The organism is Pseudomonas sp. TWI929 (assembly GCF_039673335.1).
Lineage (GTDB): Bacteria > Pseudomonadota > Gammaproteobacteria > Pseudomonadales > Pseudomonadaceae > Aquipseudomonas.
On the sequence record NZ_JBDJLK010000011.1, the window covers coordinates 57,672 to 99,488 of the forward strand.

Annotated in this window: 39 protein-coding genes, 2 tRNA genes and 1 pseudogene (1 of these 42 cut by a window edge); 21 read left to right on the forward strand and 21 right to left on the reverse strand. The window is 63.5% G+C overall.

The genetic code is table 11. From position 1 onward, the window contains the following. The 3 genes in view from mksF to mksB are tightly spaced (each overlapping or abutting the next) and all read right to left on the reverse strand, a layout consistent with a single transcriptional unit that may run on beyond the window. Positions 1 to 8 carry the 5' portion of an Mks condensin complex protein MksF gene (gene mksF, locus ABE456_RS07560; protein WP_346643361.1) on the reverse strand. Its footprint begins 2,824 nt before the window's first position, so the window shows 8 of its 2,832 coding nt (coding positions 1-8); it begins with the start codon at positions 6 to 8; the stop codon falls past the left edge of the window. Continuing rightward, positions 5 to 712 carry an Mks condensin complex protein MksE gene (gene mksE, locus ABE456_RS07565; RefSeq protein ID WP_346643362.1) on the reverse strand — a complete coding sequence of 236 codons (708 nt, stop codon included), beginning with the start codon at positions 710 to 712 and terminating at the stop codon, positions 5 to 7. The genes mksF and mksE overlap by 4 nt, the downstream gene beginning before the upstream one ends. Continuing rightward, positions 702 to 1,991, reverse strand: coding sequence for an Mks condensin complex protein MksB (mksB, locus tag ABE456_RS07570; RefSeq protein ID WP_346643363.1), 1,290 nt, complete (start codon positions 1,989 to 1,991; stop codon positions 702 to 704). Before mksB ends, mksE begins: the two co-directional genes overlap by 11 nt. A gap of 285 nt (positions 1,992 to 2,276) precedes the next feature. Between mksB and ABE456_RS07575 the strand changes: the two genes are divergently transcribed. The 4 genes from ABE456_RS07575 to ABE456_RS07590 are packed head-to-tail and all read left to right on the forward strand — an operon-like array spanning position 2,277 to position 4,835. Further along, positions 2,277 to 3,062 (forward strand): energy transducer TonB, encoded by a 786-nt coding sequence (locus ABE456_RS07575; protein ID WP_346643364.1) that lies wholly within the window; start codon positions 2,277 to 2,279, stop codon positions 3,060 to 3,062. Continuing rightward, on the forward strand, positions 3,059 to 3,514 hold the full coding sequence (gene rimI / locus ABE456_RS07580) for a ribosomal protein S18-alanine N-acetyltransferase (protein WP_346643365.1): 456 nt from the start codon (positions 3,059 to 3,061) through the stop codon (positions 3,512 to 3,514). The genes ABE456_RS07575 and rimI overlap by 4 nt, the downstream gene beginning before the upstream one ends. A gap of 52 nt (positions 3,515 to 3,566) precedes the next feature. Next, positions 3,567 to 4,205 carry a carbonate dehydratase gene (gene can / locus ABE456_RS07585; protein ID WP_172223623.1) on the forward strand — a complete coding sequence of 213 codons (639 nt, stop codon included), beginning with the start codon at positions 3,567 to 3,569 and terminating at the stop codon, positions 4,203 to 4,205. 54 nt (positions 4,206 to 4,259) lie between these two features. Beyond that, positions 4,260 to 4,835, forward strand: coding sequence for a D-Ala-D-Ala carboxypeptidase family metallohydrolase (locus ABE456_RS07590; RefSeq protein WP_346643366.1), 576 nt, complete (start codon positions 4,260 to 4,262; stop codon positions 4,833 to 4,835). Here the strand turns inward: ABE456_RS07590 and ABE456_RS07595 are convergent. Beyond that, on the reverse strand, positions 4,775 to 5,692 hold the full coding sequence (locus ABE456_RS07595; RefSeq protein WP_346643367.1) for a LysR substrate-binding domain-containing protein: 918 nt from the start codon (positions 5,690 to 5,692) through the stop codon (positions 4,775 to 4,777). The genes ABE456_RS07590 and ABE456_RS07595 overlap by 61 nt on opposite strands. Before the next feature lie 228 nt (positions 5,693 to 5,920). Between ABE456_RS07595 and ABE456_RS07600 the strand changes: the two genes are divergently transcribed. Continuing rightward, positions 5,921 to 6,535: a LysE family transporter gene (locus ABE456_RS07600; protein ID WP_346643368.1), complete on the forward strand. Its 615-nt coding sequence runs from the start codon at positions 5,921 to 5,923 to the stop codon at positions 6,533 to 6,535. A gap of 110 nt (positions 6,536 to 6,645) precedes the next feature. Here ABE456_RS07600 and ABE456_RS07605 read toward each other — a convergent pair. Then, positions 6,646 to 6,722: transfer RNA gene (locus ABE456_RS07605), tRNA-Met, on the reverse strand. 145 nt (positions 6,723 to 6,867) lie between these two features. After that, positions 6,868 to 7,542: pseudogene (locus ABE456_RS07610) on the reverse strand (FecR domain-containing protein); the annotation flags it as partial. A 191-nt stretch (positions 7,543 to 7,733) separates the two neighbouring features. Here ABE456_RS07610 and ABE456_RS07615 point away from each other — a divergent pair. From ABE456_RS07615 to ABE456_RS07625, 3 genes are all read left to right on the forward strand, one after another. Then, positions 7,734 to 8,948, forward strand: a complete 1,215-nt coding sequence (locus tag ABE456_RS07615) for an MFS transporter (RefSeq protein WP_346643369.1) — start codon at positions 7,734 to 7,736, stop codon at positions 8,946 to 8,948. Between the two features lie 183 nt (positions 8,949 to 9,131). After that, a complete protein-coding gene (locus ABE456_RS07620; protein ID WP_201201692.1) occupies positions 9,132 to 9,269 on the forward strand; it encodes a hypothetical protein in 138 nt (45 codons plus the stop codon). Between the two features lie 83 nt (positions 9,270 to 9,352). Continuing rightward, a complete protein-coding gene (locus tag ABE456_RS07625) occupies positions 9,353 to 10,510 on the forward strand; it encodes an MFS transporter (protein ID WP_346643370.1) in 1,158 nt (385 codons plus the stop codon). Positions 10,511 to 10,539: 29 nt separating this feature from the next. On the opposite strand, the gene ABE456_RS07630 is transcribed toward ABE456_RS07625, so the two are convergent. Then, a complete protein-coding gene (locus tag ABE456_RS07630) occupies positions 10,540 to 11,496 on the reverse strand; it encodes a FecR domain-containing protein (RefSeq protein WP_346643371.1) in 957 nt (318 codons plus the stop codon). Then, positions 11,483 to 11,998, reverse strand: a complete 516-nt coding sequence (locus tag ABE456_RS07635) for a sigma-70 family RNA polymerase sigma factor (protein WP_346643372.1) — start codon at positions 11,996 to 11,998, stop codon at positions 11,483 to 11,485. The genes ABE456_RS07630 and ABE456_RS07635 overlap by 14 nt, the downstream gene beginning before the upstream one ends. Positions 11,999 to 12,166: 168 nt before the next feature. On the opposite strand from ABE456_RS07635, the gene ABE456_RS07640 reads away from it, so the two are divergent. The 3 genes from ABE456_RS07640 (at position 12,167) to ABE456_RS07650 (ending at position 16,458) form a co-directional block, all read left to right on the forward strand. Further along, positions 12,167 to 12,793, forward strand: coding sequence for a DNA-3-methyladenine glycosylase (locus tag ABE456_RS07640; protein WP_346643373.1), 627 nt, complete (start codon positions 12,167 to 12,169; stop codon positions 12,791 to 12,793). A 147-nt stretch (positions 12,794 to 12,940) separates the two neighbouring features. Next, positions 12,941 to 13,999, forward strand: a complete 1,059-nt coding sequence (ada, locus tag ABE456_RS07645; protein ID WP_346643374.1) for a bifunctional DNA-binding transcriptional regulator/O6-methylguanine-DNA methyltransferase Ada — start codon at positions 12,941 to 12,943, stop codon at positions 13,997 to 13,999. A 56-nt stretch (positions 14,000 to 14,055) separates the two neighbouring features. Further along, entirely contained in the window at positions 14,056 to 16,458 is a 2,403-nt protein-coding gene (locus ABE456_RS07650) for a DUF3772 domain-containing protein (protein WP_346643375.1), read from the forward strand. 102 nt (positions 16,459 to 16,560) lie between these two features. Here ABE456_RS07650 and ABE456_RS07655 read toward each other — a convergent pair whose 3' ends face one another. The 4 genes from ABE456_RS07655 to ABE456_RS07670 form a co-directional block, all read right to left on the reverse strand. Further along, entirely contained in the window at positions 16,561 to 17,778 is a 1,218-nt protein-coding gene (locus ABE456_RS07655) for a DUF3422 domain-containing protein (RefSeq protein ID WP_346643376.1), read from the reverse strand. Between the two features lie 230 nt (positions 17,779 to 18,008). Continuing rightward, positions 18,009 to 19,439 carry an aldehyde dehydrogenase family protein gene (locus ABE456_RS07660; protein WP_346643377.1) on the reverse strand — a complete coding sequence of 477 codons (1,431 nt, stop codon included), beginning with the start codon at positions 19,437 to 19,439 and terminating at the stop codon, positions 18,009 to 18,011. Positions 19,440 to 19,452: 13 nt separating this feature from the next. Beyond that, positions 19,453 to 20,952: a cytosine permease gene (locus ABE456_RS07665; RefSeq protein WP_346643378.1), complete on the reverse strand. Its 1,500-nt coding sequence runs from the start codon at positions 20,950 to 20,952 to the stop codon at positions 19,453 to 19,455. Between the two features lie 94 nt (positions 20,953 to 21,046). Then, a complete protein-coding gene (locus ABE456_RS07670; RefSeq protein ID WP_346643379.1) occupies positions 21,047 to 21,436 on the reverse strand; it encodes a nuclear transport factor 2 family protein in 390 nt (129 codons plus the stop codon). A 219-nt stretch (positions 21,437 to 21,655) separates the two neighbouring features. On the opposite strand from ABE456_RS07670, the gene ABE456_RS07675 reads away from it, so the two are divergent. The 8 genes from ABE456_RS07675 (at position 21,656) to ABE456_RS07710 (ending at position 30,441) form a co-directional block, all read left to right on the forward strand. Next, the gene (locus tag ABE456_RS07675) at positions 21,656 to 22,675 is read left to right on the forward strand and encodes a transporter (protein WP_346643380.1); all 1,020 of its coding nucleotides are present in this window, start codon (positions 21,656 to 21,658) and stop codon (positions 22,673 to 22,675) included. 116 nt (positions 22,676 to 22,791) lie between these two features. Beyond that, positions 22,792 to 23,412 (forward strand): isochorismate family cysteine hydrolase YcaC, encoded by a 621-nt coding sequence (gene ycaC, locus ABE456_RS07680; RefSeq protein WP_010951959.1) that lies wholly within the window; start codon positions 22,792 to 22,794, stop codon positions 23,410 to 23,412. Positions 23,413 to 23,621: 209 nt separating this feature from the next. Then, positions 23,622 to 24,440 carry a polyphosphate kinase 2 gene (gene ppk2, locus ABE456_RS07685; protein WP_346643381.1) on the forward strand — a complete coding sequence of 273 codons (819 nt, stop codon included), beginning with the start codon at positions 23,622 to 23,624 and terminating at the stop codon, positions 24,438 to 24,440. Between the two features lie 38 nt (positions 24,441 to 24,478). After that, a complete protein-coding gene (locus tag ABE456_RS07690; RefSeq protein ID WP_346643382.1) occupies positions 24,479 to 25,675 on the forward strand; it encodes a monovalent cation:proton antiporter-2 (CPA2) family protein in 1,197 nt (398 codons plus the stop codon). Positions 25,676 to 25,715: 40 nt separating this feature from the next. Continuing rightward, the gene (locus ABE456_RS07695; RefSeq protein ID WP_346643383.1) at positions 25,716 to 26,813 is read left to right on the forward strand and encodes an AI-2E family transporter; all 1,098 of its coding nucleotides are present in this window, start codon (positions 25,716 to 25,718) and stop codon (positions 26,811 to 26,813) included. A gap of 13 nt (positions 26,814 to 26,826) precedes the next feature. Next, positions 26,827 to 28,341, forward strand: a complete 1,515-nt coding sequence (locus ABE456_RS07700) for a TolC family protein (RefSeq protein WP_346643384.1) — start codon at positions 26,827 to 26,829, stop codon at positions 28,339 to 28,341. Further along, positions 28,338 to 29,429, forward strand: a complete 1,092-nt coding sequence (locus ABE456_RS07705) for an HlyD family secretion protein (RefSeq protein WP_346643385.1) — start codon at positions 28,338 to 28,340, stop codon at positions 29,427 to 29,429. Before ABE456_RS07700 ends, ABE456_RS07705 begins: the two co-directional genes overlap by 4 nt. After that, a complete protein-coding gene (locus ABE456_RS07710; RefSeq protein ID WP_346643386.1) occupies positions 29,419 to 30,441 on the forward strand; it encodes a DUF2955 domain-containing protein in 1,023 nt (340 codons plus the stop codon). Before ABE456_RS07705 ends, ABE456_RS07710 begins: the two co-directional genes overlap by 11 nt. A gap of 27 nt (positions 30,442 to 30,468) precedes the next feature. Here the strand turns inward: ABE456_RS07710 and sulP are convergent, their stop codons facing one another. After that, on the reverse strand, positions 30,469 to 32,181 hold the full coding sequence (sulP, locus tag ABE456_RS07715; protein WP_346643387.1) for a sulfate permease: 1,713 nt from the start codon (positions 32,179 to 32,181) through the stop codon (positions 30,469 to 30,471). Between the two features lie 668 nt (positions 32,182 to 32,849). Between sulP and ABE456_RS07720 the strand changes: the two genes are divergently transcribed. Continuing rightward, positions 32,850 to 33,782 carry a peptidoglycan-binding protein gene (locus ABE456_RS07720; protein WP_346643388.1) on the forward strand — a complete coding sequence of 311 codons (933 nt, stop codon included), beginning with the start codon at positions 32,850 to 32,852 and terminating at the stop codon, positions 33,780 to 33,782. 89 nt (positions 33,783 to 33,871) lie between these two features. Then, complete coding sequence (locus ABE456_RS07725) at positions 33,872 to 34,576, forward strand: TIGR02594 family protein (RefSeq protein ID WP_346643389.1); 705 nt, start codon at positions 33,872 to 33,874, stop codon at positions 34,574 to 34,576. 117 nt (positions 34,577 to 34,693) lie between these two features. Here the strand turns inward: ABE456_RS07725 and ychF are convergent, their stop codons facing one another. From ychF to ABE456_RS07765, 8 genes are all read right to left on the reverse strand, one after another. After that, the gene (gene ychF, locus ABE456_RS07730) at positions 34,694 to 35,794 is read right to left on the reverse strand and encodes a redox-regulated ATPase YchF (protein ID WP_346643390.1); all 1,101 of its coding nucleotides are present in this window, start codon (positions 35,792 to 35,794) and stop codon (positions 34,694 to 34,696) included. A 24-nt stretch (positions 35,795 to 35,818) separates the two neighbouring features. Beyond that, positions 35,819 to 36,403: an aminoacyl-tRNA hydrolase gene (gene pth, locus ABE456_RS07735; RefSeq protein ID WP_009686183.1), complete on the reverse strand. Its 585-nt coding sequence runs from the start codon at positions 36,401 to 36,403 to the stop codon at positions 35,819 to 35,821. Positions 36,404 to 36,482: 79 nt separating this feature from the next. After that, entirely contained in the window at positions 36,483 to 37,076 is a 594-nt protein-coding gene (locus tag ABE456_RS07740; protein ID WP_346643391.1) for a 50S ribosomal protein L25/general stress protein Ctc, read from the reverse strand. A 120-nt stretch (positions 37,077 to 37,196) separates the two neighbouring features. Further along, a complete protein-coding gene (locus tag ABE456_RS07745) occupies positions 37,197 to 38,138 on the reverse strand; it encodes a ribose-phosphate pyrophosphokinase (RefSeq protein ID WP_003247410.1) in 942 nt (313 codons plus the stop codon). A gap of 48 nt (positions 38,139 to 38,186) precedes the next feature. After that, positions 38,187 to 38,261: transfer RNA gene (locus ABE456_RS07750), tRNA-Gln, on the reverse strand. A gap of 20 nt (positions 38,262 to 38,281) precedes the next feature. Further along, complete coding sequence (ispE, locus tag ABE456_RS07755; protein ID WP_346643392.1) at positions 38,282 to 39,142, reverse strand: 4-(cytidine 5'-diphospho)-2-C-methyl-D-erythritol kinase; 861 nt, start codon at positions 39,140 to 39,142, stop codon at positions 38,282 to 38,284. Between the two features lie 4 nt (positions 39,143 to 39,146). Next, positions 39,147 to 39,764 carry a lipoprotein insertase outer membrane protein LolB gene (gene lolB / locus ABE456_RS07760; protein WP_012270479.1) on the reverse strand — a complete coding sequence of 206 codons (618 nt, stop codon included), beginning with the start codon at positions 39,762 to 39,764 and terminating at the stop codon, positions 39,147 to 39,149. Between the two features lie 4 nt (positions 39,765 to 39,768). Beyond that, positions 39,769 to 41,490 carry a tetratricopeptide repeat protein gene (locus tag ABE456_RS07765; protein WP_346643393.1) on the reverse strand — a complete coding sequence of 574 codons (1,722 nt, stop codon included), beginning with the start codon at positions 41,488 to 41,490 and terminating at the stop codon, positions 39,769 to 39,771. Between the last annotated feature and the right edge of the window lie 327 nt (positions 41,491 to 41,817).

Here is a 41,817-nt window from a genome sequence, read left to right on the forward strand (position 1 = left end):
TGGCTCATGCGTCAATCTCCTGTTGCTCTTCGCGGATAGCCCGGGCCAGGGCATCCTCTTCGCTCTCTTCGCCGTCGAAGGGGCTGAGGTCGAGCGGGTCGTCGGTGCGGTTGAGTTCTTCGGGGCTTTCTTCCTCGACCAGTACCGGGGTAGGCAGCGGCAGATCGCTGTGCAGGGTCGCGGCCAGGTCGCGGTCCTGCTGCACCGAAAGGCACACGTCGAGGAAGCGGTGCATCGGCGGCAGGAAGCGGTAGATGCCGCCTTCCTCATGGGCGAAGCCGAGCTGGGTCATACGGCGCAGGATTTTTTCTTCCAGCTCGTCCACGGTCTGCACTTCAGCCTGCAGGAACAGGTCGCGGTACTTGTCCAGCAGCGACGGCAGTTCATCGCGGCCGATGCTGCCGCCGTCGAGCACGGCCATCGGGTCGCGGCCCTGGTCGGCCAGGTGCTCGACCAGGATGAAGGTGAACAGCGACAGGCGCTGCGCGGTCTTGTTGACCTGCGCGGCGGTCATGTCCGGCACGAAGTAGTAGAAGCCACGGGTGTCGCACACCAGTTCGAAGCCCAGGGCCTTGAACAGGGTGCGGTACTGGTCCTGGAAGTTCGACAGCTGGGCGTACAGTTCGGGGTCGCGGCGGCTGACGTGGAAGCCTTTGAACAGCTCGCGGAAGATCGGCGCGAGCTGGGACAGTTCGGAAAGATCAAGATGCATGGGCTGGGCTCGCGTTGGGTTCGGTAGGCGCGCTGGTGGCGTCTTCGCGGCTGGAGGTCAGGGCGAACGAGCGCAGGCTGACCAAGTGTTCCTGGGTGGTGTATTCGCGGCGGTCGAGGCGTTCGCGCTTGAAGCGCTTTTCCCGTGACAGGCGCGAGAACCAGTACAGCAGCTCGTCGGTGGCGCCCTCGGGCTCCTGCTCCAGCAGCCAGACCATCAGGTCGGGCAGTGGCAGCGCCTGTTCGCAGCGCTCGGCCATTTCCTTGACCGTGCGCGGGGCGCGGGGCAGGGTGCCGGACTGGGTCTTGTGGGCCTTGGGGAAGCGCGCCGGCTTGGGCTCGAAGCGGGCCAGGGCGTAAACGTAGGCCTCGACCTGGCTGGCACTGCCGAGGAAGGTGCTTTGCGGGCGGGTGAACATCGGCATGGCCGCTTGCGGCACGGCATCGATGCCCTTGCGCCGGATCACCGACAGGGCCAGTGCGGCGCCACGGGTCACGGCGTTGTGCCGGCGGGCTTCTTCACGCAGCGGCAGCAGCAGTTCGCGGGCGTGGCGCAGGGTCAGCTGGGCGCTGGTCTGCATTTCCAGGATGCGCGCGTGGGTGCGCAGCAGCATGTCGTCGTCGACCAGGTGGCCCAGGCGCGCCTGTTCACCCAGCAGCTTCAGCAGCACGGTCTCTACTTTGCGCACGCCTTGTTCGAAGGCGCCGTCGGCGTTGACCAGCTGGATCATCGGCTCGACGTACTCGTCCCAGGTCGCCAGTACTTCGGCATAACGCTGGCGCAGCGGGATCTGCCGGTTACTGGTCTTGGCCCGTTCGGCCACGGCCACCAGCGCCTGCTCGTCGTTATCCAGTTTTTTCAGCACATCGCGCACGCGCATGTCGAGCAGGCGCAGCTGGCGCGCCAGGTCGTCGCTGTCGCGGTTGTCGAAGGCATCCTGGATATGCCCGGCAAGGCGTTCCAGGTGGCGCAGGTAGGCCTCGATCTCCAGGCACAGGCCCAGCCGGTGTTCGCGGCGCAGGTAGGCGAGGAAGTCATGGATCTGCGCGTTGAGCTCGAAACGGTTCGGGCTCTTGGCCACCGGGACCAGGATATCCAGGCGGATCCACACGTCGAGCAGCTGGGTGATGTCCTGCGGGGTACTCTCGATCTGCTGGCGGGCCACATGCTGGCGCAGTTCGACCAGGCTCAGGGTGCCCTGGTCGAAACGCTCGCACAGCGGCTCGATCAGGGCCCAGTGTTCGGCTAGGGCGCGCAGGACGCGCTTGGGTTCGATCATTGGCTTCGACTCGTTGCCAAGAAAAAGGGTGCGATTGTACTGCATCCGGGGGGGAGGATTTCACCCCTTGGTCTGTAATGAGAGATAACCTTGAGCCTTGTAGGGGATTCACTGGCCCTTTCGCGGGTGAACCCGCTCCCACAGGTACTGCACAAAGCTCTGTGGGAGCGGGTTCACCCGCGAAAGGGTCGGTACAGGCAACAAAAATCCGCCGACCAGTTGCGGCACTCGAATGCCATCGGCGTTAGAATGGCGAATTGTCTTCGCCCCTCGGAACTCCGCACCTTGCTCACCGAACCCCGTCGTCGCGCCTACCTTTCCGCCATGCAAGTGGTGCACTGGCTGCCGCGCGCCGAACTGCCGTTCGCCGCACCGTCGCGGCCCGAGTTGCTGCTGCCGGTGGCGCCGGCCGAGGTCATCGATTTCGAGGTCATGCCGGTACCGGCTGGCAACAATGCGCCCGCCACCCCCCAGGCCCGCTCCGGCGAGCGGCCGAAAATCGAAATCCCGCGCCCAGGCAGTGCGCCCAAGCCTGCCGCCAAGGCCGTCGAGGCCGAGGAGCAGCCCGCAGCCCCGCGTCCGGCCCCGGTGCCGCCACCGCGCTTCTCGCTGCAACTGCTGCGCGCCGGCAGCTGCCTGCTGCTGGTGGAGTTGGCCACCGGCCAGCCGTTCCAGAGCCGCGACCCGTCCTACCTGCTGCTCAAGGACATGCTGCGCGCCGCCGGCCTGCCCGACGCCCCGCAGATCATCGGCGAGCCAGTGCGCTGGCCGCTGCTGGTGCGCGGCAACATGGACCAGGGCCCGGAGGCCGCGCGCGATTTCGTCCAGGGCTTTGTCCAGGCGCGCCTGGAAGATGCCCCGTGCACGTGCCTGTGGCTGGTCGGCCTGCCAGCGCTGCGCTTTGCCGCCAATGCCGACGCCGAAGCCTATTACCAAACCCTGAAGCTTGAAGGCCTGGGCGACGCCTGGGCCTTGCCGGGCCTTGAACTGTTGATGGACGAGCCGCAGCGCAAGGCGGACGTCTGGAAAGCCATGCGCCAGCTGATGGCGCGCTGGAAGAGCGTTGAATGAGTGACTCGATCAGCTTCCGCCCGATGACCGAGGCGGATCTGGATGCCGTACTTAAGATCGAATATGCCGCGTTCAGTCATCCCTGGACCCGCGGGATCTTTCAGGATGCGCTCAAATCGTACGAAGTGTGGCTGATGTTCGACGGCCAGCAGCAGGTGGGCCATGGCGTGATCAACGTGATCATCGATGAGGCGCACCTGCTCAACATCACCGTCAAGCCGGAAAACCAGGGCTGCGGCATGGGCCTGCGCCTGCTTGAGCACCTGATGGCCAGGGCCTACCAGCTCAATGGCCGCGAGTGCTTCCTGGAGGTGCGCGCCAGCAACCAGTCGGCCTATCGTTTGTACGAGCGCTACGGTTTCAACGAAATCGGCCGCCGCCGTGACTATTATCCGGTTGCCGGCGGCCGCGAAGATGCCCTGGTGATGGCCTGTACCCTGCTTGAGGATTGACCTGGCAGGGGCTGGCCTTGTCACACAGGCAAACCCTGATGAGGCAATGACCATGCATGACCTGCAGGAACTGATCGACAACAACGCCCGCTGGGCCGACGCGATCAACCAGCGCGACCCCGACTTTTTCGCCAAGCTGGCCCGCCAGCAAACCCCGGAGTTCCTCTGGATCGGCTGCTCTGATGCGCGCGTGCCGGCCAATGAGATCGTCGGCATGCTGCCGGGCGACCTGTTCGTCCACCGCAACGTTGCCAACGTGGTGCTGCACACCGACCTCAACTGCCTGTCGGTGATCCAGTACGCGGTGGAAGTGTTGAAAGTGCGGCACATCCTGGTAACCGGCCACTACGGCTGCGGTGGCGTGCGCGCCGCCATGCAGGACCGCCAGCTGGGCCTGATCGACGGCTGGCTGCGTTCGATTCGTGACCTGTATTACGAAAAGCGCGGCGAGCTGGCCAAGCTGGACAGCGAAGAAGCCAGGGTCGACCGCCTGTGTGAGCTGAACGTCATCCAGCAGGTGGCCAACGTGGCCCATACCAGCATCGTGCAGAACGCCTGGCACCGTGGGCAGGAGCTGTCGGTGCACGGCTGCATCTATGGCATCAAGGATGGGCGTTGGAAGAGCCTGGATACCACCATCAGCGGCTTTGCCCAGTTGCCGCCACAGTACCGCTTGCGGGCGCTGGAGTAGTATTGGTCGGTGTGGGCGTGCAGGTTTTGTTCTCTATGCAGGGATGGATAAAGGATGAGAAAACTGCTTCTGGCGGCGGGCTTGTTGGTAACCGGCATTGCCCACGCCGACGAGCGCGACCTATGGATGTTCGCCCAGTGGGCTGGCGATCATCAAACGCGCCCCTTCCGTGAAATGCTGGTGGATGCCCGCCTTTATGGCGTGGTGCCTATCCACCAGTTGCTGCGCTCGGCCTCGGACTGGAAACTGTGCCACGCGTCCCCCTTCGCCGTGCCTCCCGCAACCAACTGGCCAGCCGTACGCTCGACCCTCTCGCTGGTCAAGACGCTCGACGAGCAAGGCATCCTGCGCCAGTTCGAGGTGGTATCGGCCTACCGCGACCCACGGCTGAACGTCTGCGCCGGCGGGGCAGCCAACAGCGCCCATACCCGTGCCTTCGCCGTCGATATCCTGCTGCCGGCCTGGGCCGACCCCAACCTGCTGTGCCGCTTCTGGCAGCAGCAAGGGCAGGCTTGGAACATGGGGCTGGGCCGCTATCCGTCAGGGCGGATTCATGTGGATACCGCCGGCTATCGCACTTGGGGTGGTGATGGCAGTGCTGGGTCGTCGTTCTGCATCAAACCCAAATGAGCCAGGCAGCCTTGGCATTCGCTTATTACCCACTCGGCGAAACGCTGGCGCTTGCTGCCATCGTCCAGGGGCTGCGGGCTGAGCAGGTGATAGGCCGAGCCGTCACGCACAAAGCCGAACGGTGCCTGCAGCTGCCCGCTGTCGAGTTCGTCGCGCACCATGAGCGCTGAAGCCATGGCCAGGCCCAAGCCGGCACTGGCGGCCTGGATCGACAGGTAGAAGTGCTCGTAGTCGCTGCGTTCGCTGTGTCGGGCCTGTTGGCCGTTCAGGCGCAACCAGGTGGGCCAGGCGCCGGGGCGGGTGGTGCTGTGTAGCAGGCGTTGGTTGTTGAGGTGGGCGGGGGAGGTGGGGTGGCACACCGGGCCGATCCATTCGTCGCAGATCTTCTGGCTGAATAGCTGGAGGTCCCAGTGAAAGTCGTCGCGGCGTATGGCCAGGTCGACGCCGCTGCGGGCGAAGTCCAGCGGCCCACCTGCGGCCACCAAGTGCAGCTGCAGGTCGGGGTGGGCGGCATGGAAGCGCGGCAGGCGCGGGATCAGCCAGCGCATGGCGATAGTCGGCTCGCAGGACAGCACCAGCACGTTGTCACGGGCCTGCTGCTGCAAACGCTGCACGGCACCTTCGAGCTGTTCGAAGATCGCCTGGGTGGTGCCCTGCAAGGCACGGCCGGCCGGGGTGAGGAAAATGGCCCGGTTGCGGCGTTCGAACAACTCCACGCCAAGGCTTTCTTCTAGCAGGCGCACCTGGCGGCTGACTGCGCCGTGGGTGACATGCAGGTGCTCGGCGGCGCGCACGAAGCTCTCGGTTTGGGCGGCGATATCGAAGTAGCGGAAGGCATTGAGTGGCGGCAGTTTCATGGCATCCCTGTTTGCCAGTACCGGCCTCTTCGCGGGTACAGCGCTTGCCCAGAGGCGTGTGATATCCCTGTGGGAGCGGGTTCACCCGCGAAGAGGTCGGCACTGGCACTGCATTTCTGTGAAAAAAACTATCAGATTTACTTCACTATAAATCGATTTTTCCTAACTCATAAGCTCTCGATAATCACTCGATCTGTGCATTTCCATCGCCTATCGAGAGCCATCAACATGACCGAACTCATCGCCGTCGCCCTGTTTACCTTGCTCGCCGTCATCAGCCCAGGTGCCGACTTCGCCATGGTCACCCGCAGCAGTTATGCGCAGGGCCGCAAGGCCGGGCTGGCCGCCGCAGTGGGCATCGCCCTGGGGGTGCAGGTGCATGTCCTGTATACGGTGCTGGGTATCGCAGTGATCATCAGCCAGAGCCCGGTGCTGTTCCTGGTCATGAAAGTGCTCGGCGCGGGTTACCTGATTTACCTGGGCTACAAGTCGCTGACCAACACCCGGCGCATCAGCCTTGATGGAATTGGCCAATCGGCTGCCAGCGTGCTGCAGGCACTGCGCACGGGCTTTTTGACCAATGCCCTCAACCCCAAGACCATGTTGTTCGTCATCAGCGCCTTCACCCAGGTGGTACAACCCGGTAGCCCGCTGGCACTGGATTTTGCCTATGGCGCTTTCATGTCCGTTGCCCACTGGCTGTGGTTCAGCCTGGTGGCGGTGTTTTTCTCCAGCGCGGGGTTGCGCAAGGCGATGATCGAGCGGCAAATGCTGGTGGACCGGGTGATTGGCCTGGCGCTGATCGGGCTTGGCCTGGCGGTGGCAGTGACCGGCATCCGTTGAGGAGGTGAGTTGCGCACTTTCAATGTGGCGTTGATGGGGGTATTTCAGGCGATACATTTTTCGCGGACAAAGAAAAAGGGCTTACCTTGCGGTAAGCCCTTCGTCTTGTTTGGTGGCTACACAGGGACTTGAACCCCGGACCCCAGCATTATGAATGCTATGCTCTAACCAACTGAGCTATGTAGCCGATGGCGCGCATTATTCTCTTGAACGGCCCCCCTGTCAACACTCATTTCAAAAAAATTTTGCACGGTTTCAAAAACTTAGCGGCCAAGCCCGGTTTCAGCGCGCTACAAGCCAGTGCCCGAGCATGCCTTGCAGCTGTCGAGGCCGGCTTTCTGCACCGGACCGATACGGCTGTCATCGAAGGCTACCCGCTCACCCGCCGAAACCATGCGCTGCTCGCCGCCCTGAATGACCATGGCCTTGCCGTTTAGTACCACCAATTCGTCATGGCCCGCATGGCGGGCCAGCTGCAGGCGGGTACCGAATACCTGAATGCGCGCATCGCCCACTGCCACTTCCATGGCCCGGCCGTCGAGCATCACTTCCAGGTGCACCTGGCCCTGCACCAGGTTTAGCTGGCGCGTGCGGCCGCGCAGGTCGACATTCATCGCGCTGGCGCTGCCCAGGTGCAAGGTGGTGCCATCGGCCAGGCGTATGCTGCGGCGTTCACCCACGTCGGTGTGCAATTCGCTGCCCAGGCGCTGCATCAATGGCCAGTACAGGTAGGCAGCAGCGCCCAGCCCCAGCAGAAAGAGCAACGCCAGCCACTTGCCCAGGTGGCTGCGGCGCGCATGCACCGGCCGTGGGCGAGGGCGGGCGGGTGGCGGCTGCAGTTGTTGCCAGAAGGTTTCCAGCTCGGCATAGGCCTGGGCGTTCTGTTGCAACTGGCACCAGGCCGCGAACGCCTGGCGCCGGGTCTCGTCGCAATCGGGCTGACGCAACAGCGAAAACCACTCCAGCGCTTCCTGTTGTGGATCGGGCTGCAGTTGCTTGGCAGGCATCGGGCTCATGGGGTCGGTCTGCTCGCGATAGGGGCCGTTTCGCCCAACGATGACAGGGGGATTAGCCAAAGATGCTAATTATATTGAGAACCATTTTCAAGTACGACACGTCAGAGGAATAAAAAAGGTAGCTATGTATCTATTTGTTTCTCGATAATCGGATCCCAAACTGCGGACGGAGATTCAGGCACATGGCCATCAGTAGCGCCTCCACGGCGTCCACCAGCGCAGCGGCGAGCCAGGCCACGCCGCTGGTGATGCGCATTATCGGTTTTTGCGCCCTGGCGCACCTGATCAATGACCTGATCCAGTCGGTGCTGCCGGCGATTTACCCAATGCTCAAGGCCAACTACGACCTGAGCTTCGCCCAGATCGGCATGATCACCCTGACGTTCCAGATCACTGCTTCGCTGCTGCAGCCCTGGGTTGGCTTCTTCACCGACCGCAGACCAGCGCCAAACCTGTTGCCGCTGGGTACCTTGTGCACCTTGGTGGGCATCGTGATGCTGGCCTTCGTCGGCAGCTTCCCCATGATCTTGCTGGCGTCGGCGCTGGTGGGTATCGGCTCGTCGACCTTCCACCCTGAGACCTCACGTATCGCCCGCCTGGCTTCAGGCGGGCGTTTCGGCCTGGCCCAGTCGACCTTCCAGGTCGGCGGCAACACAGGTTCCGCCCTGGGCCCGCTGCTGGCGGCGGCCATCGTCATTCCGTTCGGTCAAACCCATGTGGCCTGGTTCGGCCTGGCCGCGCTGTTCTTCCTTGGCGTCACCCTGATGCTGCGTGGCTGGTACAAGGAGCACCTCAACCAGGCCAAGGCGCGCAAGGCGGTGCAGGCCACCCATGGCATTTCGCGCAAGCGGGTGATCGCGGCGCTGATCGTGCTGGGCCTGCTGGTGTTCTCCAAGTACTTTTACATGGCCAGTTTCACCAGCTACTTCACCTTCTACCTGATCGAGAAATTCGGTGTATCGGTGGCCAGTTCGCAGTTGCACCTGTTCCTGTTCTTGGGCGCGGTGGCGGCGGGTACCTTCTTTGGCGGGCCGATCGGTGACCGCATCGGGCGCAAGGCGGTGATCTGGTTCTCGATCCTGGGTGTGGCGCCGTTCACTTTGGCGCTGCCGTATGCCGACCTGTTGTGGACCACGGTATTGAGCGTGGTGATCGGCTTTATCCTGGCTTCGGCGTTTTCTGCCATTGTGGTGTATGCGCAAGAGCTGGTGCCGGGCAGCGTGGGCATGATTGCCGGGATCTTCTTCGGCCTGATGTTCGGCTTTGGCGGCATTGGCGCAGCGCTGCTGGGGTATGTGGCGGACCTGCGTGGCATCGAATATGTTTATGGGCTGTGCTCGTTCCTGCCGTTGTTCGGGTTGTTGGCGGTGTTGTTGCCAAGTACTGGCAAGCGCTGAAATTACCGGGGCTGCTTTGCAGCCCATTGCGACAAAAGGCCGCTCCTACAAAGGCAACCGCGTACTTCCTGAGCGGCCTGGTGTCGCGAAAGGGCCTCGAAGAGGCCCCTGCGATTGACGACCCCACATGGCGTAACCTAGAGTGCCGCCTCTTTTTCAACCCCCCACAAAGTAGCCAAAGCAATGCGCCGTACCCAGTCACTGCCAAACGCCCGCCAGCCTGCCCTCCAGGCCCTGCGTCATGCGTGGCCGAGCGACACGGTACTCAAGCGCCGCCGCAGCGTGCTGTTTGCCTTCACCTTCTCGCCACACCTCGCCTGAACTGATCTGCGCTTTCGCGTCGCTCGCCGCCCTGGCGTGCGCGCCTGTGTCTGCACGTCTTTTCGGTTTGCAAGGAGTGGTACATGAACATGCGTTTGCTGGCGGGCCTGTTGTTCGCCGTTTCGGTCGTGGGTTTCAGTCTGGGGGCCAGCCTGCCGCTGGTGTCGTTGCGCTTGCATGAAGCGGGGGCGAGTACCCTGGAAATCGGCATCATCTCGGCCATCCCCGCCGCGGGCATGATGCTCTCGGCGTTCCTGGTCGACGCCTGCTGCCGCCATCTCACCCGGCGCACTATCTACTTGTTGTGCTTCAGCCTGTGCACAGTGAGCATCGCCTTGCTCGAGTCGGCATTCGGCTCGTTGTGGCTGCTGGCGCTGCTGCGCCTGGGCCTGGGGCTTGGCATGGGTATCGCCATCATCCTTGGCGAGTCATGGGTCAACGAGCTGTGCCCGGAGCACAACCGCGGCAAGATCATGGCCCTGTACGCCACCAGCTTCACCGGCTTCCAGGTGCTTGGCCCGGCCATGCTGGCGGTACTGGGCGCCGACAGCCCGTGGATCACCGGGGTGGTCACCGCCTGCTATGGCCTGGCGTTGCTATGCATCGTGCTGACTGTGCCCAATGATCATGTCGAACATGAAGAGGGCGAAAAGAGCTTCGGCCTGGCCGGGTTCTTCCGCGTAGCGCCAGCGTTGTGCGTAGCGGTACTGTTCTTCTCGTTTTTCGATGCCGTGGTGCTGTCGCTGTTGCCGGTGTATGCCACCAGCCATGGCTTTGCCGTGGGCGTGGCGGCGTTGATGGTGACGGTGGTATTTGCCGGCGACATGCTGTTCCAGCTGCCGCTGGGCTGGCTGGCCGACCGGGTGGAGCGCACCGGGCTGCACCTGGTGTGCGGGCTGGTGGCGATGGCGATTGGTATCAGCCTGCCTTGGCTGCTGAACATGACCTGGCTGCTGTGGCCGCTGCTGGTGGTGTTGGGCGCGGTGGCGGGGGGCATCTATACCTTGGCGCTGGTGCTGATCGGGCAGCGCTTCAAGGGGCAGGACCTGGTCACTGCCAACGCCAGCGTGGGTTTGCTGTGGGGTGTGGGTAGCCTGATCGGGCCGCTGCTCAGTGGCGCGGCGATGGATGTGGCGCCGCATGGCTTGCCCATGGCGCTGGCGCTGATGGCCGGGTTGTTCGTGTGCTTTGCCCGACAGTCGTTTCGCGCTGCGGGGCGCTTGCGAGCTGTTGCAGATTGATCCCCAGGCCTACAGGGGGCGCATTGCCTTCAAGCCGCGCCGATACTCACCCAGTACCGAGTGCGGTAGTCGACCCGCACCGGCAGGCTATGGCTGAGCAGATGCAGGATCTGCCCGGTGTCGGCCAGCTGGTAAGTGCCAGACACTTTCAGGTTTGCCACCTCGGGCGCACAGCGCAGCAAGCCGGGGCGATAGCGGGCCAGTTCGGTAACAAACTCGCCAAGCGGCATCTGCTGCACGCTGAGTACGCCATCGGTCCAGCCCCAGGGGTCGCTGTGCAGCGTCACTGCCTGGACGCTGCCGTTGGCCCACACTTGCAAGGTTTCGCCTGGCAGCACCTGCCACGGTGCGGCTGAAGCGGGGAACAGTGTGACTTCACCGCGACGCACGGCCAGCAGCAGGCCCTGGTTGTTTTCGCGTAACAGCAGTTGGCCGTCGCGGGTGACCAGCGGGCCGACGCGCGTATCGATGAGGAACGGGCGATTGTCGTCGGCGTTGCTGTCCAGGCTCACTTCGCCGCGTACCAGTTCCAGCCAGCGTTGCTCGGCGCTGTAGCGCAGCTCGATGGCGCTGGCGGTGTTGAGCTGGATGCGGCTGCCATCGCTGCCTTGCAGCTGGCGGCGCTCGCCGGTAGCGGTGCTGCTGTCAGCCAGCAGTTGGGGCAGGCCCAACGGTTCGCGCGCCGCCCAGCCCAGGCAGCCGCCCACGGCCAGCAGGGTCAGCAGCTTGAGCTGGTCGCGGCGGCTGATGCGCTGGCGCTGGCTGCTGTCCAGGGTGCGCCGGCTCAGGTCCTTGGGTAGCCCTGCCAGTTCGTCGTTAAGGTCACTGACCCGCTGCCAGGCCAAAGGGTTGTGCGGGTGGCTGGCCAGCCAATGCTGGAACTGCTGCTCGGTACGCGAGCTGGGGCTGTCGAAACGCAGCTTCACCAGCCAGTCGATGGCCTGGTCGACCTGTGCTTGCGCGGGCGCGTCATCAGGCATCGGCATAACGTAACCGGTAGCAGAGGCCCAGGGCCTTGGCCAGGTCGCGCTCGACGGTGGCTCGGGACACGTCCAGGCGCTGGGCGATCTGCACGATGCTCAAGCCGTCGAGCTGGGCCAGCAGGAATACCTGGCGGGCCCGCGGCTTCAGTTGGTGCAGGGCACGGTCGAGGCGTTCCAGGGTATCGAGGATGATCAGCCGGTGCTCTTCGCTGGGCACGTCGGCTTCGGGCAGGTGCAGCAGGCTTTCCTGGTAGGCCCTTTCCAGTGCGCGGCGGCGGAACTGGTCGATCATCAGGCCGCGGGCGATGCTGCTGAGGTAGGCGCGCGGCTCCTTCAGCGACGACACCTGGCGGGCCCGCAACAACCGCACGAAGGTATCCTGGGCCAGGTCCGCGGCATGCTCGCTGCAGCCGACCCGGCTGCGCAGCCAACCGCGAAGCCAGGTATGGTGGGCCTGATAGAGCAGAGCGACCTCGGTTGGCTTGAGCGTGTCGTTGGTCTGCATCGTGGCGAAGGCCCGGTCCCGTGAATTGTGATTGTGAATAGTTCTCAATTCTATGCGGGGCAACGGCGTGGGGCAATGGTATGCCAGGAATTAGCCGCGCAAGAACCGGCGTTTGCCCGATGAACGGCTGAGCTAAGCTGGACCTGCAATCGACTTGATGGAGGTGCCATGATTTTGGCCGACCTTTCGCCAGAAGCCTACCGTGAGGCCTGCGAATACCTGGCTGCACTCGACCCGGACTGGTCGCGGCACATCGCGGCGACCGGGCCCTGCCTGCACCAGGCCACGCCTGGGCGCGAGCCTTACGAGGCGCTGGTGCGGGCGATTGCCTACCAGCAACTGCATGCCCGCGCTGCCGAGGCGATTCTTGGGCGGTTGCTGGCACTGTTCCCAGACGCTGCGTTCCCGCAGCCGGAGCAATTGTTGGCGCTCAGCCCTGAAACGATGCGTGGCTGCGGTTTCTCCGCGAGCAAGATGGCTACCATTCAGGGCATTGCCCAGGCCCGCCTGGACGGTTTGGTGCCGACTCGGCAGGAGGCGTTGGCCATGGCCGACGAAGCCTTGATCGAGCGCCTGGTGGCGCTGCGCGGGGTAGGGCGATGGACGGTGGAAATGCTGCTGATCTACTGCCTGGAGCGTTCGGACATTCTCCCGGTGGATGACTTTGGCGTGCGCGAGGGGTATCGGCGGCTCAAAGGGCTGGACAAGGCGCCAACGCCAGCGCAGATGCGCTCGCTGGGCGGCGGTTGGCGGCCGTACCGCACCGTGGCAGCCTGGTACCTGTGGCGGGCCTGAATTCTTGCATTGCCTGCACCGGCCTCTTCGCGGGTGAACCCGCTCCTACAGGTACAGCGCAATTCCTGAAACCGACACGGTCCCTGTGGGAGCGGGTTCACCCGCGAAGAGGCCAGCACAGGCAACTACCTATTCGGACACTTACCAATGAACTGCTATACCACCCCAGAGCAACGCTGGCAGGCCGTAGAGACCCGTGACAGCGCCGCCATCGGCCACTTCGTCTACGCCGTGCGTACCACCGGCATCTACTGCCACCCTGGCTGCACGTCACGCTTGGCCAAGCGCAGCAACGTTGCGTTCTACGACACCCCAGACGCCGCCGAAGCCGCCGGCTACCGCGCCTGCAAACGTTGCTTCGCCACCACCAAGGCCAGCGCCACCCGCCACAGCCAGTTGGTCACCCGCGCCTGCCGCCTGATCGAAGGCAGCGATCTCGCGCCTAGCCTCGACCAGCTAAGCGCGCAACTGGCCGTCAGCCCCTTCCACCTGCACCGCCTGTTCAAGGCCGAAACCGGCGTTACCCCCAAGGCCTACGCCACAGCCTTCCGCGCCCGGCGCCTGCGCGCGCATCTGGAAGACAGCCAGCGTTCGGTCACTGACGCCATCTATGACGCGGGCTACAACTCCAACAGCCGGTTCTACGAAAGTGCCGACCAGCGTCTGGGTATGCGCCCCCGGCAGTACCGCACCGGCGGCGCAGGGGCAACCATCCACTTCGCCCTCGGCCAGTGTTCGCTGGGCGCGATCCTGGTAGCCCAGAGCGAGAAGGGCATTTGTGCAATCCTGTTGGGGGACGACCCTGAAGCCCTGCTATGTGACCTGCAGGACCAGTTCCCCAAGGCCCACCTGATCGGCGGCGACAGCGCCTACGAACGGCTGGTCGCCGAGGTGGTCGGTTTCGTCGAGGCCCCGGCACTGGGCCTGGCCTTGCCGCTGGATGTGCAAGGCACGGCGTTCCAGGAGCGAGTTTGGCAGGCCTTGCGCGAGGTGCCGGCCGGCAGCCGGGTGAGCTACACCGACATCGCCGAGCGCATTGGTGCGCCCAAGGCAGTGCGCGCGGTGGCCATGGCCTGCGCAGCCAATCACATTGCCGTGGCCATCCCCTGTCATCGGGTAGTGCGCCGGGACGGTGATATCAGCGGCTACCGCTGGGGTGTCGAGCGCAAACAGCAACTGCTGAAGCGAGAAACGGCACTCTCCTGATTGCCCGAAGCCGCGTAGAATCTCCCGCCAAATCGAATTGTAAAGAGGAATATTCGATGAGGCGTGTCAGCCTTGCCCGTTATTGCCTTGGCCTGATGGCCTTGATGTTGGCGCTTGCCAGCCCGGCCTGGTCGGCCCCGGCTACGCCATTGGCCAACCTGGCGGTTGCCGAAGCGCCAGTACTGGATGAAAACGCCAGCATCGAGCAGTTGAACGACCGCCTGGACCAGATTCGCCAGGGCGTCACCAGCGAGGCCAACGATGACCTGCTGTCGCAGTTGCGCCTGGCGGCGGTGCAGGTTCAGCGCCAGGGCGATGCGTTGAGCGCGTTGCGCACCACTGAAGTGGAAAAACTCGAAGACAAGCTCAAGGTCATCGGCCCGCCCCAGCCCGACGAGGCCGCCACCCTGACCCAGCAGCGCAAAGAGCTGGAGGCCGAGAAAAAGGCCCTGGTGGCGCAGCAGCAGCAGGCCATCAAACTGACCCAGTCGGCCCGCGACCTGTCCACGCAAATCGTCAACCTGCGCCGCAGCCAGTTCAACTCGCAAATCACCAGCCGTGCGGCCACGCCGCTGAGCCCGGCGTTCTGGCAAAGCATCATTCGCCCCACCCAGGACGACGTGGCGCGCCTGCGTGACCTGCGCGGCGAGGCGGCCGATGCCATCGCAAGTGCCTTCAGCGCCGAGCACCGCTGGCTGTTCATCATCAGCCTGGTGGCGGCCATCCTGGTCTGGACCCTGGTACGGCGCGTGCTCGAGCGCTTGCTGGCCAGTGCCATGGTCAGCTGGCTGCCCGAAGGCCGCCTGCGCCGCAGCGCATTGGCCCTGGGCGTCAGCCTGGCAACCCTGGGTACCATCTCCGGCTCGGTGTCGTTGCTGCGTTGGGGGCTGGAGAGCAGCGCCGAACTGGGCTCCGATATCGCCAGCCTGGCCAACCATGTACTCGCCCTGGTGGTGTTCAGTGCCTTCATCTCCGGCCTGGGCCGCGCCATGCTGATGCTGCAGCGCCCCTCCTGGCGTTTGCCGCCGATCCATGACGAAGTGGCCAGCGCGCTTGGTTGGTTCCCCAAGGTGTTGGCGTTGGCGCTGATGGTCATGATGACCATGGAGCGCATCAACAGCGTGATCGGCGCCAGCCTGGCGCTGACTGTGGCGGTCAACGGCCTGACCGCGTTGGTGGTGGCGGTCATCTTCACCGGTGCGCTGCTGCGTTATCGCCGTACCCTGCGCAAACATGATCTGGAGCGCCCCACGGGCCTGGCCGGGTTGATCCCGTTCGTGATGGTCATCTGGCTGGCGGTGATCCTGCTGGCCCTGCTCACCGGCTACCTGACGCTTGCCTACTTCCTCACTGCCAAGCTGCTGTGGGTCAGCCTGGTGATCACCTGTGCCTACCTGCTGACCACCTTCTTCGGTGACCTGTGTGAAACCCTGCTGTCGCCACGCCTACCAGGCGGCCTGGCGCTGGCCTCGACCCTGGGCCTGGCGCCTCGCCACCAGGCGCAGGCCAGCACCGTCCTGGCCGGCATCGGCCGCACCGTGGTGCTGTTCCTGGCACTGTTGCTGGCGCTTATGCCCTCGGGCACCAGCCCCAGCGAGTTGCTGCTCAGCCTGGGTGACTGGGACGGTACCGGTGGTAGGGTGCTCGGCAACATGAACATCGTCCCCCAGGACATCCTGTTGGCGGTGGTGATGTTCCTCGGTGGCCTGTTCGCCATCCGCGTGGTCAAGCGTTGGCTGAGCGACCGCCTGCTGCCGGAAACCGACATGGACGCCGGCATGCGGGCCTCGTTGGTGACCCTGGTGGGTTACCTGGGCTTCATCTTCCTGGCCATGCTGGTGATGTCGACCCTGCGCATCAACCTCACCAGCCTTACCTGGGTGGTCAGTGCCCTGTCGGTAGGTATCGGTTTCGGCTTGCAGCAGATCGTGCAGAACTTCATCTCCGGCCTGATCCTGCTTACCGAGCGCCCGGTGAAAGTGGGCGACTGGGTCAGCCTGGCCGGTGTGGAGGGTGATATCCGGCGTATCAACGTGCGCGCCACCGAGATCCAGATGTCTGACCGTTCGACGGTGATCGTGCCCAACTCGCAGTTCATCTCGCAGAACGTGCGCAACGTGACCATGGGCAACGCGCTGGGCGTGGTCGGTATTACCCTGACCTTGCCGCTGGAGACCGATGCCAACCATGTGCGTGAGCTGTTGCTGGCGGCGTACCACGAGCACGAGGCGATTCTGGATGCGCCGGCTACGTCGGTGTCGTTCAAGGACCTGACTACCAGCGGCATGGTGATTGGTGTCAGTGGCTATGTAGCGGGGCCACGGCAGGTGTCGGGTACCCGTAGCGATCTGCTGTTTACCATTCTTGGGCGCTTGCGTGATGAAGGCATTGCGCTGTCTTCGCCGCAGAGCATGGTGTTGGTGCAAGAGAACGGGCGCCCGGCTGACGAGTCGGTGTAAATGCCGGAGGGCTGCTTTGCAGCCCATTCGCGGCACTAGGCCGCTCCCACACCTGAGGAGCAGCCTTGTGTCGCGATAGGGGCGCAAAGCGCCCCCATGGCCTCAATGCTGCTTGGCCTGCCTGATCCTCAGCAGTATTACCAACAGCACCAGCAACACCGGCGGCGCCATGGCCAACAACCCATCCCGCGCCGTCAGCCCCAACCCCAGCACATTCAGCCCGCCATACAGCAGCTTGAACAAATTCAGCAGGTAGTAGGTGATGGCAATGATCGACAGCCCCTCCACCGCCCGCTGGATTTTCACCTGGGCATCGGCCCGGGCGTTGAGGCTGTGCAGGATCCCGGCGTTCTGCTCCTCCATTTCCACCTGTACCCGCGCCTGCAGCAGGTCGCCCAGGTTGGCTACGTTCTTCGCCAACTGCTCCAGCCGCTGCTCGGTGGCCGCACAGTAGCGTACCGTCGGCTTGAACCGGCGCTCGATGAACACCCCCAGGCGCTGGCAATCGCCCACGTGGCTTTCCCGCAGTTCGCTCAAGCGCTCAAACACCAGTTGTGCGTAAGCTTGTGTGGCACCGAAGCGGTGGCGGGTTTTCACCGTGCGGCTGACCACCTGGCGTGACAGTTGGGCAATGGCTTCCAGCAGCCCCTTGGAATCATGGCCATCGCCCCCGGCACTGCGCTCCGAGAGGCTTACCAGGGTTTTGTCGAAGGCGTCCAGCTCCTGGCTCAGGGCCTTGGCCGTGGTCAGGGTCAGCGAGGCCATCATGCGGTACGTCTCGATCTCCAGCAGGCGGCGGATCATACGGCCCTGGCGGTAGGCATTGAGGCGGCGGTTGATGAACAGGAAGCGGTTGGTGCCATCCTCGGTCAGGCGGAAATCGCTCCACACCACCGCATCACCGCCGCCCACACACGAGCCGCACGGGTCCTTGAAACCGTAGTGGTGCAGGTCCAGGCCCTGTTCGTCGCGTACCAGCACCTGCACCGCATTGATCACTTGCGCCGCCTGCGGGGCAATAGCGTCGGCCAACTGCGCTGGCAGGGCTTGCCACTCGGTGTCGGCGGCAGTGCAGGGCACTACCAGGGTCAGGGTGAAGAACTCGGTGTGCCGTTCCCACTTGAACGGCTGGCCACCCAGGTGGGTGATGCCTTGGGCGGCGGTGATGTCCAGTGCATCCGGGCAGCAACGTTGCAGCAGTGCCGCACAGGCGGCATCGCCGCCGAGCAGGGCCAGGTGGAAGACATGCGCCGGGCCGTCGAAGTACAGCGACGGGCGGGCGTGCAGTTCGTTGTGCAGGGCTGTGCGTTGAGGGTGCATGGGTGGTCCGGCCTGGTGTTGTGATTGTGGGGGTACCAGGAAGTGGGACTTTGCGGGCGGAGGGGAAAGTCACGCGAAAGGAAGTTTTGTATCGCCTGTGCCGCGCTCTTCGCGGGTAAACCCGCTCCCACAGGGAAATCACAAGCCCTGAGTACTGTGGAGTACCTGTGGGAGCGGGTTTATCGGGGCGCCGAACCGCCGCGAAGAGGCCGGTACAGGTGATTGCAATATCAGCCCAGGCACCGCGTTACATGCTTGACTGACTGGTAGGCCGACAACCCCCAAGGCCCCAGCTCCCGTCCGATCCCGCTGCCCTTGGTGCCGCCCCACGAGGTCTCGACGAACACCGCCTGCACCGAGTTGATCCACACATGGCCCACCTCCAGCGCATCGGCCACCCGCTCGGCGCGCTCAAGGTCCGCAGAGCACACCGTCGCCACCAGCCCGAAGCGGCTGTCGTTGGCTTCGGCAATCGCCTGTTCCTCGGTGGCAAAGCGCCGTGCGCACAGCACCGGGCCAAAGATTTCCTCGGTCCACAGGCGGCTGTCTTTCGGTACATCGGCATACAGCGTCGGGCTGACGAACCAGCCGTCCCGGTCCAGCGCCTTGCCACCGGCCAGGCACTGCAGGCCTTCTTCCCGCGCCGTGGCAAAGTAGCTGGCCACCTTCAGCCATTGCGCCTGGCTGGTCAGCGGGCCCATGTCGACCTCTTCGGTCAACGGGTTACCCACCCGCAGGTTTTCCAGTGCTGCCTGCAAGCGCGGCAGCAGCGCATCGGCAATGCCGTCCTGTACCAGCAGCCGCGAAGTGGCCGAGCACATTTGCCCGGCGTTCCAGCTGATGCCGGCGACAATCCACTCCACCGCCTGGTCGACATCGCAATCATCGAACACCACGATTGCCGACTTGCCGCCCAGCTCCAGCGTTACCGGCCGGCACTGTGCCGAGGCACTGCGCATCACCTGGCTGCCGACGCTGTTGCTACCAGTGAACGACAGCTTGTCCAGGCCGTTGTGGTTGCTCAGTGCGGCGCCGGTCTCAGCCTTGCCGTTGACGATGTTCAGCACCCCGGCCGGCAGGCCCAGGGTGTCGGCGATCTGGCCATAGGCCTGCTCGATCAGCGGGGTGACCTCCGAAGGCTTGAGCACCACGGTGCAGCCGGCAGCCAGGGCCGGGGCGAGCTTCCAGGCGCTGGTCACCAGCGGGAAGTTCCACGGCACGATCAAGCCGACCACGCCCACCGGCTCCAGGCGGGTTCGGGCACTGAAGCCAGGTGCCGCCAGCGGTACATCACGGTTTTTCGACGGCAACTGCTCGGCCAGCTCGGCGTAGTAGTTGAAGGTAGCGATGGCGTCGTCCAGGTCGATTTCCGCCTCATGGCGCGGCTTGCCGTTGTTGCGCATCTGCAAGGTAATCAGTGCTTCACGGCGCTGCCCGAGCTGTTCGGCAAAGCCGCGCAGGTAGGCGGCGCGTTCGCTGGCGCTGGTGTTTTTCCAGGCGGGCAGGGCGCCACGGGCGGCGGTTACGGCCTGGTCGACCTGGGCGACACTGGCAGCCATCAGCTCAGTGAACGGTTGCCCCAGCGCAGGGTCGTTGACGCTGATGCAGTCGCTGCCTTGGCCTTCGACCCAGCGGCCGGCAATGTAGTGGGAAGTGGTCATGGTCGGTTTCCAGTCAGGCCATTTCGGCAGTAATCACCGGCGTGTGCGCAGTGCTTTTGCAACGCACCCAACGCGGGCCTTGGGGGCCATACACGCCAGCAGGTTCAGGGAACAGGTTGAGCAGCACCAGGTACAGCACGCCGGCCAGCCCCAGGGTAACCGGCAGGCTCAGGTCGATGCCGCCAGCCAGGTCGCCCAGTGGGCCGACAAACTGCCCCGGCAAGTTGACGAAGCACAGGCCGACTGCCGCGCTGGGGATCCACGCCCCCATGCCGCGCCAGTTCCAGCCATGCAGGAACCAGTAGTGGCCACCGCGCTGGCCGCGGGTGAACACCTGCAAATCATCAGCGTGGTAGAAGCCGCGTCGGGTGATCAAGCCAAGGATCATGATCACCATCCAGGGGCTGGTGCAGGTGATGATCAGCACGGCGAAGGTCGACACGCTCTGCACCAGGTTGAAGGTGAAGCGGCCGATGAAGATGAAGCCGATCGCCAGCACGCCAATCAGCAACGTGGCGCCGGCGCGGCTGAGCAGGCGTGGGAACACGCTGGACATGTCCAGGCCGGTGCCGTATAGCGCGGTGGTGCCGGTGGACATGCCGCCGATCACTGCAATCAGGCACACCGGCAGGAAGAACCAGCTCGGCGCCACCGCCAGCAGGCCACCCACATAGTTGTTGGCGGCGATGTAGTCCGGGGCCTGGGTCGCTACCAGGGTAGCGGTGCACAGGCCGAACAGGAACGGGATCAGCGTCGCGCCCTGGGCCGCGATCACCGCCAGCATGATGCGCGCCTTGGGTGTTTCACGCGGGATGTAGCGCGACCAGTCGCCAAGGAAGGCGCCGAACGACACCGGGTTGCTCATGGCCAGGATCGCCGCGCCGACGAACGCCGCCCAGAAACCCGCCTGGCCAAGGTTGACGCTGCCCGCGTAGCCGGCATCGAACGGCCCGGCAAAGGCGACGATGCCCAGCAGGAACAGCAGGCTCGATGCCCACACGGCAATCTTGTTGACCCACAGCATGAAGCGGAAGCCGAAGATGCACACCACCAGCACCAGCACTGCGAACAGGCCGTAGGCCAGGCCCAGGGTCAGGTCGGTTTCCGGCAGGCCGGCCAGGCGCTTGGCGCCACCGACCAGGGCATCGCCCGAACTCCACACCGACAGCGAGAAGAACGCCACGGCGGTGAGCAACGACAGGAACGAGCCGACGATGCGCCCGTGCACGCCAAAGTGCGCGCCCGACGAAACGGCGTTGTTGGTGCCGTTGAGCGCGCCGAACAGGCCCATGGGTGCAAGGATCAGTGCGCCGACGGCAACGCCGAGCAAAATTGCCCACACACCGGCCTGAAACGACAGCCCGAACAACACCGGGAAGCTGCCCAGCACGGCCGTGGCGAAAGTATTTGCGCCGCCGAAGATCAGGCGGAACAGGTCCAGCGGGGAAGCGTCGCGTTGATCGGCGGGGATCTGTTCGACGCCGTTGGTCTCGATACCGGTCGAGTGGCTCATGGTGATGCTCCAGCGCAGTTGTTGTGGGCCGGCGCAATGCGCGGGCCTTCTTGTGGGTGCGATGGCAGGGCGGCAGGGCCGCGTAAAAAGGTGATCAGGCTGGCGATACGACCGACAGGTGCTCGTGGCAAGCCAGCCACTGATCGCCGTGGCGGCGGAAAACGATGGTCTCGCGCTCGCTCAGTTGGTGCTCTTCGCCGGCAATGCGGATATGCGTGGCCACATCGTGCATGAAAATCGCCATGTCACCTTGCAGGCTCACATGGGCATTGCCCGACTCGCAGGCGAGCACGGCAAAACCCTCGGCCTGCCACTGGGCCCAGAGTTCTTCGTAGGCGCGGCGCGACAGTAGCGGTTGCGGCAAGGTGTGAAAAAGGAAAGTGGCATCTTCGCTGAAGCAGGCGAAATAGCGGGCGGTGTCGTTGCTGGCAAACGCGGCAACGAGGTCGGCGGCGGCTTGCCGTACCTGGAGTGTCTGGTCCACGGGAGTGGCCTCACGGTTTTTTTTGATTGTGGTCAGCGATTCTGGTGGCGGTTGGGGAGGGGAAAAATCGCTGGGGGCAAATAATCAGTTCAGGAATTTGTGAAGTGATTCCGTGGGCCTCTCCCACAGAGGTCCACAGCAGCTATCCAGCTGTCATCTGACTGCAACGAACATTCAGCAACATTTCTGCCATCTCCCCGTGCCTCATTGCGAGTTCGAATGGGCCATCCCGCGCTGCACCTGCCCCAGGAGCACGACCTTTTCGGCCTGCTCTACGCCTTCGCCTTTCGCCCCGGCCAGCCCGGGCGCGAAATCGACTCGGCGCAGTTGCTGCACAAGCTCGGCCAGCCGCTGGAGCCCGGTGAGTTCCTGTGGGTGCACCTGAACCTGGCCCATGCTGCCTGCGAGCGCTGGCTGCGTACCCACCTGCAATTGCCCGACGCCTTCTTCGAAACGCTGCGTGAGGGCTCCCGCTCGACCCGTATCGAGCACGCCGACTCGGCGCTTTTGGCGGTGGTCAACGATGTGGTGTTCAACTTCGGCCTGGTGTCTTCGGACATCTCCACCTTGTGGGCCTGTGCCAGCAGCCAACTGCTGGTGAGCGCGCGCTTGCAGCCACTGCACTCGGTGGACAAGCTGCGCTCGTCGGTCAAGCATGGCGAGCGCTTTCATTCGCCCATCGAGCTGCTGGTGCACCTGCTGCGCGACCAAGGCGATGTGCTGACCCAGATCGTGCGCGAAACCACCACCAGCGTTGATCGCATCGAAGACCAGTTACTGTCCCAGCGCCTCAGCGACAACCGTGCCGAACTGGGTAGCATGCGCCGGGTGCTGGTGCGTTTGCAGCGCCTGCTGGCGCTGGAGCCAGGGGCGCTGCTGCGGCTGCTCAACAGGCCGCCCGAATGGTTGCAAGAGCAGGATATACGCCAGCTGCGCGCCGCCACTGAAGAATTCACCCTGGTGATCAGCGACCTCACCGCCCTGGGCGAGCGGATCAAACTGCTGCAGGAAGAAATTGCCGCCAAGCTCAACGAGCAGACCAACCGCACCCTGTTCACCCTGACCGTGGTAACCGTGCTGGCGCTGCCGATCAACATCATCGCCGGCTTCTTCGGCATGAACGTCGGCGGTGTACCCCTGGCGGAAAACCCCCATGGCTTCTGGGTGCTGGTGGCGCTGGTGGCGACCTTTACCGTGCTGGTGGGGCGCTGGGCGTTTCGCAAGCGGCGTGAGTACTGACATGATTTGTGTGTTGGCTGTACAGCCAACAACGAGCTAACTGACTGACGGTCCCTCCAGTCCTGCATCCTTGCCTACGCTCATACACCCAACCCGCAGAAGCAAGGAGATCCGCCATGGCCTTCCAATACAAGCGTCTGGACAAGAACAACGCTGCCGTACTGCTGGTCGACCACCAGACCGGCCTGCTCTCGCTGGTAAGGGACATCGACCCTGATCGCTTCAAGAACAATGTCCTGGCCCTGTCGGACCTGGCCAAGTACTTCAAGCTGCCGACCATCCTCACCACCAGTTTCGAGACTGGCCCCAACGGCCCGCTGGTGCCCGAACTTAAAGAGCAGTTCCCCGACGCCCCGTACATTGCACGCCCCGGCAACATCAATGCCTGGGATAACGAGGACTTCGTCAAAGCGGTAAAAGCCACCGGCAAGAAGCAGTTGCTGATCGCCGGTGTGGTCACGGAAGTGTGCGTGGCCTTCCCGGCGCTGTCAGCGCTTGAGGAGGGCTTCGAAGTGTTCGTCGTCACTGATGCCTCCGGCACCTTCAACGAACTGACCCGGGACTCGGCCTGGCGGCGCATGGAGGCTGCCGGGGCGCAACTGATGACCTGGTTCGGCGTGGCCTGCGAGCTGCACCGGGACTGGCGCAATGACATCGAAGGGCTGGGGACCCTGTTCTCCAACCATATCCCGGACTACCGCAACTTGATGACCAGCTACAACAAGCTGGCCAAGTAACGCGTCCACAAGGGTACCGCATACCCTGTTGGAGCGGGTTCACCCGCGAATGCGTCAGCAGCCTCAACGGCGCATTTGCAGGTAACACCGCTCCTGCAGCACCCCGCAAAATCAATGAGATAGATGCAAAAGCTGCGAGAGCAACCAGCGAAGCGGCAAACCGCCATGGATCGACCATACTGACTCTTCATTCGCCTAAGGAGAGTGCCATGTCCAAGTCGTCCAGGAAAAAACCCGACCAAGACCCACAGGAAAAACTGGGCGGCAAGGCCTACGAAAAAGAGCTCAAGAACCTGCATGTAGAACTGGTGAAACTGCAGGAGTGGGTGGTGGCCAAGGGCCTGAAGGTGTGCATTATCTTCGAAGGCCGTGATGGCGCTGGCAAGGGTGGCACCATCAAGGCCATTACCGAGCGCGTCAGCCCGCGGGTGTTCCGCGTGGTGGCGCTGCCGGCGCCGACCGAGCGGGAAAAAACCCAGATGTACGTGCAACGCTACCTGGGCCACTTGCCGGCCGCTGGCGAAGTGGTGATCTTCGACCGCAGCTGGTACAACCGTGCCGGCGTCGAGCGGGTGATGGGCTTCTGCAGCGAAGAGCAGAGCAGCAAGTTCCTCACCGTGGTGCCGCTGTTCGAGAAGATGATGGTCGAGTCGGGCATCATCCTCATCAAATACTGGCTGGAAGTCAGTGCCGAAGAGCAGACCCGCCGCCTGCAGGACCGCATCAACGATGGCCGCAAGCTGTGGAAGCTGTCGCCGATGGACCTCAAGTCGTATACCCGCTGGGATGACTATACCCGTGCCCGCGACGATATGTTCGCCGCTTCCGATTCGTCCTGGGCGCCGTGGTTCATGGCCCATTCCAATGACAAGCGCCGTGCCCGGTTGAACATCATCAGCCACATGCTCAGCCGCATCCCCTACAAGGACATCACCCGCGACGAAGTGGTGAAACTGCCCAAGCGCGGCAAGATCGGCAAGTACCAGGCTGTGGCCTACCCATTCAAGGTCGTTGACCAGCGTTTCTGATCCTCTCCCCGCGGGGCGAGCAGCGAGGGTGTGAGCCTATGCCACATGATGGCAGCCTGTTGCAGGCAACAGTGGTGTTCTTGCTGGCCGTGGTGTTGCTGGTACCGCTGGCGCAGCGTTTGAAAATGGGGGCGGTACCGGGTTACCTGCTGGCAGGTATCCTGATCGGCCCTTCTGTGCTTGGCCTGCTCGACAACCCGGACAACGTGGCGCGGCTGTCGGAAATGGGCGTGGTCATGCTGCTGTTCGTCATTGGCCTGGAACTGTCACCACGGCGTCTGTGGGCCATGCGCCGGGCGCTGTTTGGCGTCGGTTCGCTGCAGGTGGGGCTGACGGCAGTCGCACTGGGCCTGTTGGCGTACTTGCTATTCGGCCAGTCGAAGTCGGCGGCAATTGTGCTGGGCCTGGGGCTGGCGTTGTCATCGACCGCGTTCGGCCTGCAGGTGCTGGCCGAGCGCAAGGATTTGGGCAAACCTCACGGCCGCCTGGCCGTGGCCATCCTGCTGTTTCAGGACATTGCCGCCATTCCATTGATTGCCGTGGTGCCACTGCTCGGTGGCAGCGTAAGCACTGCCGACGAAGGTAGCTGGCCGCTGCTGGCTGTGGCTGTCGGCATTGGTGTGCTGATCATTTTTGGCCGCTACTTGCTGACCCCTGTGTTCAAGTGGACGGTGGGCTCTGGCCTGCCCGAACTGTCGACCGCAACGGCCTTGCTGGTGGTACTGGGCACCGCCTGGCTGATGGAGCATGTGGGCGTGTCGATGGCGTTGGGGGCATTCCTGGCCGGCGTACTGATGGCCGAGTCGCCTTTTCGCCACGAACTGGAAAACCAGATCGAACCGATCAAGGGCCTGCTGCTGGGGCTGTTCTTCGTCGGGGTGGGCATGAGCGCCGACCTGCGCCTGCTGTTCGGCATGCCGCTGGTGGTACTGGGGCTGACCCTGCTGCTGGTGGTCATCAAGCTGCCCTTGCTGTATGGCCTGGGGCGCACGGTCGGTGGGCTCAACCAGGCTCAGGCGCTGTGCCTGGGGGTGGTGCTGGCCTCGGGCGGGGAGTTTGCTTTTGTGGTGTTCAAGCTGGCGCTTGACCATCAGGTGCTGACCCAGCAGGTACACGACCTGCTGGTGCTGGCCATTACCTTGTCGATGGCGGTAGTGCCCCTGGTAATGATGGCCCTGGCGCGGCAACTGAATGACGACAAACCTGTGCAGGCAAGCCCTGAAACGGGCCACTGAATCGCGCCCTCCTGGCGCATTGAACGTTCGGAGGTACAGTATGCAGCCGAGTTTCAAGCTGGACAGCGCCCTGTCGCGGGGCTTGCTCGACGTGCTGATCAAGGCAGGCCTGGTGGCTGTCCTGGTGATGTTCGCCTTCCAGGTGTTCCAGCCGTTTCTGGAATTGATGCTGTGGTCAGTCATTCTCGCGGTGACGCTGTATCCGCTGCATCGCCGCATCCAGCAGGGGACAGGGTTGAAACATGGGTATGCGGCAACGCTGGTGGTGTTGCTGGTGCTGGTCGTGCTGCTGGTGCCGATCTACCTGGTGGTGATGTCCATCGGCGAATCGGTGGACAGCCTGGTGACGCTGCTCAAAAGCGGTTCCTGGAGCGTGCCGGCCCCGTCCGAGTCGGTGGCGACCTGGCCGCTGATCGGGCCGAGGTTGTATGCGTTGTGGCTGTCGGCATCGGAAAACATGGCCAGTGTGCTCAACCAGTGGATGCCCCAGCTCAAGGGCGCCGGGCTTACGGTGCTGGGTGCTGCGGCCAGTGCCGGTGGTGCATTTCTGCTGTTCGTCGGCGCGATCATCATTTCTGGCGTGATCATGGCCTTCGGCGAGCGCGGTGAAGTCGCGGCGCAGCGCATTGCCATGCGGGTATCCGGCGAGGATCGCGGCAAGCCGCTGGCTCAACTGTGTACCGCGACCATTCGTGCCGTGGCCCAGGGCGTGATCGGCATCGCCTTCATCCAGATGCTGCTGATCGGCGTCGGCTTCGTGATCAAAGGGGTGCCAGGGGCCGGCATGCTGGCCATCGTCATCCTTATGCTGGGGATTGCCCAAGCCCCGGCCACGTTGGTCACGGTGCCGGTGATCATCTATGTGTTCAACGTCGAGGGCTTTACCGCCGCGACCATCATCTTCGCCATCTACACCTTCGTTGCCGGCCTTGCCGATAACGTGCTCAAGCCCTTGCTGCTGGGGCGCGGTGTGGACGTACCGATGCCGGTGGTGCTGATCGGGGCATTGGGCGGCATGGTGGTGAAGGGGATCATCGGGCTGTTTATCGGCCCGGTGATCCTCGGTGTGACCTACGTGCTGTTCTGGCAATGGGTCGCGCTGCAGGTGCCGGAGCAGCCGGCACCACCTGCAGCCTGAGCCAGGGCCAGCCATGCCCAAACGCTGCTATGGCCTGGGGCTGCTGATGGTACTGGCAGGCTGTACCCAGGTCGGCCCGGACTTCGTGAAGCCCCAGGACCCTTGGCTGGACAGTTGGAGCACGCCACTGCTGGAGCAGGCCGGGCGCAGCGCTGCGGCACCGGACTTGCGCCAGTGGTGGACGGTGTTCGCCGACCCGAGCCTGGATGCCCTGATCGCCGAAGCCGATGCCAACAACACCAACCTGCGCGTGGCCGGCCTGCGCATCGCCGAGGCGAGGGCACAACTGGCTATCGTGCAGACCGGCCGTTATCCACAACTGCAGCAACTGCGCGCGCAAAGCCTGTACCTGAAGCAGGACCAGTCCGGCACCGCAACTGCCCGCGACTCGGTATTCTGGCAATCCAGCGTGGGCTTCGACATCGGCTGGGAAATCGACTTCTGGGGGCGCTTCAGCCGCGCCATCGAAAGCGCCGATGCCGTCTACTTCGCCTCCCAGGCCAACTACGCCGATGCCATGCTGCTTATGCGCGCGCAGGTGGCCGACACCTACTTCGCCCTGCGCACCGCCGAGGCGCGGCTGGCTATCGCCGAGGAAAACGCCAAGCGCCAGGCGCGCAGCCTGGAGATTACCGAGCGGCTGTTCCGCCACGGCGAGAACGACGAACTGGACTGGCAACAGGCGCGCACCCAGTACCTGGCCACCCAGGCCACGATCCCTGAGTTCGAGAACCAGCTCAATGCCTTGCGCAACATATTGTGTTCGCTGCTTGGCAGGCCGCCAGGGCCGCTGCCGGCGCTGGGCGCGCGCTACGGCCAGTTGCCGCTGCCGGACCGTGCAGTGTTGCAGGACGTGCCCGCCAGCCTGCTGCAAAGGCGCCCGGACATTCGCGTAGCCGAGCAGGCGGTGGCGGCGCAGTCGGCCCTGGTGGGCGTGGCCGAAGCGGATCTGTACCCACAACTGAGCCTGCTCGGCAGCATCGGCTGGACCTTTTTGTCGGCCAACCATCTACCTGACACCTTCGACCTGGCGGCAGGCCCGAGCCTGATCTGGAACCCATTTGACTACGGGCGGCGCAAGAATGCCGTGCGGGTCGAGGACGCCCGCCTGCAGCAACTGATCGAGCTTTATCACCAGAGCGTGCGCGAGGCTGCGCGCGAGGCCGACGACGCCGCCAGCGGCCTGGTGCGCTCGCTACAGAGCGCCAGCATTCGCCAGGACGCCTCCCAGGCCGCCCAGCGTTCGCTGAACCTGGCCAGTTCGCAATACCAGGAAGGCTTCGCCGACTTCCAGCGCGTGCTAGACGCCCAGCAACTGCTGTTGCAGCAGCAAGATGGTTACCTGGTCAGCCGCGGCAATGCGGTGAGCAGCCTGGTGACCCTGTACAAAGCGTTGGGCGGTGGCTGGGACAACACCCACAGGCCGATCGACCGCGCCACCCGCCAGCAAATGCAAAACCGTACCGATTGGGGCGACCTGCTCGACGAGCCAGCCCCCGCCGACCCTGAACAAGGTGAGCCGAAATGAGCGACCCCGCAGACACGCCGCCAGCCCCCGACCGCGGCATGCGCTGGGTGCTGATACTGATCATCGTCAGCCTGGTCTGGTACCTGCTGGCCGACCGCTTCACCCCCTACACCCAGCAGGCCCGTCTGCAGGCCTACGTGGTCCCGGTGGCTGCCGAGGTGGCCGGCCAGATCAAGCGCGTGGCGGTGGGCAACAACCAGGAAGTGCGCCAGGGCGATGTGTTGTTCGAGCTCGATCAGGAGCAATACCGCATTGCCCTGGCTCGCGCCGAAGCAGACCTGGATACCGTGCGCCGGCAGATCGGTGCCAGCACCGCCGGCATCGACTCGGCCCAGGCGGCGCTGGTGGCGGCCCAGGCCAACGAGCGCAAGGCACGCCAGGATGCCGAGCGGCTCAAGCGGTTGATCGACGAAGACCCCGGCACGGTGTCGGTCCGCCGCCTGGAAGGCGCGCAGGCGACCCGCGACCAGGCCATCAGCCAGGTGGCGGCCGCCCGTGCCGAAGTGGAGCGGGCGCGTGAGCAGCAAGGCGGGGCCGAAGCCGACAACGCGCAACTGCGCAGCGCCGCAGCCAACGTGGAAAAAGCCCGCCTGGACCTGGCCCGCACTGTGGTGCGGGCCGACGCCAATGGGCTGATCACCGACTTGCGCACCGATGTTGGCCATTACGTCGGTGCTGGCAGCCCGATGATGACCCTGATTGCCATCCACGACGTGTGGATAAGTGCCGACATGACCGAGAACAACCTCGGCCGCCTGCGCCCCGGCGCCCCGGTGCTGGTGGTAATCGATGCCTTGCCCGGCATGGTGCTGAAAGGGCAGGTCCGCAGCATCGGCTATGGCGTGAGCGTCGGCCAGCCCGCGGCACCCGGTAGCTTGCCGACTGTACAGAACAGCCGCGACTGGTTGCGCTCGGCGCAGCGCTTCCCGGTGATCGTCGAGCTTGACCGTGACCAGCTTGCAGACAAGTCCGGCTTGCGTGTGGGTGGCCAGGCCGAAGTCATGGCCCTGCCCAGCGAAGGCAACCCCTTGAACCTGCTGGGCCGCGCGTTCATGTGGCTGATGAGCTGGCTGTCGTATGCCTATTGAGCTGCGCCGGCTGCGTGCCCTGCGCCTGGCCTGGGGTGTGGCGCTGTGCCTGGCGGTAAGCTTCGGCATCGGCCTGCCGGTGCCGATCCTGGCGCCAGTGTTCGCGGTACTGTTGCTGGCCATGCGCAGCCAGCCATTGCCACTGCGCGCCGCACCAGCCTTGGCGGTGCTGGTGCTGCTGGCTTGCGGCAGCGGGTTATTGCTGATTCCGCTGTTGCGCCATGCCCCGGTGAGCGGGGTATTGCTGGTGGGCGTGGGCGTTTTTCTGACCTTGCGCTATGCGCTGAAGGGTGGCAACGGCCTGCTGGCCAACTTGCTGGTGATTGGCCTGACCATGATCGCCGCCGCCGGCACCAGCGACTTCACCCTGGCGCTGTCGGTGGTCGAAGCGCTGGCCAAGGGCATGCTGCTGGCGGTGCTGGGCACGGCCGTGGCGCATGTAATGTTTCCCGAACCGGCCGATGCACCGGCGCAACCGGTGCCGCCGCTGCTGGGCAGCGAACATGTCAGCTGGGTGGCGTTGCGCGCCACGCTGATCGTGATGCCGGCATTCCTGCTGGCGCTGATCGCCCCGGACCAGTACATGCCGCTGATCATGAAAGCAGTGAGCGTGGGGCAACAGGCTGGAGAGACGCGCGCGCGGCACGCCAGCCGCGAGCTGATTGGCTCGACCTTGCTTGCAGGGGTTTTGGCGATACTGGTGTGGGGGGCGCTGAGCCTGTTCGTGCACCTGTGGATGTTTTTCCTGTGGGTGCTGCTGTTCGTTCTTTGGCAGGCGCGGCGGCTGTACCAGGCGGTGCCGAACCGGCAGAGCCCGGCGTACTGGGTCAGTTGCCTGACCACCCTGCTGATCTTGCTGGGGCAGTCGGTGCAGGACAGTGCCGGCGGGCAGGATGTTTACAAGGCGTTTGCGGTGCGTATGGCGCTGTTTCTGGCGGTGTCGGTGTATGCCAGTGCCATGCTGATCTGGATCGACCGGCTTCGGATACGGCGTGGGCCTCTTCGCGGGTAAACCCGCGAAGAGGCCAGCACCAGAAGCCTAGGGCTGCCAGTCAATCCCACTCTCTTCCAGATAAGCGTCCACTGCCGCACCCACAGTGGGATGAAACGCCTTCTCCCCCATATGCTCGAACAACTCGAATCGGTGCATCTTGTCCTTCACCGGGTCTTTCATCTCGGCAAACTGCAATTCCACCCCGCGCGCCTCCAGTGCCCGGTCCAGCTCTGCCAACATGTCCGCCGAGGTGATATCGATGCTGGTCACCGGCTCGGCGGCAATCACCAGCCGCTGCACCGGCGTTGGCGACTCGTCCACCGCTGCCATCACCGTGCTCTGGAACTGCTCGGCATTGGCAAAGAACAGCGGCGCATCCCAACGTAGCAGCACCAGCCCCGGAATGCGTCGGGCCTGTGGATAACGTTGCACATCATGGTAGCCGCGCAGCCCTTCGGCGCGGCCGAGCACGGCATGGTGAGGCCTCCAGCCGTCCCACAGAAACTCGATCACCGACACCGCCACTGCAATACAGATACCAGGGATGGCGCCGAACACCGCTACGCCGACGAAGCAGGTGAACGACAGCCAGAACTCCCATTGCTGCATGCGGAAGATGCGCTTGAGGTCGGCGAATTCGAACAGGCCCAGCGCCGCGGCAATCACCACGGCCGCCAGGGCGCTGTTGGGCAGGTGCTGCATCAGGTTGGGTGCCACCAGCAGCAACAGGGTGACCGCCAGCGCACCGATGATGCCGGTGAGCTGGGTCTGCGAGCCGGCTGCCTCGGCCACGGGTGTGCGTGACGAGCTGCTGCTGATGGGGATGCCCTGGAACAGCCCCGAGGCTACGTTGGCCACGCCCAGGCCGAACATTTCCTGGTTCGGGTTGACCGGTGTTTTCAGCCGTGCGGCGTAGGAGCGCGACAGCACACTGGTATCGGCGAACGACACCAATGCCACGGCAATCCCGCCCAGTATCACCTCGACCAGGTCGATGTCGCTCACCCAGGGGAAGACGAAGCTGGGCAGGCCCTGGGGCAATTGGCCGAGTACCTTGACGCCCATCTGGTCGAGGTTGAACAGGCTCACTGCCAACGTCGCCAGCACCACGGCGATCAGGATGCCCGGCAGGCGCTTGAAGGGTTTGAGCAGCAGAATCAGCACCAGGCTACCGGCACCAACGATGAAGCTTGGCCAGTGCCCTTGGCCGGCGAATAGCGCTTGGCCCAGCTGCCATAGGTCGCGCAACGGCCCCTCGCTGTCGACTTTGATGCCAAACAGCTTGGGCAGTTGGCTGATCAATACTGTCAGGGCAATGCCATTCATGTAGCCATAGCGAATTGGTTTGGACAGCAACTCGGTGATGAAGCCCAGGCGCAGTAGCCCGGCAATCACACAGAACGTCCCGGCGACCAGTGCCATCATGCTGGCGATGGCAATCGCCCGTTGTGGGTCGCTGGCGGCGTACTGCACCACCACCGCCAGAATCGGTGCGGCCAGTGCCGAGTCCGGGCCCAGCACCAGGATGCGGCTGGGGCCGAACAGGGCATAGGCCAGCAGCGGGATGATGGTGGCGTACAGGCCGTAGATACCGGGTACGCCGGAAGCTTCGGCGTAGGCAATACCCACCGGTACCAGCATGGTGGTCAGTACCAGGCCGGCGGCGATGTCTTTGGGTAGCCAGGCAGGCTGGTAGTGGAGCAGGGTGGCCAGGCCGGGTAACCAGCGTTGCCAGTTAAAACCGGGGGTTTCGGGCATGGTGCGGGCTTCCAGGGGGGGAGGGCGCTGAATCACAGCTTAGATGCTGAATTCCGGGGCCGCTTTGCGGCCCATTCGCGGCACAAGGCCGCACCTACAGGGGAAATGCGCTGGGGCAAAGTTGCGCGTTCCCTTGTAGGAGCGGCCTTGTGTCGCGATGGGCTGCAAAGCAGCCCCAGCAACCTCATGCCGTAGCCAACGTAGCTAGCATCGACTGGCAAACGGCTGAAGCAGAGTGCCCGTTCGACAGTAAGCGTCCTTCGTCGTACAGGTAGACGCATAGAAAACTCACAGCTACCCTTTTATTCAGCATCGATGAGCAGGTGTAGCTCTCCGAACCAGAGCAGGATGTTGCTCCTCGTCACAGAAAATGTGGGGAGGTTGTCGTGTTCGGGTTTCAAGCGCCAGGGGTGACTCCCAGCGCGCAAATTCCCTCCAGGTATTGTCCCCGCGCGACCCTCGGCACGCCTTTTCAGTGAAGGCCGGCCGAGGGTATCTCAGGCATCCTCGCTGCCGTACCCGGCTGCTCGCCAGGGCTTGCGAGGCACGGAACTGCTTTGCAAGTGCCCAGGCCATTGCTAATTGCAGGCACGAGCGAGCAGCATCGCTTCGCTGTTGGGCGAGTCCCTTCGCCTGCGCGAAGCTCGCGAGACGTGAGGGGAAAATCCATGCTGACTCCGCTACAGAAACGAACCGCCCAGGCCATCGTCAACATCTTCGAAACCGGGAGCGTCCTGGGTGACTACGGCAATGTCACCGTTATAAAGGGTGACTCCGGCCACCTGACTTTCGGCCGATCGCAAACGACCCTGTCCACCGGCAACTTGTATGAACTGATCGCGCGGTATTGTTTGAATCCTGGCGCGCGATTCAGCCATCAACTCCAGCAATTCCTGGCTCCGCTGAAGGCATGTGACACAGCACTCGACCGGGCGGGGCACCTGCACAACATCCTGCGCGCCACAGCCGATGACCCGGTCATGCGCGAGACCCAAGATCAGTTTTTCGACGATAAATATTGGCAGCGCGCGGAAAAATCCGCCAAGGACATCGGCATTAGTACGCCGCTCGGCCTGGCAGTGGTCTACGACAGCACGGTGCACGGTTCCTGGGGCCTTATTCGTGACCGTGTTGTGCATGACAAGGGCAGCCCCGAAGCTGCAGGTGAACGCGCCTGGATCACGGCCTATGTCGAAGCGCGTGAGGATTGGCTTGCCGGCCACGACAACAAGGTACTGCACGCTACGGTCTATCGCACTCAGGCTTTCAGCCGGCTGATTGGTCTGGGGCACTGGGGGTTGGACTTGCCGCTGGTGGTGCGCGGCCTGGAAATCTCCACGGCCACCCTGAATGCAACCCCTCCTGGCTGCTACGACGGGCCGCAGCCCGGTAGCCGCCCACTGGCATTGCAGACGCCCATGGCCCGAGGCCTGGACGTGCGCCTGGTGCAACTCGGTCTCTCCGCCCACGGCGCAGACATCAAGGCCGATGGCCTGTTCGGCCAGACCAGTGTCGCCTGCCTCAAGGAATACCAGAAGGCCAATGGTGTGGCGGCGAGCGGGGTAGCGGATGTTTCGCTGGTCGTTCAACTCACTGGCTGACGCCGAAGCACTTGTTGCGACACTTGAAGAGTTAACGTCATTTGTTGCCGGAGAACTAGGCCTTCTATCTTGTATCCATGGAGACGCACATGGAAAACATATCGGTCAGAAAAATCCAGGAGGCGCTGGTCGCCAAGGGGTTCATTCCTGGTGAGGTAGATGGAATCTGGGGTCGTAGAACTATCGCTGCGGTCAAGCGTTTCCAGCAAAGTGCGGGGCTTGATGCGGATGGTATTGTTGGCCCCAAGACTTCGGCAGCACTCTTCTCCGGTGCCCCTGCCGTTCCATCACAGGCGCTCCTGCCATGGATCGCCGAAGCAGAGAACCTGATTGGTACCAAGGAAAACCTCGGGTCCAGGAGCAATCCGGTCATCCTCAACTGGGCCGACAACCTCGACATCCATTACGCCAATGACGACGTGCCCTGGTGCGGACTCTTCGTTGCCCACTGCGTGGGTTCGTCGATGCCTGACGAGATATTGCCCGCCAACCCACTCGGTGCTCGGCAATGGGAGCGATTTGGCGATCCGATAGATCCGCGCTGGGGAGCCATTCTGGTGTTCTGGAGAGAGTCGAAGGAAAGTGGCAAAGGCCATGTCGGTTTTTATGCCGGCGAGGATGACAGCGCATACAGGGTACTTGGCGGCAATCAGAGCAATAAGGTTTGTCTGGCCTGGGTTGCGAAGAACCGTTTTCTGAGGGCGCGTTGGCCCAGGACGGCAGCGTCGTTGGGAGGAGGAAGCGCGATTGTTCAGGTTGATAGGCAGGAAGACCTATCCAAGAACGAAGCATGATGGAATTTGGCCCAGTTGAGGATCAAATTTCTACCTGGTGTTTTCGCTGGAAAAGAAAAACCCCTTGAGGTTTCATTTCTCAAGGGGTTTTGTGTGTAGCAGGAACCAAATTGCCGCTTAGACGTTGAAGCGGAAGTGCATCACATCGCCGTCTTTGACAATGTAGTCCTTGCCTTCCAGGCGCCATTTACCGGCTTCCTTGGCACCGCCTTCACCCTTGAACTGGATGAAGTCGTCATAGGCCACCACTTCAGCGCGGATGAAGCCTTTTTCGAAGTCGGTGTGGATAACCCCGGCCGCCTGCGGTGCGGTGGCACCGACGCGTACGGTCCAGGCGCGTACTTCCTGCACGCCGGCAGTGAAGTAGGTCTGCAGGTTCAGCAGCTCGTAACCGGCGCGGATCACGCGGTTCAGGCCAGGCTCTTCCAGGCCCAGGGCCTCAAGGAACATGTCTTTCTCTTCACCGTCGTCCAGCTCGGCGATTTCCGCTTCGATCTTGTTGCATACCGGCACCACTACCGCGCCTTCTTCCTCGGCGATGGCCCTGACCACGTCCAGGTGCGGGTTGTTGTCGAAGCCGTCTTCAGCCACGTTGGCGATGTACATCACCGGCTTGCTGGTCAGCAGGTGGAAGCCGCGGATGACCGCCTTGTCTTCGGCGCTCATGTTCTTCATCAGGCTGCGCGCTGGCTTGCCTTCGGTGAAGTGCGGGATCAGTTGCTCAAGGATGGCTTTCTGCGCCAGGGCTTCCTTGTCGCCGCCCTTGGCGTTGCGGGCAACCTTCTGTAGTTGCTTCTCGCAGCTGTCGAGGTCGGCGAAGATCAGCTCGAGGTCGATGATCTCGATGTCACGCTTGGGGTCGACGCTATTGGAAACGTGGATCACGTTTTCGTCTTCGAAGCAGCGCACCACGTGGGCAATGGCGTCGGTCTCGCGGATGTTGGCGAGGAACTTGTTGCCCAGGCCTTCGCCTTTCGAGGCACCGGCAACCAGGCCGGCGATGTCGACGAACTCCATGGTGGTCGGCAGGATGCGGTTTGGCTTGACGATTTCAGCCAGCGCATTCAGGCGCGCATCGGGCATTGGCACGATGCCGCTGTTCGGCTCGATGGTGCAGAAAGGGAAGTTCTCCGCCGCGATGCCAGACTTGGTCAGGGCGTTGAACAGGGTGGACTTGCCGACGTTGGGCAGGCCGACGATGCCGCAATTGAAACCCATGGGTATTCCCCTCTCTAAAGGAAATCAGGCCTTCTGGCTGTGCAGCTCGCGCATCGCCTTGGCGAAGTCGCCGGCAAGCACGTCCGGCAGCACGCCGAGGGCAAAATCGATGCTGGCGTCGAGCTTCTCCTGCTCGGCGCGCGGCGCGCGACCCAGGACGAAGTTGGAGACCAGTTTGGCGTCACCCGGGTGGCCGATGCCAAGCCGCAGGCGGTGGAAGTCGTTCTGGTTACCGAGCTGCGCGATGATGTCGCGCAGGCCGTTGTGCCCCCCATGGCCGCCGCCGCGCTTGAGCTTGGCAACACCCGGAGGCAGGTCGAGTTCGTCGTGTGCCACCAGGATCGCTTCCGGCTTGATGCGGAAGAAATTGGCCAAGGCCGCCACGGCCTGGCCGCTGCGGTTCATGTAGGTGGTGGGGATCAACAAACGAACGTCGTTGCCCTGATGGCTGAATTTAGCCGTCAGGCCGAAATATTTTTTGTCAGCGGTCAGCGAAACGCGCTGGGCGCTGGCAATGCGTTCAACGAAAAGAGCCCCTGCGTTATGCCGGGTCTGTTCGTATTCGGGGCCGGGGTTACCCAGGCCAACGATCAACTGGATGGCGGTCACGTCAGGGGCTCTTCCTTGGAGTTGGTGGGTTACAGGGCGCGCGGCACTGTAACCCGATCAACGCCGGCGTGCGAGTGGATTACTCGGCAGCGCCTTCTGCTTCTGGAGCAACGCGTGGAGCGTGAACGTTGGCAACAGCTTTGTCATCACCGTGGGCCAGAGCTACGAACTCTACGCCTTTCGGAGCTTTCAGGTCCGACAGGTGGATGATGGCGCCGATTTCAGCGTTGGTCAGGTCGACTTCGATGAACTCAGGCAGGTCTTTGGCTTCGCAGGAAACTTCGATCTCGGAAACAACGTGCGAGATTTCGCCGCCTTTCTTGACCGGAGCTTCTTCACCGATGAAGTGAACTGGAACCTTGGCGGTCAGCTTCTGGCCAGCAACGACGCGAACGAAGTCGGCGTGCATGATGAAGCCTTTGGCTGGGTGACGCTGCATGGCCTTGACCACGACGTTCTGCTTGGCGCCGTCGACGTTCAGTTCGATAACGTGGCTGAAGGCAGCTTCGTTTTCGAACAGCTTGGCGATTTCCTTGGCCACGATGGTCAGGGATTGGGCTTCTTTATCGCCACCGTAAACTACGGCAGGGATGCTGGCGGCGTGACGCAGGCGGCGGCTCGCACCTTTCCCCAGGTCAGTACGCGCTTGGGCGTTCAGGATGAAATCAGTCATTTTGTTTCTCCAAAATAGCCTCCCGAATGGCGTTTGCGACCAGCGCCAGACGGGGATGGCAAAAAAGCCCCGCCCCAACACAGGTTGGGGCGGGGCGCTTCACATCAACACGTGTCCCGCTTAGCGGAACATCGCGCTGATCGATTCTTCGTTGCTGATGCGGCGTACCGCTTCAGCGACAACCGGTGCGATATCCAGCTGGCGGATACGGTCACAGGCTTGAGCAGCGGCAGACAGCGGAACGGTGTTGGTCACCACCAGCTCGTCCAGTACCGACTTCTCGATGTTCTCGATCGCGCGGCCCGACAGGACAGGGTGCGTGCAGTAGGCGTAAACCTTGGCAGCGCCGTGTTCTTTCAGGGCTTTGGCCGCATGGCACAGGGTGCCGGCGGTGTCGACCATGTCGTCTACCAGGATGCAAGTGCGCCCTTCGACGTCGCCGATGATGTGCATAACCTCGGAGTGGTTAGCCTTCTCGCGGCGTTTGTCGATGATACCCAGGTCGACGCCCAGGGACTTGGCGACGGCGCGTGCACGCACAACACCACCGATGTCCGGGGAGACGATCATCAGGTTCTCGAAACGCTGGTCTTCGATATCGTCAACCAGTACGGGCGAGCCGTAGATGTTGTCGACGGGGATATCGAAGAAACCCTGGATCTGGTCAGCGTGCAGGTCGACGGTGAGAACACGGTCGATACCCACGACAGTGAGCATGTCAGCGACGACTTTGGCGCTGATGGCTACACGTGCCGAACGCGGACGGCGGTCCTGGCGGGCGTATCCGAAGTAAGGAATCACGGCGGTGATTCGGGATGCTGAGGAGCGGCGGAAGGCGTCGGCCATCACTACCAGTTCCATCAGGTTATCGTTGGTCGGGGCACAGGTCGGCTGAATAATGAAAACGTCTTTACCGCGAACATTTTCATTGATCTCAGTGCTGATCTCGCCGTCGGAGAATTTACCGACAGAGACGTCACCGAGAGGGATATGCAGCTGACGTACGACACGCCGAGCCAGATCGGGGTTAGCGTTCCCCGTAAAGACCATCATCTTGGACACGCGCAGTACCTGAAGGCTGAGGGTATACCTGGATGAGTATAAGGAAAATGGCAGGGGCGGCTGGATTCGAACCAACGCATGGCAGGATCAAAACCTGCTGCCTTACCGCTTGGCGACGCCCCTGTATCTGTTGCTGCGAACGCTTATGCGCTCGACTTCTTGACCAGACTTTGCAGCTTGCGATGCAACATCGAAACATTGCTTCCTTTCGCCACAAACCCTGTTTGGGTCGCTGAAAGAAGGGCCAGAACTTTATCAGCTTCGGCTTTGCTTGGGAAGGCCCCAAACACACAACTTCCAGTTCCGGTTAGTCGAGCCTCAGTGAATTTCCCCAGTGAATTCAACGCATTGCGAACTTCTGGGTAATTCTGCTCTACCACCGGTTGGCAGTCATTTCGACTGTTTCCCTTGGGAACGGGGCGCATCTTAAGGGGGAGCGAATCACGTGTCAACTGTGGATGTGAAAAAATTTCTACTGTGCTGACAGACACTTGCGGCACCAGTACGACATACCAGGGCTCTTCCGGGTCAACCGGGGTCAGTTGTTCACCCACGCCCTGGGCGAACGCCGCATGGCCGCGCACGAACACCGGCACATCGGCACCCAGGCTCAGGCCCAGTGCAGCCAGGCGGTCTTCGTCCCAGCCCAGCTGCCACAGGTGGGCGAGGGCCAGCAGGGTGGTAGCGGCGTCCGAGCTGCCACCACCGATGCCACCGCCCATGGGCAGCACCTTGGTCAGCCAGATGTCGGCGCCCAGCGTGGTACCGGACTGTTCCTGCAACTTGCGTGCGGCACGCACGATCAGGTTGCTGTCGTGCGGAACTGCCGCGATATCGGTGTGCAGACGGATCACGCCGTCGTCACGTACGGCGAAACTCAGTTCGTCGCCATGCTCGAGGAACTGGAACACGGTTTCCAGCTCGTGATAACCATCGGGGCGACGGCCGATGATGTGCAGCCACAGGTTGAGCTTGGCCGGGGCGGGCAGGGTAAGCGTTTGCATGAAATCAGTGCCCCAGCTGGCGCGGCTGCCAGTCCTTGACCACCAGGGTTACATCCAGGTCCTTGCCGTGCAGCTTCAGGCGCTCGGGCAGCCAGTAGCCGTTCTGTTCGGTGTAGCTCAGGTACTGCACCTGCCAGCCATCCTGGTCGAGGCTGGCCAGGCGGCTGTCGCCGTCCAGGGTCAGCTTGCTCTTGCTGTCGGGGGCGGGCAGGCCACGTACCCACCAGACCAGATGCGAGACTGGCAACTGCCAGCCCAGCTGTTCTTCCAGCAGGGCTTCCGGGCTGGTGGCCTCGTAGCGGCCCTGGTTGGCCACTTCCAGCACCACGCCGCCGGGGCGGCCGGTCAGGCGTGCGGCGCCACGGCCGAGCGGGCCGGCCAGGCGAATGTCGTAGTAGTCCTGGCGTTGCAGCCAGAACAGCGTGCCGCTGCCGGAGTCGCGTGGGGCTCGGATGCCGACCTTGCCGTTGATCTGCCAGCCATCGAGGCTGCTCAGCTGCTCTTTATGGGCACGCCATTGCTGCGGGTCGCCGTGGCCCTGCAGGGCCTCGCGGCTACCGAAGCCGGCACAGCCGGCCAGCAGGGCGATCAGGGTGAAGGTGATGCAATGGCGCAGGAACATGGCGTTAAAGAGTCTCGGATCCGGTCAGGCGCAGGAGGGTCTTGCGCAGGATGGGGCTGTCGGCCTGGGCTTCAAAGCCCTTGGCCCAGACCTGGCGGGCTTCGCGGCGTTTGCCGTTGGCCCACAGCACTTCGCCCAGGTGGGCGGCCACTTCGTGGTCGGGGAAGCTGGTAAAGGCCTGGCGCAGGTAGGTTTCCGCCGCGTCCAGGTTGCCCAGGCGATAGTTGACCCAGCCCAGGCTGTCGAGCACGGCCGGGTCGTCCGGGGTCAACTGGTGGGCCTTGTCGATCAGCGCCTTGGCTTCGGCGTAGCGGGTGGTGCGGTCGGCCAGGGTGTAGCCCAGGGCGTTCAGGGCCATGGCGTTTTCCGGCTCGCGGGCGATGATGGTGCGCAGGTCTTTTTCCATCTGGGCAAGATCGTCGTGCTTCTCGGCCAGCATGGCGCGGGTGTACAGCAGGTTGAGGTCGTCCGGGTAGCGCTGGATGGCTTGCTGCAGCACCTGGCTGGCCTGGGCGTCCTTGTTGTTGTTGCTGTAGCTTTCAGATTCGATCAGGAAAAGCTGGATGGCGAGGTCAGGCTGGGCCTCGCGGGCCTCGGCGAGCAGGCGCGAAGCCTCGGCGCTGCGGCCGTTGGCAATCAGGATGTCAGCCTGGCGCAACTGCGCCGGCAGGTAGTCGGGGCCCGGGCCGACCAGGGCGTATTCACGCAGGGCAGCGGCCGGGTCGTGGCGCTCCTCGCGGATGCGGCCCAGGTTCAGGTGCGCGGCGTCGACGTTGCTGTCGCGCTCGATCAGTTCCTGCAGGTAGCCTTCGGCCTCATCCCAGTCTTTGTTTTCCAGGCACACTAGGGCCAGGGAATAGCGCAGCTCATCGTCTTCGGGGTATTGCTGGACCAGGCTGATGAACTCGGCCTTGGCATCGGCGATGCGGTCCTGTTCGACCAGGGTGCGGGCGTAGGTCAGGCGCAGGCGCTTGTCGTCCGGGTTGTCGCGGATTGCCCCGCGCAGCAGTGGCAGGGCCTCCGGGCCACGGTCCAGGGCCTGCAGCAGGCGGGCGCGCAGCAGGATCGGGGCGATTTCGCCATTTTGCGGCGGGTGTGATTCGAGCAGTTCCAGGGCCTCTTCGGCCTTGCCGTCCTGGTTCAGCAGCAGGGCCTTGCCGAACACCAGCTGGCCGTTGTTCGGGTACTTCACCAGCAGGCGTTCGAAGCTTTGCAGCAGGCCGTCGCGGGTACTCTGGTCGGTCTCGGCGGCGGACAGGGCAAGGAAGTCGAAGTGGGTGTCGCCTTGGCCCTGCAGCACCTTTTCCATGTAGGCCATGGCGTCGTCATAGCGGCCGGCGCGGGCCAGCTGGATAGCGGCGGCGCGCTGGGCGTCGAGGTTTTGCGGGTCGTTGCGGGCCCAGACCAGCGCGTTGTCCAGTGCCGGTTCGTCGGCGCCGAGGTATTCGGCAATGCGGTAGGCGCGCTCGGAAATCCCTGGATCCTGGGTTTTTGCTGCCTGGTCGGTGTAGTTGGCCAGGGCGATATCGAAGCGGTTGCGCTGGCCGGCCAGCTCCGCTACCAGCAGGCTATAGAGCGTGTCCTGCTTGAACGAGCCATACACCACGGGCTTTTCCGCCTCACTCTTGCCGGCCTCGGCTACGGGAGGCTCGGCCTTTTGCGGGGCCAGGCTCTGGCAGCCCTGGAGCAGGGCGAAGGCAAGCAGCAATGCGTATGGTTTGTTCATAGAAGGCTTATAGAAAGACTCACCGGCGGTCGGAGCATGATGACACAAGCGCGGTGGCAAACCCACCTGCGAAGGTATGAAGCATATGCTTAGCACATGCAGACCGCGACAGGCGCGGGTGGTTCGTTCCAGAGCCTGCCGCGACGCCAGTACCGAGTGTTTTTGATCTTGCTTCGGCTTTTGACTTTGCTTCTAAGCGCGCGGTAGCTCAGGCGACGCAGGTTGCGACTTCAGGAGGCCGAGCGAAGGGCTTGCGGAGGGAGGTGACGGGCATGGATGCCCGTCAAGCGCTGAGGCCCCATGGATGGGGCCTGCAGCGCGTACTCC

Bases quoted from the DNA above. Each gene is read 5' to 3' on its own strand.
- ABE456_RS07655 (WP_346643376.1), bottom strand. From the start codon at position 17,778: ATGCACCCTCAACGCACAGCCCTGCACAACGAACTGCACGCCCGCCCG.
- ABE456_RS07620 (WP_201201692.1), top strand. From the start codon at position 9,132: ATGCGCCGTACCCAGTCACTGCCAAACGCCCGCCAGCCTGCCCTCCAG.
- ABE456_RS07725 (WP_346643389.1), top strand. From the start codon at position 33,872: ATGGAAAACATATCGGTCAGAAAAATCCAGGAGGCGCTGGTCGCCAAG.
- ABE456_RS07640 (WP_346643373.1), top strand. From the start codon at position 12,167: ATGATTTTGGCCGACCTTTCGCCAGAAGCCTACCGTGAGGCCTGCGAA.
- ABE456_RS07705 (WP_346643385.1), top strand. From the start codon at position 28,338: ATGAGCGACCCCGCAGACACGCCGCCAGCCCCCGACCGCGGCATGCGC.
- ABE456_RS07650 (WP_346643375.1), top strand. From the start codon at position 14,056: ATGAGGCGTGTCAGCCTTGCCCGTTATTGCCTTGGCCTGATGGCCTTG.
- ABE456_RS07600 (WP_346643368.1), top strand. From the start codon at position 5,921: ATGACCGAACTCATCGCCGTCGCCCTGTTTACCTTGCTCGCCGTCATC.
- ABE456_RS07625 (WP_346643370.1), top strand. From the start codon at position 9,353: ATGAACATGCGTTTGCTGGCGGGCCTGTTGTTCGCCGTTTCGGTCGTG.
- lolB (WP_012270479.1), bottom strand. From the start codon at position 39,764: ATGTTCCTGCGCCATTGCATCACCTTCACCCTGATCGCCCTGCTGGCC.
- ppk2 (WP_346643381.1), top strand. From the start codon at position 23,622: ATGTCCAAGTCGTCCAGGAAAAAACCCGACCAAGACCCACAGGAAAAA.
- ABE456_RS07765 (WP_346643393.1), bottom strand. From the start codon at position 41,490: ATGAACAAACCATACGCATTGCTGCTTGCCTTCGCCCTGCTCCAGGGC.
- ABE456_RS07590 (WP_346643366.1), top strand. From the start codon at position 4,260: ATGAGAAAACTGCTTCTGGCGGCGGGCTTGTTGGTAACCGGCATTGCC.
- ycaC (WP_010951959.1), top strand. From the start codon at position 22,792: ATGGCCTTCCAATACAAGCGTCTGGACAAGAACAACGCTGCCGTACTG.
- ABE456_RS07695 (WP_346643383.1), top strand. From the start codon at position 25,716: ATGCAGCCGAGTTTCAAGCTGGACAGCGCCCTGTCGCGGGGCTTGCTC.
- ABE456_RS07635 (WP_346643372.1), bottom strand. From the start codon at position 11,998: ATGCAGACCAACGACACGCTCAAGCCAACCGAGGTCGCTCTGCTCTAT.
- ispE (WP_346643392.1), bottom strand. From the start codon at position 39,142: ATGCAAACGCTTACCCTGCCCGCCCCGGCCAAGCTCAACCTGTGGCTG.
- ABE456_RS07675 (WP_346643380.1), top strand. From the start codon at position 21,656: ATGGGCCATCCCGCGCTGCACCTGCCCCAGGAGCACGACCTTTTCGGC.
- ada (WP_346643374.1), top strand. From the start codon at position 12,941: ATGAACTGCTATACCACCCCAGAGCAACGCTGGCAGGCCGTAGAGACC.
- ABE456_RS07630 (WP_346643371.1), bottom strand. From the start codon at position 11,496: ATGCCGATGCCTGATGACGCGCCCGCGCAAGCACAGGTCGACCAGGCC.
- sulP (WP_346643387.1), bottom strand. From the start codon at position 32,181: ATGCCCGAAACCCCCGGTTTTAACTGGCAACGCTGGTTACCCGGCCTG.
- ABE456_RS07720 (WP_346643388.1), top strand. From the start codon at position 32,850: ATGCTGACTCCGCTACAGAAACGAACCGCCCAGGCCATCGTCAACATC.
- mksB (WP_346643363.1), bottom strand. From the start codon at position 1,991: ATGATCGAACCCAAGCGCGTCCTGCGCGCCCTAGCCGAACACTGGGCC.
- ABE456_RS07595 (WP_346643367.1), bottom strand. From the start codon at position 5,692: ATGAAACTGCCGCCACTCAATGCCTTCCGCTACTTCGATATCGCCGCC.
- ABE456_RS07665 (WP_346643378.1), bottom strand. From the start codon at position 20,952: ATGAGCCACTCGACCGGTATCGAGACCAACGGCGTCGAACAGATCCCC.
- ychF (WP_346643390.1), bottom strand. From the start codon at position 35,794: ATGGGTTTCAATTGCGGCATCGTCGGCCTGCCCAACGTCGGCAAGTCC.
- ABE456_RS07710 (WP_346643386.1), top strand. From the start codon at position 29,419: ATGCCTATTGAGCTGCGCCGGCTGCGTGCCCTGCGCCTGGCCTGGGGT.
- ABE456_RS07660 (WP_346643377.1), bottom strand. From the start codon at position 19,439: ATGACCACTTCCCACTACATTGCCGGCCGCTGGGTCGAAGGCCAAGGC.
- ABE456_RS07700 (WP_346643384.1), top strand. From the start codon at position 26,827: ATGCCCAAACGCTGCTATGGCCTGGGGCTGCTGATGGTACTGGCAGGC.
- mksE (WP_346643362.1), bottom strand. From the start codon at position 712: ATGCATCTTGATCTTTCCGAACTGTCCCAGCTCGCGCCGATCTTCCGC.
- rimI (WP_346643365.1), top strand. From the start codon at position 3,059: ATGAGTGACTCGATCAGCTTCCGCCCGATGACCGAGGCGGATCTGGAT.
- ABE456_RS07615 (WP_346643369.1), top strand. From the start codon at position 7,734: ATGGCCATCAGTAGCGCCTCCACGGCGTCCACCAGCGCAGCGGCGAGC.
- ABE456_RS07740 (WP_346643391.1), bottom strand. From the start codon at position 37,076: ATGACTGATTTCATCCTGAACGCCCAAGCGCGTACTGACCTGGGGAAA.
- can (WP_172223623.1), top strand. From the start codon at position 3,567: ATGCATGACCTGCAGGAACTGATCGACAACAACGCCCGCTGGGCCGAC.
- ABE456_RS07690 (WP_346643382.1), top strand. From the start codon at position 24,479: ATGCCACATGATGGCAGCCTGTTGCAGGCAACAGTGGTGTTCTTGCTG.